This window comes from Moraxella oblonga NBRC 102422 (assembly GCF_001598275.1).
GTDB lineage: Bacteria > Pseudomonadota > Gammaproteobacteria > Pseudomonadales > Moraxellaceae > Moraxella > Moraxella oblonga.
Genome location: NZ_BCYQ01000013.1, coordinates 1 through 57,671 on the forward strand (window position 1 = coordinate 1; position 57,671 = coordinate 57,671).

The 57,671-nt window shown below is 40.2% G+C and carries 56 protein-coding genes, 2 CRISPR repeat arrays and 2 riboswitches (1 of these 60 running past the window's edge); of the genes, 22 read left to right on the forward strand and 34 right to left on the reverse strand.

Annotated elements, in window-relative coordinates:
- The first annotated feature begins 31 nt into the window (after positions 1–31).
- Positions 32–5,529: a CRISPR direct-repeat array (repeat unit 28 nt; unit sequence CTCTTACACCGCATAGGTGGCTTAGAAA).
- A gap of 221 nt (positions 5,530–5,750) precedes the next feature.
- The 3 genes from MOB01S_RS04900 to MOB01S_RS04910 are packed head-to-tail and all read left to right on the forward strand — an operon-like array spanning position 5,751 to position 6,773.
- Entirely contained in the window at positions 5,751–6,077 is a 327-nt protein-coding gene (locus MOB01S_RS04900) for a type II toxin-antitoxin system RelE/ParE family toxin (protein WP_066802264.1), read from the forward strand.
- The gene (locus tag MOB01S_RS04905) at positions 6,049–6,327 is read left to right on the forward strand and encodes an addiction module antidote protein (RefSeq protein ID WP_066802266.1); all 279 of its coding nucleotides are present in this window, start codon (positions 6,049–6,051) and stop codon (positions 6,325–6,327) included. The genes MOB01S_RS04900 and MOB01S_RS04905 overlap by 29 nt, the downstream gene beginning before the upstream one ends.
- A gap of 47 nt (positions 6,328–6,374) precedes the next feature.
- Positions 6,375–6,773 carry a site-specific integrase gene (locus MOB01S_RS04910; RefSeq protein WP_066802268.1) on the forward strand — a complete coding sequence of 133 codons (399 nt, stop codon included), beginning with the start codon at positions 6,375–6,377 and terminating at the stop codon, positions 6,771–6,773.
- 42 nt (positions 6,774–6,815) lie between these two features.
- A CRISPR array of direct repeats spans positions 6,816–7,083; the repeat unit is 28 nt; unit sequence CTCTTACACCGCATAGGTGGCTTAGAAA.
- Between the two features lie 31 nt (positions 7,084–7,114).
- Here MOB01S_RS04910 and MOB01S_RS04915 read toward each other — a convergent pair.
- Positions 7,115–7,411 (reverse strand): AzlD family protein, encoded by a 297-nt coding sequence (locus MOB01S_RS04915; RefSeq protein WP_066802270.1) that lies wholly within the window; start codon positions 7,409–7,411, stop codon positions 7,115–7,117.
- Positions 7,411–8,163 carry an AzlC family ABC transporter permease gene (locus tag MOB01S_RS04920; protein ID WP_066802272.1) on the reverse strand — a complete coding sequence of 251 codons (753 nt, stop codon included), beginning with the start codon at positions 8,161–8,163 and terminating at the stop codon, positions 7,411–7,413. Before MOB01S_RS04920 ends, MOB01S_RS04915 begins: the two co-directional genes overlap by 1 nt.
- 153 nt (positions 8,164–8,316) lie before the next feature.
- On the opposite strand from MOB01S_RS04920, the gene MOB01S_RS04925 reads away from it, so the two are divergent.
- Positions 8,317–8,769 carry an Lrp/AsnC family transcriptional regulator gene (locus MOB01S_RS04925; protein ID WP_245640000.1) on the forward strand — a complete coding sequence of 151 codons (453 nt, stop codon included), beginning with the start codon at positions 8,317–8,319 and terminating at the stop codon, positions 8,767–8,769.
- A gap of 11 nt (positions 8,770–8,780) precedes the next feature.
- Here MOB01S_RS04925 and epmA read toward each other — a convergent pair whose 3' ends face one another.
- From epmA to MOB01S_RS04975, 10 genes are all read right to left on the reverse strand, one after another.
- Positions 8,781–9,755, reverse strand: a complete 975-nt coding sequence (epmA, locus tag MOB01S_RS04930) for an EF-P lysine aminoacylase EpmA (RefSeq protein ID WP_066802276.1) — start codon at positions 9,753–9,755, stop codon at positions 8,781–8,783.
- Positions 9,748–10,812, reverse strand: a complete 1,065-nt coding sequence (locus tag MOB01S_RS04935) for a 4-phosphoerythronate dehydrogenase (RefSeq protein WP_066802278.1) — start codon at positions 10,810–10,812, stop codon at positions 9,748–9,750. The genes epmA and MOB01S_RS04935 overlap by 8 nt, the downstream gene beginning before the upstream one ends.
- Positions 10,813–10,821: 9 nt before the next feature.
- Positions 10,822–11,961, reverse strand: a complete 1,140-nt coding sequence (locus tag MOB01S_RS04940; RefSeq protein ID WP_066802280.1) for an AI-2E family transporter — start codon at positions 11,959–11,961, stop codon at positions 10,822–10,824.
- A 252-nt stretch (positions 11,962–12,213) separates the two neighbouring features.
- A complete protein-coding gene (locus MOB01S_RS04945) occupies positions 12,214–12,501 on the reverse strand; it encodes a hypothetical protein (RefSeq protein ID WP_157073901.1) in 288 nt (95 codons plus the stop codon).
- Positions 12,502–12,641: 140 nt separating this feature from the next.
- On the reverse strand, positions 12,642–13,136 hold the full coding sequence (locus MOB01S_RS04950) for a YaiI/YqxD family protein (protein ID WP_066802283.1): 495 nt from the start codon (positions 13,134–13,136) through the stop codon (positions 12,642–12,644).
- Positions 13,133–13,861, reverse strand: coding sequence for a Fic family protein (locus MOB01S_RS04955; protein ID WP_066802284.1), 729 nt, complete (start codon positions 13,859–13,861; stop codon positions 13,133–13,135). Before MOB01S_RS04955 ends, MOB01S_RS04950 begins: the two co-directional genes overlap by 4 nt.
- A 54-nt stretch (positions 13,862–13,915) precedes the next feature.
- A complete protein-coding gene (locus tag MOB01S_RS04960; protein WP_066802285.1) occupies positions 13,916–14,824 on the reverse strand; it encodes a hypothetical protein in 909 nt (302 codons plus the stop codon).
- Between the two features lie 25 nt (positions 14,825–14,849).
- Positions 14,850–16,010: a 5-(carboxyamino)imidazole ribonucleotide synthase gene (locus tag MOB01S_RS04965; RefSeq protein ID WP_066802286.1), complete on the reverse strand. Its 1,161-nt coding sequence runs from the start codon at positions 16,008–16,010 to the stop codon at positions 14,850–14,852.
- 91 nt (positions 16,011–16,101) lie between these two features.
- Complete coding sequence (gene purE, locus MOB01S_RS04970) at positions 16,102–16,638, reverse strand: 5-(carboxyamino)imidazole ribonucleotide mutase (protein ID WP_066802288.1); 537 nt, start codon at positions 16,636–16,638, stop codon at positions 16,102–16,104.
- A gap of 47 nt (positions 16,639–16,685) precedes the next feature.
- Complete coding sequence (locus MOB01S_RS04975) at positions 16,686–17,615, reverse strand: metallophosphoesterase (RefSeq protein WP_066802290.1); 930 nt, start codon at positions 17,613–17,615, stop codon at positions 16,686–16,688.
- Between the two features lie 88 nt (positions 17,616–17,703).
- On the opposite strand from MOB01S_RS04975, the gene MOB01S_RS04980 reads away from it, so the two are divergent.
- Positions 17,704–18,159, forward strand: a complete 456-nt coding sequence (locus MOB01S_RS04980) for a YkgJ family cysteine cluster protein (protein ID WP_066802292.1) — start codon at positions 17,704–17,706, stop codon at positions 18,157–18,159.
- Here MOB01S_RS04980 and MOB01S_RS04985 read toward each other — a convergent pair.
- Entirely contained in the window at positions 18,156–19,220 is a 1,065-nt protein-coding gene (locus tag MOB01S_RS04985; protein WP_066802294.1) for a YdbT family protein, read from the reverse strand. The two genes, MOB01S_RS04980 and MOB01S_RS04985, sit on opposite strands and share 4 nt — an antisense overlap.
- Positions 19,221–19,372: 152 nt before the next feature.
- On the opposite strand from MOB01S_RS04985, the gene MOB01S_RS04990 reads away from it, so the two are divergent.
- Positions 19,373–20,230, forward strand: a complete 858-nt coding sequence (locus MOB01S_RS04990; protein WP_066802295.1) for a CBS domain-containing protein — start codon at positions 19,373–19,375, stop codon at positions 20,228–20,230.
- Between the two features lie 309 nt (positions 20,231–20,539).
- On the opposite strand, the gene serS is transcribed toward MOB01S_RS04990, so the two are convergent.
- Complete coding sequence (gene serS, locus MOB01S_RS04995; protein ID WP_066802296.1) at positions 20,540–21,802, reverse strand: serine--tRNA ligase; 1,263 nt, start codon at positions 21,800–21,802, stop codon at positions 20,540–20,542.
- Positions 21,803–21,934: 132 nt separating this feature from the next.
- Between serS and MOB01S_RS05000 the strand changes: the two genes are divergently transcribed.
- The 3 genes from MOB01S_RS05000 (at position 21,935) to MOB01S_RS05010 (ending at position 23,997) form a co-directional block, all read left to right on the forward strand.
- Positions 21,935–22,597, forward strand: coding sequence for a YcxB family protein (locus MOB01S_RS05000; protein WP_066802297.1), 663 nt, complete (start codon positions 21,935–21,937; stop codon positions 22,595–22,597).
- Between the two features lie 172 nt (positions 22,598–22,769).
- On the forward strand, positions 22,770–23,240 hold the full coding sequence (locus MOB01S_RS05005; RefSeq protein ID WP_066802298.1) for a Dps family protein: 471 nt from the start codon (positions 22,770–22,772) through the stop codon (positions 23,238–23,240).
- Between the two features lie 130 nt (positions 23,241–23,370).
- On the forward strand, positions 23,371–23,997 hold the full coding sequence (locus tag MOB01S_RS05010; RefSeq protein WP_084349620.1) for a DUF2062 domain-containing protein: 627 nt from the start codon (positions 23,371–23,373) through the stop codon (positions 23,995–23,997).
- A gap of 47 nt (positions 23,998–24,044) precedes the next feature.
- Here MOB01S_RS05010 and lolD read toward each other — a convergent pair whose 3' ends face one another.
- Entirely contained in the window at positions 24,045–24,719 is a 675-nt protein-coding gene (lolD, locus tag MOB01S_RS05015) for a lipoprotein-releasing ABC transporter ATP-binding protein LolD (protein WP_066802299.1), read from the reverse strand.
- Positions 24,720–24,730: 11 nt separating this feature from the next.
- Positions 24,731–25,969 (reverse strand): lipoprotein-releasing ABC transporter permease subunit, encoded by a 1,239-nt coding sequence (locus tag MOB01S_RS05020; RefSeq protein ID WP_066802300.1) that lies wholly within the window; start codon positions 25,967–25,969, stop codon positions 24,731–24,733.
- A gap of 145 nt (positions 25,970–26,114) precedes the next feature.
- Here MOB01S_RS05020 and MOB01S_RS05025 point away from each other — a divergent pair, with 145 nt between their 5' ends.
- Complete coding sequence (locus MOB01S_RS05025) at positions 26,115–27,083, forward strand: hypothetical protein (RefSeq protein ID WP_066802302.1); 969 nt, start codon at positions 26,115–26,117, stop codon at positions 27,081–27,083.
- A gap of 38 nt (positions 27,084–27,121) precedes the next feature.
- On the opposite strand, the gene MOB01S_RS05030 is transcribed toward MOB01S_RS05025, so the two are convergent.
- Positions 27,122–28,339, reverse strand: coding sequence for a hypothetical protein (locus tag MOB01S_RS05030; RefSeq protein WP_066802304.1), 1,218 nt, complete (start codon positions 28,337–28,339; stop codon positions 27,122–27,124).
- A gap of 127 nt (positions 28,340–28,466) precedes the next feature.
- Between MOB01S_RS05030 and metG the strand changes: the two genes are divergently transcribed.
- From metG to MOB01S_RS05045, 3 genes are all read left to right on the forward strand, one after another.
- Complete coding sequence (metG, locus tag MOB01S_RS05035) at positions 28,467–30,521, forward strand: methionine--tRNA ligase (RefSeq protein WP_066802305.1); 2,055 nt, start codon at positions 28,467–28,469, stop codon at positions 30,519–30,521.
- 64 nt (positions 30,522–30,585) lie between these two features.
- A complete protein-coding gene (locus tag MOB01S_RS05040; protein ID WP_066802307.1) occupies positions 30,586–31,620 on the forward strand; it encodes an NYN domain-containing protein in 1,035 nt (344 codons plus the stop codon).
- 129 nt (positions 31,621–31,749) lie between these two features.
- On the forward strand, positions 31,750–32,418 hold the full coding sequence (locus tag MOB01S_RS05045) for a TIGR04219 family outer membrane beta-barrel protein (protein WP_066802308.1): 669 nt from the start codon (positions 31,750–31,752) through the stop codon (positions 32,416–32,418).
- 39 nt (positions 32,419–32,457) lie between these two features.
- On the opposite strand, the gene MOB01S_RS05050 is transcribed toward MOB01S_RS05045, so the two are convergent.
- Complete coding sequence (locus tag MOB01S_RS05050) at positions 32,458–32,955, reverse strand: hypothetical protein (RefSeq protein ID WP_066802309.1); 498 nt, start codon at positions 32,953–32,955, stop codon at positions 32,458–32,460.
- 78 nt (positions 32,956–33,033) lie between these two features.
- Between MOB01S_RS05050 and MOB01S_RS05055 the strand changes: the two genes are divergently transcribed.
- Positions 33,034–33,849, forward strand: coding sequence for a hypothetical protein (locus MOB01S_RS05055; protein ID WP_066802310.1), 816 nt, complete (start codon positions 33,034–33,036; stop codon positions 33,847–33,849).
- An 80-nt stretch (positions 33,850–33,929) separates the two neighbouring features.
- Here the strand turns inward: MOB01S_RS05055 and gcvP are convergent, their stop codons facing one another.
- The 5 genes from gcvP to gcvT all read right to left on the reverse strand — a co-directional run bounded on the left by gcvP (position 33,930) and on the right by gcvT (position 39,609).
- Positions 33,930–36,773, reverse strand: coding sequence for an aminomethyl-transferring glycine dehydrogenase (gene gcvP, locus MOB01S_RS05060; RefSeq protein WP_066802311.1), 2,844 nt, complete (start codon positions 36,771–36,773; stop codon positions 33,930–33,932).
- A gap of 170 nt (positions 36,774–36,943) precedes the next feature.
- On the reverse strand, positions 36,944–37,576 hold the full coding sequence (locus MOB01S_RS05065) for a hypothetical protein (RefSeq protein ID WP_066802313.1): 633 nt from the start codon (positions 37,574–37,576) through the stop codon (positions 36,944–36,946).
- Between the two features lie 80 nt (positions 37,577–37,656).
- Positions 37,657–38,037 carry a glycine cleavage system protein GcvH gene (gcvH, locus tag MOB01S_RS05070; RefSeq protein WP_066802315.1) on the reverse strand — a complete coding sequence of 127 codons (381 nt, stop codon included), beginning with the start codon at positions 38,035–38,037 and terminating at the stop codon, positions 37,657–37,659.
- Positions 38,038–38,046: 9 nt separating this feature from the next.
- Positions 38,047–38,505 (reverse strand): hypothetical protein, encoded by a 459-nt coding sequence (locus MOB01S_RS05075; RefSeq protein WP_066802317.1) that lies wholly within the window; start codon positions 38,503–38,505, stop codon positions 38,047–38,049.
- 3 nt (positions 38,506–38,508) lie between these two features.
- Positions 38,509–39,609: a glycine cleavage system aminomethyltransferase GcvT gene (gene gcvT / locus MOB01S_RS05080; protein ID WP_066802319.1), complete on the reverse strand. Its 1,101-nt coding sequence runs from the start codon at positions 39,607–39,609 to the stop codon at positions 38,509–38,511.
- Between the two features lie 135 nt (positions 39,610–39,744).
- Positions 39,745–39,857: riboswitch (glycine riboswitch) on the reverse strand.
- A 16-nt stretch (positions 39,858–39,873) separates the two neighbouring features.
- A riboswitch (glycine riboswitch) is annotated at positions 39,874–39,993 on the reverse strand.
- A gap of 104 nt (positions 39,994–40,097) precedes the next feature.
- Between gcvT and MOB01S_RS05085 the strand changes: the two genes are divergently transcribed.
- The 5 genes from MOB01S_RS05085 (at position 40,098) to rplI (ending at position 42,200) form a co-directional block, all read left to right on the forward strand.
- Positions 40,098–40,418, forward strand: a complete 321-nt coding sequence (locus MOB01S_RS05085; RefSeq protein ID WP_066802321.1) for a YcgL domain-containing protein — start codon at positions 40,098–40,100, stop codon at positions 40,416–40,418.
- A 65-nt stretch (positions 40,419–40,483) separates the two neighbouring features.
- Positions 40,484–40,933 carry a hypothetical protein gene (locus MOB01S_RS05090; protein ID WP_157073902.1) on the forward strand — a complete coding sequence of 150 codons (450 nt, stop codon included), beginning with the start codon at positions 40,484–40,486 and terminating at the stop codon, positions 40,931–40,933.
- A gap of 129 nt (positions 40,934–41,062) precedes the next feature.
- Entirely contained in the window at positions 41,063–41,464 is a 402-nt protein-coding gene (gene rpsF, locus MOB01S_RS05095) for a 30S ribosomal protein S6 (protein WP_066802325.1), read from the forward strand.
- A 15-nt stretch (positions 41,465–41,479) separates the two neighbouring features.
- Positions 41,480–41,707, forward strand: coding sequence for a 30S ribosomal protein S18 (gene rpsR / locus MOB01S_RS05100; protein WP_066802327.1), 228 nt, complete (start codon positions 41,480–41,482; stop codon positions 41,705–41,707).
- Positions 41,708–41,723: 16 nt separating this feature from the next.
- Entirely contained in the window at positions 41,724–42,200 is a 477-nt protein-coding gene (gene rplI, locus MOB01S_RS05105) for a 50S ribosomal protein L9 (protein WP_066802329.1), read from the forward strand.
- 162 nt (positions 42,201–42,362) lie between these two features.
- Here rplI and MOB01S_RS05110 read toward each other — a convergent pair whose 3' ends face one another.
- The 9 genes from MOB01S_RS05110 to ccoN form a co-directional block, all read right to left on the reverse strand.
- Positions 42,363–42,788 carry a hypothetical protein gene (locus MOB01S_RS05110; RefSeq protein WP_169798123.1) on the reverse strand — a complete coding sequence of 142 codons (426 nt, stop codon included), beginning with the start codon at positions 42,786–42,788 and terminating at the stop codon, positions 42,363–42,365.
- Positions 42,789–43,149: 361 nt separating this feature from the next.
- On the reverse strand, positions 43,150–43,647 hold the full coding sequence (locus tag MOB01S_RS05115) for a DUF2004 domain-containing protein (RefSeq protein ID WP_066802333.1): 498 nt from the start codon (positions 43,645–43,647) through the stop codon (positions 43,150–43,152).
- A 97-nt stretch (positions 43,648–43,744) separates the two neighbouring features.
- Positions 43,745–44,281, reverse strand: a complete 537-nt coding sequence (locus MOB01S_RS05120) for a YfbM family protein (RefSeq protein ID WP_066802335.1) — start codon at positions 44,279–44,281, stop codon at positions 43,745–43,747.
- A gap of 129 nt (positions 44,282–44,410) precedes the next feature.
- Positions 44,411–44,956: a YfbM family protein gene (locus tag MOB01S_RS05125; RefSeq protein WP_066802337.1), complete on the reverse strand. Its 546-nt coding sequence runs from the start codon at positions 44,954–44,956 to the stop codon at positions 44,411–44,413.
- Between the two features lie 89 nt (positions 44,957–45,045).
- A complete protein-coding gene (gene tkt, locus MOB01S_RS05130; RefSeq protein WP_066802375.1) occupies positions 45,046–47,049 on the reverse strand; it encodes a transketolase in 2,004 nt (667 codons plus the stop codon).
- A gap of 135 nt (positions 47,050–47,184) precedes the next feature.
- A complete protein-coding gene (gene ccoP, locus MOB01S_RS05135) occupies positions 47,185–48,255 on the reverse strand; it encodes a cytochrome-c oxidase, cbb3-type subunit III (RefSeq protein WP_066802339.1) in 1,071 nt (356 codons plus the stop codon).
- A complete protein-coding gene (locus MOB01S_RS05140; RefSeq protein WP_066802342.1) occupies positions 48,252–48,431 on the reverse strand; it encodes a CcoQ/FixQ family Cbb3-type cytochrome c oxidase assembly chaperone in 180 nt (59 codons plus the stop codon). The genes ccoP and MOB01S_RS05140 overlap by 4 nt, the downstream gene beginning before the upstream one ends.
- Positions 48,431–49,066: a cytochrome-c oxidase, cbb3-type subunit II gene (gene ccoO / locus MOB01S_RS05145; RefSeq protein WP_066802344.1), complete on the reverse strand. Its 636-nt coding sequence runs from the start codon at positions 49,064–49,066 to the stop codon at positions 48,431–48,433. Before ccoO ends, MOB01S_RS05140 begins: the two co-directional genes overlap by 1 nt.
- Positions 49,067–49,075: 9 nt before the next feature.
- A complete protein-coding gene (gene ccoN, locus MOB01S_RS05150) occupies positions 49,076–50,548 on the reverse strand; it encodes a cytochrome-c oxidase, cbb3-type subunit I (protein ID WP_066802346.1) in 1,473 nt (490 codons plus the stop codon).
- A 455-nt stretch (positions 50,549–51,003) separates the two neighbouring features.
- Between ccoN and MOB01S_RS05155 the strand changes: the two genes are divergently transcribed.
- Together MOB01S_RS05155 and ccoG are read left to right on the forward strand one after the other, a co-directional pair.
- Positions 51,004–51,390 carry an SCP2 sterol-binding domain-containing protein gene (locus MOB01S_RS05155; protein ID WP_066802348.1) on the forward strand — a complete coding sequence of 129 codons (387 nt, stop codon included), beginning with the start codon at positions 51,004–51,006 and terminating at the stop codon, positions 51,388–51,390.
- 338 nt (positions 51,391–51,728) lie between these two features.
- Positions 51,729–53,087: a cytochrome c oxidase accessory protein CcoG gene (gene ccoG, locus MOB01S_RS05160; protein ID WP_066802377.1), complete on the forward strand. Its 1,359-nt coding sequence runs from the start codon at positions 51,729–51,731 to the stop codon at positions 53,085–53,087.
- A 49-nt stretch (positions 53,088–53,136) separates the two neighbouring features.
- On the opposite strand, the gene MOB01S_RS05165 is transcribed toward ccoG, so the two are convergent.
- Positions 53,137–54,126 carry a bifunctional nicotinamide-nucleotide adenylyltransferase/Nudix hydroxylase gene (locus tag MOB01S_RS05165; RefSeq protein ID WP_066802350.1) on the reverse strand — a complete coding sequence of 330 codons (990 nt, stop codon included), beginning with the start codon at positions 54,124–54,126 and terminating at the stop codon, positions 53,137–53,139.
- Between the two features lie 87 nt (positions 54,127–54,213).
- Here MOB01S_RS05165 and nfuA point away from each other — a divergent pair, with 87 nt between their 5' ends.
- Positions 54,214–54,825, forward strand: a complete 612-nt coding sequence (nfuA, locus tag MOB01S_RS05170; RefSeq protein ID WP_084349622.1) for a Fe-S biogenesis protein NfuA — start codon at positions 54,214–54,216, stop codon at positions 54,823–54,825.
- Positions 54,826–55,331: 506 nt separating this feature from the next.
- On the opposite strand, the gene MOB01S_RS05175 is transcribed toward nfuA, so the two are convergent.
- Positions 55,332–57,671 carry the 3' portion of a bifunctional aconitate hydratase 2/2-methylisocitrate dehydratase gene (locus tag MOB01S_RS05175; protein ID WP_066802379.1) on the reverse strand. The gene runs 285 nt beyond the window's last position, so only the last 2,340 of its 2,625 coding nucleotides appear in the window; its start codon lies off the right edge, out of view; the stop codon is at positions 55,332–55,334.

Sequence of the window (57,671 nt, forward strand, 5' to 3'; positions counted from 1 at the left end):
TTCACTACAATTTAAATGTGATTTGTTCATACTCTTACACCGCATAGGTGGCTTAGAAAGTTTATGAGTGTTTGCTCAATTATCGCATGACCTCTTACACCGCATAGGTGGCTTAGAAAAACCCGATAAATGCCATTGACGATGTCTAGCTCTCTTACACCGCATAGGTGGCTTAGAAAGCCCTGAACTGTTTCTATTGCTTGCTGTGGCGCTCTTACACCGCATAGGTGGCTTAGAAAAAAATCTCGTAATAATCATAGTTTTAAGAGTCCTCTTACACCGCATAGGTGGCTTAGAAACAAATCCTGCTACGCAACCACAGCCAAGCCCACTCTTACACCGCATAGGTGGCTTAGAAAATTTTGAGTACAAAAAGCAACTGAAAATAAAACTCTTACACCGCATAGGTGGCTTAGAAAAATATGATAAGTGAAATTGCACCCTTAGATTTTCTCTTACACCGCATAGGTGGCTTAGAAACTGTGATTGTGGGGTAGGGTAGTGCTTGGTGGCTCTTACACCGCATAGGTGGCTTAGAAAAATAACAAGAAAAACTACGCATAAAGCAACGTCTCTTACACCGCATAGGTGGCTTAGAAATTAATAACGTCGTCCAAGTAACAAGTTTGTTACTCTTACACCGCATAGGTGGCTTAGAAACACAACCAACGCCATCAACAATAACAACTACTCTCTTACACCGCATAGGTGGCTTAGAAATTTTAACTTTTCAAGCCCCATTTTTTTAAAATCTCTTACACCGCATAGGTGGCTTAGAAAAATAAAGACAAAGACGATGTACCAGTAGTTGTCTCTTACACCGCATAGGTGGCTTAGAAATTGATGCGTCTTTTGCTGAAAGTGTCAATGCATCTCTTACACCGCATAGGTGGCTTAGAAAACCACCGTTTGTCCCGCTTGCAATACTTCACGCTCTTACACCGCATAGGTGGCTTAGAAACGGCACGCCTGTAACTAAGTGTAGCATATTTTCTCTTACACCGCATAGGTGGCTTAGAAAATCACAGACGGACAACAAAAGATTTTAGCGTTCTCTTACACCGCATAGGTGGCTTAGAAAAGAACCACGAATGCGGCACAAATGGCTAAGACCTCTTACACCGCATAGGTGGCTTAGAAACGGCACGCCTGTAACTAAGTGTAGCATATTTTCTCTTACACCGCATAGGTGGCTTAGAAAGCCATTTTTGAAGTTTGAATAAAGGTTATATACTCTTACACCGCATAGGTGGCTTAGAAATGTAAAATGAAAATGGCGGTCAAGAGACCATACTCTTACACCGCACAGGTGGCTTAGAAAGACGACTAAGCGACCGACCGCCCCAATAATAGCTCTTACACCGCACAGGTGGCTTAGAAAACAGTAACAAACATTTCCGACCAAACAACACACTCTTACACCGCACAGGTGGCTTAGAAAAATGTGTTACTTTTTCGGGGTCTGAACCACCGCTCTTACACCGCACAGGTGGCTTAGAAAGTAGGGTGCGAACACGAAAGCGATTGCCCTGCCTCTTACACCGCACAGGTGGCTTAGAAATGCTTAAAGATATTTTTGATGATAATTCAATGCTCTTACACCGCACAGGTGGCTTAGAAAACAAAAACCTACCTTTTATCTTTTTTTGAAAACTCTTACACCGCACAGGTGGCTTAGAAACCATCAAGGGGCAATCAAATAGCGGGATTAAACTCTTACACCGCACAGGTGGCTTAGAAACGCCGTCATACAGGCGATAAAGTTTAGCTTTGGCTCTTACACCGCACAGGTGGCTTAGAAAAATGACAACTTCACTGGTTAATTTGCCCTCACCTCTTACACCGCACAGGTGGCTTAGAAAACGCAAAAATATCAATCAAATGCCCCCTACATCTCTTACACCGCACAGGTGGCTTAGAAACTAGCCAGTCGTGGTGATTGCTCCATGACAGACTCTTACACCGCACAGGTGGCTTAGAAAAACACCCAAGCCGTCCGCCAACGCCCTAGCCACTCTTACACCGCACAGGTGGCTTAGAAAACGATTGAGGCGATTAAAACAGCCTTTGAACACTCTTACACCGCACAGGTGGCTTAGAAAGTCTTGCTGATGAAAGTCTAGTTCAAAAAACCCTCTTACACCGCACAGGTGGCTTAGAAATGCCAAGCCAACGCAAAAACACACCGTCTCGCACTCTTACACCGCACAGGTGGCTTAGAAAATCAAAGATGAGCCTGTTACGCCCACGCATTCCTCTTACACCGCACAGGTGGCTTAGAAAATGTACAAAATGATGATTGCGACAATCACAAACTCTTACACCGCACAGGTGGCTTAGAAAACGAACTTGTAGCATTGGCTCGGTGCGTCTGACTCTTACACCGCACAGGTGGCTTAGAAATTTTCAATTTCACGGAGTAGCCACTCCATGACCTCTTACACCGCACAGGTGGCTTAGAAAAAACACAACGCTACACAAGATTGTCAACAACCCTCTTACACCGCACAGGTGGCTTAGAAAATCAAAATTAACTCGTTGCTTAAACAATTCACCTCTTACACCGCACAGGTGGCTTAGAAAACAAAAGCATGAGTGAGTGGGGGTTGATTATACTCTTACACCGCATAGGTGGCTTAGAAACACAGTACAGCACATCAGTGCCTTTATCCCCCACTCTTACACCGCATAGGTGGCTTAGAAAATGTCATCACATGGGACGAGTACACCGCTGACCTCTTACACCGCATAGGTGGCTTAGAAAATCCACCGTGTGAGCGGAACAATGCCCGCAAACTCTTACACCGCATAGGTGGCTTAGAAATGCTAAGCGTTTGGGTCGTTTTAAGCGATTACCTCTTACACCGCATAGGTGGCTTAGAAAAATGCTTTTGTTTTTGACATGTTGAAAAAAAGCTCTTACACCGCATAGGTGGCTTAGAAAAAATAGCAATTTGCCATTTTCAAAGTCAATAACTCTTACACCGCATAGGTGGCTTAGAAACACCTACCCAAATGCCACCCAATTCGTTGATTCTCTTACACCGCATAGGTGGCTTAGAAATGACTTTTCAGCAATTTGGCTCTCGTTTAAGCCTCTTACACCGCATAGGTGGCTTAGAAACAATGCGTGAACATTGGGGGCAACTTAACTTACTCTTACACCGCATAGGTGGCTTAGAAAAACTCGGCAGGGTTCAGCAGATTTTAATTGATTCTCTTACACCGCATAGGTGGCTTAGAAAATAGCAGGTTCAAAAATCAGCGTATCATCTTGCTCTTACACCGCATAGGTGGCTTAGAAAAACTCATAGCACCCATAATCAGCATATCGGCTACTCTTACACCGCATAGGTGGCTTAGAAAAAATGGGGTGGTGATAATAACCCTCATGATTTCTCTTACACCGCATAGGTGGCTTAGAAAGTTATCCTTGCCGTGTGCCCGCAGGAAAGCTACTCTTACACCGCATAGGTGGCTTAGAAAACTGGTGTTGATGACCTGTACATCATCGTCAACTCTTACACCGCATAGGTGGCTTAGAAAAAAAACGACTGCAAAGACTTCATCAGCTAAAACTCTTACACCGCATAGGTGGCTTAGAAAAACTACCCGCCAACCAATTAGCCATCAAGGACCTCTTACACCGCATAGGTGGCTTAGAAAATTGAGGTCAGCCTTAAATTCAACACCTTTGACTCTTACACCGCATAGGTGGCTTAGAAATCAACGGTATAACTTTCGTACACCTGCCCCCCCTCTTACACTGCACAGGTGGCTTAGAAAATAATGAGAAACTTCACCGACAACGCTCCAAACTCTTACACCGCATAGGTGGCTTAGAAACACTACAAAGCCAATCTTGGGTTGATATGCTCGCTCTTGCACCGCATAGGTGGCTTAGAAAACAACCTATCCCCAACGCCACCAAATCTTGATCTCTTGCACCGCATAGGTGGCTTAGAAATGACACATCAACGGCTTCAACGATTGCCTTAACTCTTGCACCGCATAGGTGGCTTAGAAATACAGTAGCAATAGCGGCAATAATTACCGCAACTCTTGCACCGCATAGGTGGCTTAGAAAAAAGTCATCAAATCCCTGCGACATTTCCACTTCTCTTGCACCGCATAGGTGGCTTAGAAATGCGTGGCGGTGTTCTTCCATACTTCTAACACCTCTTGCACCGCATAGGTGGCTTAGAAACCCTGCAAGTCCGCCACCAAAATTGCCAACGACTCTTACACCGCATAGGTGGCTTAGAAAATTTGTTCGGCTGATTGTTTCATTGGTGTTTGCTCTTACACCGCATAGGTGGCTTAGAAAATACAACCCCACCACACACAAGGAGCAAAGTGCTCTTACACCGCATAGGTGGCTTAGAAAGTAAAGGTGATGAGTTCTGTTTTTTCGGCTTGCTCTTACACCGCATAGGTGGCTTAGAAAGACATAAACGTACAAGAATTATTTATCAAAAACTCTTACACCGCACAGGTGGCTTAGAAATGACATATTTCCGCTTTACAAATCTGTTGATGCTCTTACACCGCATAGGTGGCTTAGAAACCGATAGATTGAGAGATTTTCAATTTGCATGGCTCTTACACCGCACAGGTGGCTTAGAAAAACTCTACCACCAGTTTTTTTGCCATAATCAACTCTTACACCGCACAGGTGGCTTAGAAAAATCCTTGTTCATAAGCCCAACAAGGAACACCCTCTTACACCGCACAGGTGGCTTAGAAAATATACGCACGCACATCCTCATTTTCATTGTTCTCTTACACCGCACAGGTGGCTTAGAAAAAGCCCAGAGAAGGCAACCTGCAAAAGTTAGCCTCTTACACCGCACAGGTGGCTTAGAAACATGCCCACCCATGAGCTTGACATTTTTCCACCTCTTACACCGCACAGGTGGCTTAGAAAGTGTACACTTCTTACAACGTTAGAGTTTAAAACTCTTACACCGCACAGGTGGCTTAGAAACATGCGATGAGAAATATTATCGCATGGGCGTATCTCTTACACCGCACAGGTGGCTTAGAAAACTGCGACACAGCATTATGTGTAATGCCAAAACTCTTACACTGCACAGGTGGCTTAGAAAATAATGAGAAACTTCACCGACAACGCTCCAAACTCTTACACCGCATAGGTGGCTTAGAAATTTGAGCTTAAACATACAATTTATTTTATTCCCTCTTACACCGCATAGGTGGCTTAGAAAATATCTGCGTTGGTTTTTTAATAATCCTCGTGCTCTTACACCGCATAGGTGGCTTAGAAAATTTTTACAAAAAACGTCAAATTTGTCGCCTACTCTTACACCGCATAGGTGGCTTAGAAATTGTAGACCATTTTTCCGCTCCAATTATAGCCCTCTTACACCGCATAGGTGGCTTAGAAAATCGCTTCATATCTGCTTAGTACTCGCACATCCTCTTACACCGCATAGGTGGCTTAGAAAGCCCCCAAGTTTTTCTAATTCGTCTATCTGATCTCTTACACCGCATAGGTGGCTTAGAAAAATGCCTTAACTTTTTATCAGAATATGGAAAAACACCAAAAAGACGAAATAACATACAAGGCAATGATTTTACATACACACAAAACCCAAAACCACAGCCAAATCAAGTGCAATTTGAACAAACACCACAACAAATAGACGAGCTGACAAATGATGATAATTCTTGACAAAATGTAGCTTATAAGCTACAATATCCCATAACTTTAATTGAATGCAATAACCATGTTTAGCCTTGAAAAAACTGATGAATTTGATACATGGCTTAAAAATCTCAAAAACCCCATTGCCAAAAAAGCAGTTATTAAACGCCTAGCACGCCTTGAAGTAGGTCATTTTGGTGATGTTAAAAATATTGGCGATGGCATTTTTGAGCTTCGCATTCATGTTAATGTAGGCATTCGCATTTACTGCATTCAAAAGGGCGATACGCTAATTATCGTTTTAAATGCCGGTGATAAATCTACTCAACAAGTGGATATTGCCAAAGCCAAAGAACTCAACAAAGAATGGGATTTAGACAATGAAAACAACCAAATACAACCCCTTTGATTATCTTGATAGCCAAGATGAAATTATAGAATTTTTAAACGACTGCTACAATGATGAAAACCCCCAAATTTTTATCAATGCATTATCTCATTTGATGGAAAAAAAGGGCGTGGCAGAAGTTGCACGTCTTACAGGCTTAAACCGTGAAAGTCTTTATAAAACAGTTAAAGGACAAACACAACCTACATGGGCGACGGTTCATAAGATTTTACACGCCTTAAAAATCAATCCAAATTTTGCATTTGCATAATTTACCTTGTTTGGCGGTGTAATGTCGCACCGCTAACAAGGTAAAAAATGAACTTTGAAAAACTATCAGACATCATCAAATACTATCAGACCTATCATCTGACTAAGTACAAATACACTTACAGACTGGCTCTGTTTGCCCCATTTGATGATTATCCCCTATCTACGCTAAAACGTGCTGATGTTAAAAAATGGGCATTAGAACGCCAAAAACAGGTATCTAATGCCACAGTCAATAAAGAGATTGGCTTTTGTCGCTCTGCCATAAACCTAGTCTCAAAAGATTTTGAGATTACGTTAAATAACCCTTTTGCCAATGTCAAATATGTGGAAGCCGACACAATCCCAAACTACCTAAGCCCCCAAGAGTACGAAAAATTACTCACCGCAAGCCTAGAATTTGATAACACTGAGCAAATCAAGACACACCATGTACAAATATCTTAATGATACAGCCTGCAATGTGCTAAAACACCGCCAAAACAACAACTCTTACACCGTATAGGTGGCTTAGAAAGTGATACGCTCATTCGCTCGGGGTTTAGCACACTCTTACACCGCATAGGTGGCTTAGAAAAGCTCCAAGAAAAATCCTTGCCGACAAGAAAACTCTTACACCGCATAGGTGGCTTAGAAATTGCCAAACAAGTGATTTGGCAGATTGACAATCTCTTACACCGCATAGGTGGCTTAGAAATTGAATAATACCACTTTTGCCAAATTACTACCCTCTTACACCGCATAGGTGGCTTAGAAAAATTTAGCGACGTGTACTCCACCATTTGACCTCAATACCCCAACTGCCGAAGCACTCCAGTTGTGATAATTGCGATGAGCACCGTAGGCAGGAGTGAAAATCTTAGCATTGCAAGGCAAGTTACCCCCACCGCCACCATATTGGCGACATTGCCAGAGAGTATGACAGGGGCGATGACCGAAATCAGCACACAGCCGGGTACTGCTTGCATTACCTGCATTGTTTTGGGCGACAGTTTACGGTCGGCAAATGCCAAATAACCGACAATTCTGGTCAAATAGGTACACACCGCAAGGGCAACAATGGTAATAAATACAGAAAATTCCATCAGTTTTCTCCATTATCTGCCATCACAAATGCGGTGATGACACCCATCACAGCCCCCACTGCCACATGCCACGCCCCAGCAAACAAATGATAGCACACCCCAGCCGAAATTAGGCTCACAAGCCACGGCACAGCAGGGCGAATGCCACGCCACATTCCTTTAAGTAGCACCAAAAAAACGGCAGTAAACGCCATATCCATGCCATACTGCTTTAAATCGCCAATCAAGGGGGCAAAATACGCCCCTGCACTGGTAAACACAATCCAAGTTAAGCAAAGTAAAAATGCCACACCCAAATAATACGGCACATTTAAGGCACTTTTGCCACTTTTTTGGGCATCTGCAATTGCCAATGCCCAACTTTCATCAATCATCACAAACAACAAGGCTAAGGCTTTTTTCTTGGGTATTCCTTTTAATAACAGCGAAAAAGTCGCCCCCATAATGATATGACGACTGTTTACCAAAGTTGCCATCGCCACAATCAAAGGAATATTCAAAGGATTGTTCCACAGGCTTACCACTGTAAATTCAGACCCACCCGCCAAATTGGTGGTGGTCAAAAAAGACAGCTCATACCACTTAAACCCTGCTCCCACCGCAGATGCACCCAGCACCAAAGCAAAGGGAATAAAGCCAAGCATAATGGGAATGGCATCTTTTAAGCCACGCAAAAACTCCTGTTTTTGCACAGATTTAATGTTTTGGTGTTCGTCATAATTGATGATTTGTGGGGAAATACTGGCAGTCATTGGCGTTTTTCCTGTGGTTTGATGTGGATTATTTTATGCCAAAATGAACGCTATTTTTTTGTGAAGTTATGCTATTTTTAAATATTTTTTGCTATAATTTAGCAAAATTTTTGAAATTTATGGTAAAAAATGTCAATTCTTGAATTTAGCGATTTGGATAAAATAGATAAACGCATTTTAGATGTTTTGCAAAACGATAGCAGTATTAGCAATAACGAGCTTGCTGATTTGGTGAGGCTATCGCCATCGCCTTGCCTTCGCCGTGTCAAAATCTTAGAGGAACAAGGTTTTATTACAGGTTATTCGGCACGGCTCAATCCTGTTAAATTAGGCTTAAATTTAACCTTATTTGTGCGTGTCTGGCTAAAATCGCAAACCGAAGATGTGGTCAATCATTTTGCTAGAAGTATCAAAGATTTAGATGAAGTGCAAGAATGCTATTTGATGGTGGGTGATTGTGATTTTGTGCTAAAAGTGGTGGTCAAAGATTTGGCGGATTATCGTAGATTTCAGGTGCAATATCTCACCAATATTGAAGGGGTAAGTAATATTAAGACCGAAGTGCCTGTACAGACTATTAAGGTTACAGGCAAATTTCCCATCTAGTACTCACGTACTCACGCCCTGTCAGTCATAAACATGAGTGCTTCGCTGATGTCTGTCAAACCTTCACGCACCATAAATAATCTATCAATACCCAATGCAATACCGCTACAATTTGGCAAATCATCACAAGCATGAATTAAATCCATGTCAATTGGCATCATTGGCAATCCCAAATTTTGACGAGTTTTATTATCATGTTGAAATCTTTTTAATAATTCATCACCATTTGCCAGCTCATCATAAGCATTGGCGATTTCTATGCCATTGATATATAATTCAAAGCGTTTGGCAACATCAAAGCCGTCATTATCTTTTTCTATTTTGGCAAGTGAGGCGGTGGCAGGCGGATAATCAGTAATCAACGTGGGCAAATCAAACCCTAAATTTGGCTCAATCAAATGGCTAAATAATAAATCGAGCCAGCCCTGTTTATCATCACCCATATCCAAACTTATGCCATGCGTGATTGCAGTATGTTGTAAGGTATGAATATCGGTAGAAAATGGGTGAATGGATAAAAAGTCCAAAAAGGCTTGGGCATAACGATAGGTTTTAAAGGGCAGATGTTTATTTAGTGTCACCCCAATCAATTCATTGAGTTCATTTGCCAACTCATTTAAATTAAAATTGGGACGATACCATTCTAACATGGTAAATTCAATATTGTGTTTATGACCTTTTTCATTATCACGAAAGACTTGGCAAATCTGATAAATGGGGATTTGATAATCAGCAAGCACTCGTTTCATGGCAAATTCTGGGGAGGTATGTAAATAACCCAATTTACCTTGATTATCATGATGAAAATTGACAGACACACTATCAATAAATACCTCCGTATTGCCATAATTTGACAAAATCGGTGTGGTAATCTCTAAAACACCTTTTTTGGCAAAAAATTGACGAATATCTAACAACATCTCTGCTTTGGCAATTGCCAAATCAACACTCATGCTAGGACGGTAATTATTTTTTATATCAACCATATAACCACTCTCTTTTTAATTCATAATTTTTTCTAAGTTTATCAAAATCACTGCCTAGCACCACATCACAACATATTTGCCGTAAAGAAATGTCGTCTTTGATAATATCATAATATGATTTTAAAATATGATGATTATTATCCAATAAATTATCCTTTAAATTTTGCCAATAAAAATCATTGATGGGCAATAAATCATTCATATTTTTCAATATTGGTAAATCAAAAAAATGACAGAACGCTTGATAAATCATGTCTGTCCCACGAAGTTTGCCATCGGTGGTATAACCTGCGATGTGAGGTGTGGCAATTTGTAATTTATCTAACAAGACTTTGTCAATGGTTGGCTCAAATGGAAAAACATCTAATATCACTTGTAAGTTTTTATTGTCAATGGCGGTTAATAAATCTTCTTGATTAATAATTTCACCACGAGCGGTATTGATAAGTATGGCGTTATTTTTTAAATGGCTAAGCGTGTTTTTATTAAATAATTGATGGGTGGGATAATCGCCAGTTTTGGTTAATGGCGTATGAATGGAAACAACATCACTTTTTTGTAATAAATTTTCCAAATCGCTGTTATTTAAATCAGATTTTGGTAAATAAGGGTCGTAGCCTAAAATCTCCCAATTTAAATCCTTAGCATATTGGGTCAGGGTCTTACCAATATTGCCAAGCCCAATAATGCCTAGGGTAATTTTTTTATTAATAAAATGGGGATTTTTGGTTAGAATGGCGGTGATGACATATTGAGCAACTGAATGTTTGCTACACCCTTTGGCATTGGTAAAATGCACATGATGTTTTTTCAAAAAATCAGTATCTACATGATCTGTACCAATGGTTGCCGAGCCGATAAATTTAACATTTTTTATATTGGAGATTACATTGGCATTAATGGGCGTTACTGAACGAATCAACAAAACATCTGGGTTATATTTATCAATAAAGGATTGATTAATATCACGTCCTTTTAATTGAATCATACGAACATGATGGTTATCAAAATACTCATGCAAATGAGCAATATTTTCATCGGCAAGTATGGTTATCATAACATATCCTTATTGTTGATTGTTTGACTTTGTCGTATCTAAAATTAGTCTTTCATCTGCACAATCACTTTCATTTTTTGGAGCAAAAATTTCGTTTTTGTGCTGACTAATCCATTCACGCCATACCGCAAGACCAATTGCCAGTACCACAGGTCCAATAAATAATCCCACAAAGCCAAATGCTGTTAGCCCACCAAGCACACCAATAAAAATAATGATAAAGGGGATTTTGGTTGCACCACTAATGACAATGGGGCGGATTAAATTATCCACCCAACTAATCACAAGTGTTCCCCACACTGCAAGTCCTATACCTTCTGCAGTATGACCCTGTGTCAATAGCCAAACCGCCACGCCACCCCACGCAAAGGGCGTGCCAAAAGGAATGAGAGCAATAACGAAAGTCAAAAGTGTGAGCAAGATGGGATTTGGTACGCCTGCAAAAGCATAGCCCACCCCTGCCAAAATCGCTTGGGCAAGTGCAGTTAAGCCAATACCATATACTACCGCTTGTGTGGTCGCACCTACCGAATCAATATAACCATCAATGCGGTCGCCGATGATATTGCGCATGGCTTGACGGATTTGTTTTATTAAAACTTGCCCATCACGATAAAAGAAAAACAAAGTCATCAGTGCCATGCCCAGTTTGGCAAGGTTTTTTAAAACCGCATCAAACGCCACTTTGCCATAATATAAATGCGACTGCACCCAACCACGTACGGTTTCTAGGGTAGCTTCGGGATTTTTGTTGATTTCACCCAACAGATTGGTAATGATTTGACCAACAACAGGCAAATCCTTGATCTGTGTGGGCAAATCCAAATAACCTGCCTGAATATTGCGAATCGCCATACCCACAAAACTCACCACTTCTTGTTGGAGATAAAACACCCCCACAATAAGTGGCACACCAATCATCAACGAAATACCAAACGTCATCAAAAAGGCACTAAACCCATGACTTAGACGCACTTTGGTGTGAAAAAAGGTGTAGATAGGAAAAGTAACATACGCCAAAATCCCTGCCCACAAAGCAGGAACGATAAAAAATTGCACCACCTTAAAACACAAAATCAGCAAAATCGCCAAGAGTGTGATGGCAAGCAGGCGTTGAATGACAAGTTCTTTATTCCAGTTTTCAATCATAGAGGTATGGGCATAAAATTGGCAGTAAATGATGTGTCTATTATGCCTCAAAATCACAAAAAACGCTTGTAAATTTCAGTGGGTTTTTGCTAAAAATGTTGCTCGGTTGTGTCAATTGTGGAGCAGAGGGGATTGGGTGGTTTAGGTTTGTCAGTATGCAGTTAATTAAATTCGAAACATTCCATCATCTGCAAGGTGTGTATGGCGTATCATTTTTAGAAGTCAGTGTTAAATGAGTGCATGATACGCACCTTATGCCATTGGTTGATTTTGCTTAGGTTTTAAAGAGTGAATGGTGGACGCAATGTTTGATATAAATACCCAATGCAAAGTCAAAAAATTAAACCCATAAAATAAAAAGACAATCATCAACACCCAAAATATCGCCCAAAAAATCTTTATCCAAAAATCATGGTTAATTGGTTTTTCTTGACGAGTGCTTTGAAAGATATAATAACCAATGGCAATCATCATCAAATCAATCAATAATAACCCAAAATGCACATAAATTGCTTGAATGCCCTTATAAAATATGGGCATATTAGGATAAGGCATACCAAGATAGTAAATGACAAAAATATAAGCCTTATAATGACATTAAATAGCAAAATCCCAAAAACAAAAACCATTCCTGATTTTTTAAAGTTTTTAGAAAGTGTATTGGTCATTATTGGTAACCTTTATTTAATTTCTTTATCTGTTATTATTTTAGGTTGTGGGCAAGTGGGTTTAACAAGCCGATTTAGCCCATTGGCAAACGCCATTTTATCCTTGTCGCCATAGGGTTTTTGTCCGCCCATCTGGCTGGGGTCTAGCACGCCTGTACCACGCAAACTTTCCATAAAATCACGGGCGTTGAGCTTGGGTTTGATGTTATTGGGGGTAAGCTCTTCGCCACGAGGGGTTAGAACTTTTGCGCCTTTTTCTAGCACTTCATCTGCAAGCGGTATATCTGACGTAATCACCAAATCGCCCATTTGACAATTTGCTACAATAAAATTATCCGCCATATCAAAGCCTTGTGCCACCACTTTCATTTGTAAGTGGGGCGATGGCGGTAATTTGATGGGTTTATTTGCCACAAAAATCGCCTGCACCTGTGTGCGGTTGGCGGTTTTGATGATAAGCTCTTTGGCGATGGTGGGTAGGGCGTCTGCATCGGCGTAGAGTTTCACATTATCCCCAATGTTTGGTAAACCTTAAAACTTTCAAGCATACACTCGTATATCAAATCAAAAAACTTTTGGCGATTGCCCATCGTTGCCCAATCGTTAATTGCCTCATAGTAGGCAAGCCTTTTGTCCACTGTAATGACACAAGGCGGATAGCCGTGTTTGATAAGTTCAAGGTTAAGTAGCAGGCGTGAGGTGCGACCATTGCCATCAATAAATGGGTGAATGATGACAAAATCACAATGGAGCTGGCACGCCTTTTCTATGGGGTGTAAGTCTGTATCGCTTTGATACCACGCCATTAGTGCATTCATTTTTTCATCAAGCAAAAAATGAGAGGGCGGTGTGTGGGTTGCCCCTGTGATGATGACATTGCTACGCCGATACCGTCCTGCGTTGTCGTCATCAATGTTTTTTAGTACAAGCTGGTGTAAATTTTTGATGTGCCATAGGCTTAGTGGCTCATTGGTTTGACAGAGTTCATAAACATACTCAATCGCCTCTTTGTGGTTGATTGCCTCAAAATGCTCACGCAAGGATTTACCACCCACCGTAATGCCCTCCAAGACCACTTTGGTTTCAAGCAAGGTTAAGGTGTTGCCCTCGATGGCATTACTATGATAAGTCCAGCGAATGCTCAAATCCTGTGCCAGATTTTTAACCAAATCAGGCGGTAGGGGGCGATGGCTATCAAGGGCAGATTTTAGGCGGTCAATGTTGGTAAACATTATTGTCTCGTATTTTTAAACTTTTAAAAAAAATTCTTTTTTAAAATAAAGCAATTAGTCTTTTTTAATAATCTCATCTTGATGAGTTTTTAATAAACTTTCAATGTAATCAGATGCAATGGGATTTAAATAGGTGCAGGATTTTCCATCAATCGGCATTGCATTTTTGGGAGTGAATTTAATGCCATCAGAATAGTATTTATTTTGATGAATGGTGTCAAAATAAAAAGTCAATTCATAATCAGTAAGCATCGCTGTTTTATCTTCCAATGAATAAATTGCTACTTGATTATTTTCGCCCAAATATTCGCTTGGAGTTCTATCGCTCAAATATTCTAGCATATTATTGTCTAAATTAAACAACTCAAATGATACCCTGCGAAAAAATTCATAAAACTCTGGTGTACTTTCGTGAAATCGCCATTGATAGCATTTTGACCCTTTGGGGAAATGCAATATTTTTGGCAAAGCGTGATAATTGGTAAAAGAAGTGAATAAGGTTGCAGGCTTGTCATTGACTTCTGTCCGCAAAAACTCGCCAGAAATATCAAATGTCTTAATATAATGCTTGATAATTAACGGACTTTGATTGGGTTTTAAAGGCACTTTTTCATAACTGACAATATAATCGCCATTTTCTAAGGGCGTAATGTTGGCATTAGCAAATTTACCTGCCGTATTATCGCCATATCTGATTGTTAGACTTTCGTGATTGTCCGCCAAAGTCAGCACCCATTCATCAGATGGCTCATATGGTTTAAATAATCCTGTATAAATTGGCGTATAAGTCGTGTCATAAATACCGTGATATTTGATGACATTAACAGGATTGTCAAAATCGGTTCTTTGGGCTTGGTTAATTGGCTTAAAATAAATAAAATCAAGCCTATTAACTTCATTTGCCCAAGTGGTAGAAAACACCATGCCATTTATTAAAAATCCCATTATTAAAAGAAAACGCATTTTGACAATCCTTATTTAATTCAAATCACATTCCAAGTTTATTTACCAAAAGCCCCACCACCTTATCCACCGTCTCGTTTAGTTTGTCGCTATCGGTGGGCATAATGGTGATATGCCCAATTTTGCGACCCTCTCGCTCGGACTTATCATAGCCGTGATAATGCACGCCCTCTATGGCTAAAATCTGGCTAAGGTTAGGGTAATTGCCAATAATATTAAGCATCACAGACGGCTTAACCATAGAAGTGTCGCCAAGTGGCAAACCCACCACCGCACGCATATGGTTTTCAAACTGGCTACATACCGACCCCTCAATGCTAAAATGCCCAGAGTTATGTACTCGTGGGGCGATTTCATTGGCAATCAGTCCTGTGTCGGTTACAAAAAGTTCTAAGGTTAAAACACCGACATAATTTAAATGCTCCAAAAGTTTTTTAACATTCTCTTGGGCTTGGGTGGTCAAGGTCTCCACATTGGGAGCAGGGGCAACTGTCTTTGCCAAAATGCCGTTGTGGTGGGTGTTTTCAACGAGTGGATAATAGCGAATTTCGCCCTGCTGTGAACGCACGGCAATGATGGACACCTCACGGCTAAACTTAATAAACCCTTCGGCAATCAAAGGAGCAACCTTGCACGCCTTGCCAAGTTCACGCCAAGCGGTGTCAATGTCGCTTTCACTTTTAATCACAAACTGCCCTTTGCCATCATATCCGCCCCGACTGGTTTTTAAGACAAGGGGTAAGCCTAAGTTGTCGCAAGCGGTTTTTAGGTCAGCAAATGAATGTACCGCCAAAAATGGCACGGTGGTGATACCAAGCTCATTAAATAGCCGTTTTTCATTTAGGCGGTCTTGGGCGATAAATAAGGCGTGCGATGGTGGATATAGGGTGGATTGTTGTTCTAGCATTTGGGCGGACGATAGGGGCGTATTTTCAAATTCTAGGGTATAGACATCGCAAGCACGCATAAAATCATCAAACTGCTCAGAGCTGTACACTTTGCCCAAAAGCCGAGCAGGACAATCAGGAGCATCTTCTAAAAACACACAGCGAATGCCAAAGGGTAGTACGCTTTGGGCAAGCATTAGCCCTAACTGCCCACCGCCTAAGATACCAACGGTCTTAACAGGGTGGGGGCAATGATTGACGGTATAAAAATTATTGATGGAAATGGGGGCGTTTGGCATAAAATTTCTCAAAATTGGCTTTTGGGTGTTTTATATTAAAAGGCGGTGGGGCAAATTGTATTTACCCCATAAGTGCAGACACAAAGGTGGTTTATGAGTTGATGATTCCGGGTATGGGATTATCAAGCACGCTTTGGGTTTGCTTGGCACGAAATTCACCAACCTTTTGGGCTAGTGTTTCATCATTAATGGCAAGGATTTGGGTTGCCAAAAGCCCTGCATTAAACGCCCCTGCCGTACCGATGGCAAGTGTGCCGACCGCCACGCCTTTGGGCATTTGCACGATGGACAGTAAGCTATCCCAGCCTGACAGCGTGCTGGATTTGACAGGCACGCCCAGCACAGGCAAATCGGTCTGGCTGGCACACATACCAGGCAGATGAGCTGCTCCGCCTGCTCCTGCGATGATGACCGATAGCCCACGAGATTTGGCGGACTTGGCATAGTCAAAGAGCTTATCAGGCGTGCGATGAGCCGAGACAACTTCACACTCAAAGGGAATGCCAAAATCGGCTAAAACTTGGGCGGTTTGGCTCATCGTTTCCCAATCAGATTGAGAACCCATAATAATGCCAACTTTGGGCGTGCCGTCTGGCGAGCTAATCGGTGGTGGGATAATGTTTGACATAAGATTTTCCTAAAATTATAAACGAAGATATTATAGCAAATATTTTTCTAATTTGAGCTAATAAACTGTACAAAATTATCATCGTTCAATTTAGGATTATCAGTATCAAACCGATAAGCAGTTAAATAGCCACCTTTACCTGCTGAATAATCCACACAAACCACCTTATCCGATAATATCACAGGCACGCCATGCAACCAATAATGCCCAATAAAAATGGGTTTATCCACATCTATTGTAAATGTCAATAATGACGCATTTAAATCTTGCAAGCCAACATTTGGTAATTTGTCAGCGATGAGAACTTTATCAATGGATTGGCATTGCCAATCCTCTATCCACCATTTTATACGAGCTTGTGTTCGCACAATGCCTGTTTTGTCAGTCATGGTAATGCCATTGGGTAATGGGCTTTCTATGCCTTTTAAAAGATGTTCGGTGGCATAATATTCGTCCGTATCTTTTTTAGCTGTAATTTTGATGGTGTTGGGGTTTAGTTTATTATCAATCAACATAAGTTTTAATTTATCCATGCTGTATTTGTCATAACAAGCATGAACACAAATGAGATTATCCAATTCAATCCATAATGGCAATTCATAAAATCGCTCTATCCAATAATGATGTAGCTCACTCCCGAATCCCACTTCATCAATAAATGCTTGATGTTGATGTTTGTTATTGTTAGTATGGGGACGTAAATACTCACCATTATCATTTTGTGTGGCATAACAAATGGCATTATATTCATGATTACCCATTACTGCCAATGCTTGATGATTATCAATCATATCAAAGACAATCTGTAAGGTGGCTAATTGTTGATGACCTCTGTCAATAAAATCCCCCATAAAAATCGCTTGATGACCCTTTGGGGCAACATAACTTTTGCCGTCATGATGATAACCCAATTGAGTTAACAGTCCCACCAGTTTATCAGCATATCCATGTATATCGCCAATAATGTCATAAATCATAGTTTTCCCCATAAATAATTCAGATTATAACAAAATTTTTCACCAAAAATCACCAAATTTGTTACAATAAGTATTTTTGGAAAAAACCATGTCTCACTTACGCCCCCAATTTTGGCAACTGCCCCTCACCACACTCACCGATGATGAGTGGGAAGCCCTATGCGATGGTTGTGGGGTGTGTTGTTTGGTGAAATTTTTGGACGATGACAACCCAAAATACACCGAATACACCGATGTGGCGTGCAAACTTCTTGATTGCACCACAGGGCGATGTGCTGATTACACCAACCGCAAAACTTTTGTGCCTGATTGCATTTCTTTGACTTATCAAATGCTAGAAGGTTTGATGTGGCTACCGTCCCATTGTGCCTATAAACGGCGGTATTTAAATTTGCCCTTACCCAAATGGCATTATTTAATCGCAGGCGAAAAGATACACGCCAAAGGTTTAAAGCAAATTGGCGTGGCAGGGCGGTGTTATTCTGAAACTTTATTTGATGATGAAGAAATAGAAGAGCGGATAATTAAATGGGTAAAAATCTAATCGCCTTTGGTAAATTTGCCATTATGACAAAGTTTATTAATTTCATCAAAGGAAATTCTTATCATACCCAAACTTTGGATAATAGAAACTTTGCCATCTGAATTGATATTGGTTTTATTTTCTTGGCATTCTATTTTAAGGGGTTTTTGGTTAAATTCATTTTGCCATTTACCGCCTTGTAATTTAAATTGCACAGAGTGTGATTGGGCAAGCATTGGCGAAATAAACAATAACAAACTAAATAAAAATCCTGTTGCCATTGGTACAAATAAAATCAAAGAAATAGCCCCTTGTAGTTCTTTATTTTCATTATAAACATAATAAAGACCAAACACACCAACCAATACCGCCACACCCATAAAAATGGACGACATATTATTAAAATCTAGGGTAATAAATTTATCAACATAAAAAAGTACCCCCATTACTATAAATAAGAAAAAAGATAAATATGCCAAATGCCCTGAGCGTTTGCCAAGGTCTTGTAATTGGGGTGCATTGTCTTTGATATAGGCTTGATTATCAATGATGGTGGGTGTATGTCCATATTTAGCAAAGAGTGCCAATAGTTCATCAAAATTATCAATTTCCCACATATTTTGGGCAATCATAAATTTTTGGCTGATTTTAATTCGGTGTTGTTTTTTACTGGCGTGAACAATTAGGGTTTTGTTAAACTCTTTTAAATAAGGGTCGCTTTTTGATAACAATTTTCCCATCATTTCTTGAACTAAATTTTCAGTATAGTCTATTTTATCAATGTCTTTTAATAAAATTGGTGTGGAATTTGGTAATTTGTTTAAAAATTTGCTATTTGTTCTAATACCTTTATCATCAATAATTAAAGTAATATTATCTATTTTTTCTTTAAAATACCATCGCACCAAAAAATAAAAAACAAAGCTAATACTCATCGCCAGCACAAAATTTTGCCAATAAGGAATATCTTTTGGCAAAAAGATTAAGATAAGTGTTGGTATGATATAGATAATGGGCAATGTAATTGCCAATAGATAGCTTTGTGCCTGCTTTTGGCGAATGGGGTGGTATTTGGGACGCATTTTTTTCCTTAAAAATGAAATTTGAACTTTTATTATCAATGTTTTTATTTTAAAAATCAAGTACTTTATAAAATGACAAAAAATAATTGCATATTTGGCAAAAATACGATAAAGTAAACACTTATTTTTCATAGAGGTTAAAAATAACACCAATGTCAGACGATAGTAGTAGTTGGCGACGTGGTTTAAAGCGTTGGCTCTCCACCGCCCCAGAAACTCGTGATGATTTGTTAAACCTTATCCAAGAATCCAGACGTTTTTTGGATTCTGATATGGTGGATATGCTAGAAGGCGTACTGGATTTGCCTGCCACACAGGTGCGTGAAATCATGACACCACGCCCCCAAGTAAAAGCCATTGGTAGTGATGATGATTTATCGGACATATTAAAACTTGTGCTTGATAGTGAGCATTCTCGCTACCCTGTCTTTGATACGCATGATGACGATACAGTGCTTGGCATTTTACTTGTAAAAGATTTGATTGGCATATTACACCAACGTTTAGACACGCCAGACATACCATTATCACTGGACAAACTTGTCAGAAAACCCCTGTACATCGCCGAGACCGCTCGTGCTGACACCCTACTCCGTTCCCTACAAAAGGCTCAGGTTCATATGGCGATAGTTGTTGATGAGTTTGGCTCGGTGGTAGGTGTGGTTACCATGGAAGATTTGTTAGAAGAAATTGTTGGTGACATTGTGGACGAACACGATGACATAGACGAAGATAGCACAATCAACAACATCATTCCCCACGCTGAAAAAAATAATGTTTGGTTGGTGCAAGCCTCCACACCCATCTATGATTGCAATAATGAATTAGGCACAACCTTTGATGACACCGATGTAGATACGATGGGCGGTTTGGTCATGCAAGCACTTGGAGCGGTTAGTCATTTGGAAGGTGAAATGGTCATCATCAATGACTGGCAAATTACCGTCATTGATGTTGAGGGGAGATTTATTCATTTGCTAGAATTAAGTCAAGTAGCAAACGAATCATAAATTACATAAAACCTGACTTTTGTCGGGTTTTACTTTTGTAAAATGGTGCAAACTTAAATACATTTCAAAAATAGAATTTGTGCATATTAGTAAATTCTATTTAAAATAAACACAGGTTTTTTGTTTGTGGTGAGTTTGTCAAACCATAAAGAAAAACCCTAAAAAATAAAAGGCAAGGGCGATTGTTAAACTTTTGCATTGCTTTTTAATTTGGTTGTGCCACAATCACACAACCAAATAAAATTCAAACAAACAAAAGAGTGCCAACGGTACAAGATATGTATAATTATTGGCACACATTTGATTGATTTACCCAATCACTTCCAAACCACCCATATAACCAACCAACACTTTTGGTACAGTAATGGTGCCATCAGCATTTTGGTAATTTTCCATAATGGCAAGCAAGGTGCGACCCACCGCAAGTCCAGAGCCGTTTAAGGTATGCACAAGCTCACTTTTTTTGCCATCTTTGATACGAGCCTGCATACGCCGTGCCTGAAAGTCGCCACAGTTGGAACAGCTAGAAATCTCACGATAGGTATTTTGAGACGGTAGCCACACTTCAATGTCATAGGTCTTTGTCGCAGAAAAGCCCATATCGCCCGTACACAAGGTAATGACACGATAAGGTAGCTCCAACGCTTGCAAAATACTCTGTGCCTGCAAAGTCATCTCTTCTAGTGCGTCCATAGAAGTTTCGGGTTTGACAATTTGCACCATTTCCACCTTTTCAAACTGGTGCTGGCGAATCAAGCCCCTTGTGTCTCGTCCTGCCGACCCCGCCTCACTTCTAAAACAAGGGGTGTGGGCGGTAAGTTTAATAGGCAACTCATCACCACTTAAAATCACATCTCTGACGGTATTTGTTAAGGGAATTTCAGAAGTTGAAATCAAATAATAATCCTTTTCACGCAAGCGAAACAAATCCTCTTCAAATTTAGGCAATTGCCCTGTACCTTGCAAGCTTTGACTATTGACAATGTACGGCACATACATTTCGGTGTAGCCAGCCTTGGTGTGGGTATCTAGCATAAACTGCACTAAGGCACGGTTTAGCTTGGCAAGCTGTCCACGAAGGACGCTAAATCGTGACCCTGTCAATTTGGTTGCCAGCTCAAAATCAAGCAGCCCCAAGCCCTCACCCAAATCGGTGTGGTCTTTGATGGCAAAGTCAAACACTCGTGGCACGCCCCATTTTAACACCTCTACATTGTCGTTCTCATCCGCTCCCACAGGCACAGACTCATCGGGCAGATTGGGGATTTTTAGGCTCTCGCTTTCAATTTTTGCTAATAATTCTTTTAATTTATCTTCACAAATTTTCATCTGTTCGCTGACGGCACTCATTGTTGCCATTAGCTCATCGGTGTTTTGACCGTTTTTCTTTAACAGACCAATCTGTTTTGCCCCTTCGTTTTTTTGGGCTTGTAGGTTTTCGGTTTCTACTTGCAGGGATTTTCTTTGTGTTTCTAAGTCTTGCCAAAAAGCAATGTCAAGCTCATAGCCACGAGTGGCAAGTTTTTCTTTTAGGGTGGTCAAATCGCCACGAAGTAATTTGGGGTCTAACATGATATTACCTTTGATATAAAATTTAGGTTAATGATAGCAAATTTACCACAAAATTTCACTTGTTTTTATTTTAACGGTTTATTTTTTGGTAAGTTTTGGGTAAGATAAGCATTTTTAGTTTCGGATACGATTATGAGCAAAAAATCCAAACCACAAGCCCTTTATCCCTACACCCTACAACCTGTCGCTCTAAATTTGACCGAAGATGAATTTAAGTCCGCCCAATTTGCCCTGTTTGAACGTAGCAAAAACGCCTACGGTCTAAAATCCCTACGCAAAACCGAATGGATTGTACTGGCGGTAATGACGGTGGTTGCAATACTAGGATTGGTCTTTGTCAAAAATTATTCTGTCATCATTTTTTGGCTCATGCTGATATTGGTGGCGTTGTATTTGGTGGTACGCACCGTTGGGCTAAAAAAATACATGGAAAAAGAATATCAAAAACAAGTTGATAGCACCCATCTGCCTGATGAAATGAAAGATTTAAAAGTAGGTGTACAAAGTCATGGCTTGGTCATCTCTATGCCCAGACAAAATATGCCAAACAGCAAAGAAATGCGTGGCATTAATATGGCTCACGCCAGCACTCAACAAGGCATAATCCCTTGGTCGGCGGTCAGCTCGTGGGATGAAACAGAACATTTTTTATACATCATGTTTGAGTTGCAAGGTCAAAAAGGTAGCCAAATCATTCCCAAACGCCTAAACCCCACCCTACCCATTGACAGCATCAAAAAGCATTTACAAGAAATCACGCCAAAGGGCTTGAAAACTGACGGAATGGTAATATAATAATGATTATCATTAAATCCCCTAATAATAGTAGGGCATTTATTGAATAAATTGATGATAGTCATAAAAATCGTCAATTTTACTTATCATAGAAGTATGATATGCTTAGCTAAGCAAATTGATATGTTATTATCAATTTAAATTTTTAAACAAACCAATACGGAGAAACCGCATGGCGACCAATCAAATCGGACTGGCAAATGCAGAATTAACCCCAGTCATCAAAGCCCTAAACGCCCTACTATCAAGCTACCACATCTTTTACATCAACGTGCGTGGTTACCATTGGAACATCAAAGGTGAGCATTTTTTCACTTTACACCCTAAATTTGAAGAGCTTTATACCGAAATCCAACTACAAATTGACGCCATTGCTGAGCGGATTTTGACTTTGGGTGGTACGCCACTACACGCTTATAGCGAATTTAGCACAAACACCAAACTTGCCGAAGACCAAAACATCTACGAAGGTCGCGCTTGTGTTGAAGGTGTGGTTAGAGGCTTGCAAGCCTTGATTGAAGAGCAACGTGCTCTTGCCGAACTTGCCGAACAAGCAGGCGATCAAGGCTCAGTAGACCTTGTATCAGAATACGTCCAAGCCCAAGAAAAAGAAGTGTGGATGTACAATGCTTTCTTAGGCTAGTTTTTACCAAACACAAAACTCTCTTGATTATCAAGGGAGTTTTATTTTGTTACAAGTATTGTACGTAAAAATTTGGGAACGAATAGTAAAATTTGATATAATCAATCGGTCTATTTTTATTTTATCAACCATGCCCAAACAACGCCTAAAAGCTTGGCTACCCACCCCCGAATCACTGCGTGAAAACAAAGTGATTGGGTGGTTTGCACCCTTTTTGGCTGACCCTAGACTGTGGCAATTAAACCGCAACTCCCTAAGACGAGGGGTTTATGTGGGCGTGTTGTGTGCCTTTTTCCCCCTACCCGGTCAAATGCCACTTGCTATTATTGGGGCATTACTCACTCGTGCCAATATTCCCATGTCTATCGCCCTGACATGGATTACCAACCCTTTGACAACCATTCCTGTGTTTTGGTTTGCGTATATGGTGGGTGCAAAACTCTTGGGTGAACCGCTCATTGGGCTTAGAGAGGTTGGCGTAATCTTGACAGAATTAACCCTATGGATTTTTGGTTCTGGTAGTCCACCTGCCCATCATGTATTTTCGTTCACCGCCTTTGTGCTTGGTTTGTGCATTACAGGTATTGTTAGTAGTATCTTAGCTGGGCTGATTTTTCGTCTCGTATGGCGATGGCAGATTGTGGCAGATTGGCGTAAACGACACGGCTACAACGAAAATGCCCCCAAGTTTAGCAACCAAAAGGGGCATAAAAATCGTGAAAGCCAGCAAAATGGCACAGATGATTTTTCTATTTAAAAAACAGATTTTTGATAAAAATCTGTTTTTTGGTAAACTTTAACCATTCAAACCCACGCCCCACTCTTCATTTCTAGCACCCTATCAGCACGGCTTGCTAACTGCCTATCGTGCGTTACCATAATAAGTGCCATACCCAGATTATTTTGTAATTCTGACAACAAATCAAACACTGCTTTGGCATTGTCATCATCTAAGTTACCTGTCGGCTCATCAGCCAGCACCAGTTTTGGCTCACTCACCAACGCACGAGCAATCGCCACACGCTGACGCTCACCACCTGATAGCTCACTTGGACGATGGTGAGTACGGTGCGACAGACCCACTTTATCAAGCAGGGCATTGGCACGTTCTTTGGCTTGTCTGATGGATACATCATGACGCATGAGCAAGGGCATGGCGACATTTTCGGTGGCACTAAATTCTGGCAACAAATGATGAAATTGATAAATAAAACCCAAACTCTCATTTCTAAGTTTGCCTCGTTGGGTTTCGTTTAAATGATTGATACATACGCCATTGACCCAAACTTCACCTGTGGTTGGCGTATCAAGCCCCCCCAAAAGATGTAAAAGTGTGCTTTTGCCAGAACCACTACTACCCACAATGGCAAGCCGTTCGCCTTTTTGAACCGTCAAATCCAATCCAGAGAGTACGGCGGTTTTGATTTTACCTTCATCATAAATCTTACTGATGTTTTTGGCTTCTAAAATGACACTCATTATCTTTTTCCTTATTCATAACGCAAGGTTTGGGCAGGCTGGATTTTGGAGGCTCGCAACGCAGGATAAATCGTCATCAAAAACGACAACAAAAATGACGATGACGTAATGATAACCACGTCAAGCACTTTGACCTGAGATGGCAGATAATTAACAGGATAAGCATCAAACAAATGCAAATTCATGACTTCGTTGACCCAACTTAACAAATCTCCCACCGTCATCGCAAAAGTTACCCCCAAAATCGTCCCTGCCACCGTACCAATCACTCCAATAATCATGCCCTGAACCATAAAAACTTGCATGATAAGGCGTGGGCTTGCCCCAAAGGTCTTTAAGATAGCAATGTCGGACTTTTTGTCAGTAACAAGCATAACAAGGCTCGATACGATGTTAAAAGATGCAATCACCACGATTAAAAAGAGCAGTAAGCCAATCATCGCCTTTTCCATTTGAATGGCACTAAATAAGTTACCATGCGTACTCGTCCAATCATTTGCCATCAGACGCTGTGGGTCTAGGGCTTGGGCTTTTTGGCTGGCTTGTGGAGCAACAAACAAATCATTCATCTTGAAGCGAATGCCCTGAGCCCCTTCTGGTAAACGCAGTAGCACGCCTGCATCACGCATAGAGACATAACCCATGTGGCTATCAATCTCTTGACTGATATTGTACACCCCCACCACCGTAAAGCGTTTAAAGCGAGGTACAATCCCCGCCACAGATGGCGATGCTTCGGGCAATACGAGCGTTACTTTATCACCCAATCCCGCACCTATTGATTCTGCCATGCTTTTACCAAGCACGATGCCAAACTCGCCTGATTTTAAGTTGTCAAACTCGCCTGCTTTCATGTGATTGGCAATGATAGAGACTTTTTTTTCGTATTCAGGTTCAACACCATAAACCATAATCCCAGCAACCTGCCCATTGGCGGTGAGCATGCCTTGAAGCTGGATAAATGGGGCGGTTGCTACGATGTTTTTGTCATTCTTTTCAATCTGTTTGGCAAGCTCTTGCCAATCTGGAAGAATCTCATAAGACGTAACAGATGCTTGGGAAACCATGCCCAAAATACGAGTTTTTAACTCTCTGTCAAAGCCATTCATCACCGACAAAACAGTAATCAGTACTGCCACCCCAAGCGTCAAACCAATCATAGAAATCAAGGAAATGAACGAAATGAAGCCGTTTTTGCGTTCGGCTCTGGTGTACCGCAAACCAATAAATAAAGCCAAAGGGCGAAACATAATCTTTCTCAAAACAAATTTGCGATAGTTTACCTTATTTTGGATTATTAAGTTTAAGTTTTTTGGGAAAATTTTGGCATAAAGATTGATTTTTTAAAAAAATCCCCCTATTTAAGAGCAAAAGTGACACTCTATCGGACACATCATGACAGGTCAAACCACTCAATATCACTACAAATACACCACGACACCCATTTCAACCAAACCACCAAAAGTGGATTTGCCGTGTGAAAAAAACGCCAACCATGGCGACCATTGGGCGATTTTGACAGACGACATTACAAACGTGGCAGATTGGTTCCAACAAACGCTTGACACCGCCAAAGTTCCCACAGGATTGACTGCCAGCACCACACAGGACGATAAGCTATTAATCGCCCAAGACACCACTTGCCACATCAAGCAAATATTTTCCCTAGAAAATGGGCGACCCACCGAATTTATCAACGCCTACCCAAGCGTGGACAGTCCTTATGGCGTGCATTGTATGATTGAACGAGTGATTTGTTGTGAACACACCTCTGATGCCATTTTACGCCTTAGCACCAAAGACGGCACAACGCTTTATGCGTTTGACCAACTTTATGCCATAAATCAACATCACTACCAAACAAATAAACAATACTACGCCAATTTTAGTGCATGGGCATACAACATCGAGCCATCTGACCAAAGTGAAACCATCTTGGTTGACGACCCCAAAGCCATACGTTACCACCGTGCTTTTAACGACATTGTCTCTGCCAACGGTGGGCAAGTCCCCAAAGACATAGATGACAAAATCCGTGCATGGCAACCTGACGACCCAAATAGCGTGCTTGCTCCTGTGGAGATTAATTTTGGGCATAGCTGTATCTACCTTTTTGGTGAAACGTTTGGGCAAGAAGATGAAGCATGGTGTCAAGGGCAAGTTTTTGGCATTCATCGCACTCGCTTTTTTGATAAAGAGCTGATGCTTTTTGATGTGGTGATTTTGCGTGAACCTGACAGTGAGCCACTCGTGGTGAGGATTGCCACCCCTACCACCGCCGAAAACCAAAAAATCGCCGTCCACGACTATGTCCAAGCCAACATCTGGCTACAAGTGGCGATTTATGGCGAAAATCAAAAATAAAAAAATGGGGTCAATCGCCCCATTTTTTATTTTTAATATCACTCTTCTAATGCCCAATCCCTATCATTCATCGCTCGTTTGATGATAAATCCCACCAAAGCCAACAACACAATCAATAAAATCACACCCATCATCAATAATGACATATGATTTTTATAAAAAGACATAATGATGATAAATAAATTCAAACAAATCACCAACAAAGCGACAATCAATCCAACCCAAGAAATCACGCCCATGTGATGATAAAATCCCGACAATTCATAATCCAACAAATCACCCATGTCATTATCATCAGCCATTTGATAAAATTCATCAACTTCTTGTTTGGCATGGCGATAAGGAATACCTGCAACATAATAAAAAACCACTATAACAATAAATAACACGCCTGCCCCCATTTTCATGCCTGCAAAAAAGACCATGATAGATATAAATAACAACAAAGTTGCTAAACCCCCAAATAAAATCCGCCACGTTTGACCACTTGCTCCCACACGGCATTTAAATTGTTGTTTTTTAAATTTTTCAAAGTCTTGTTGCTTTTGTATTTGTGCTTGTAATGCACTTTCATCAATCACCTCAATACCACGAATAAAGCGTTTATTGATAAAATAAAACACAACAGATGGCAATCCAAATAAAATCACTGACCAAATAAGTTGCCATTTGCGTTTGTACTGACTGGCTTTAAATTTATCCAATTGAGCATTAAATTCATAAATCTTTTGTCCATTAATCTCAATTTCATAAGCCAAACCATCATGCGACCATATCTTTGCCATTTGTCCATGATAAGCATATACTTTATCACACGCATCATAACCATCATCGTCATCACAATGAAACCGACTGCCATCAATCACCAAATAATAAAAATCTCTTGCCCTCTTACCACTTGTGCGATGATGTCCCCGAGTCTCTGGCACAATCCCTGTGATGGTAGTCGCTTGGGATTTATCATGAATCAACTCTGGGGCAAATAGCAATCCAGAATGTAAAAAACCTGCATATATCAACCCAAACACAGGCATCAAAAAAGTACTATTGTTGGGTCTAATTGGTGGTGTGCGATATTTATAAATGGTTAATGCCCCAACTACCATAAAAATACACATCATAAATACATAAAATCCCCCCACCAAAAAATAACCAATCGCAATTGCCAACACCCATACAATAACATACGTCATTAAAAATTGAGTGGCACTTATTTTATCAATGAAGGTTTGCATTTTTTCAATGAGCAATGACATATCCTTACCCTTATTTTTTTAAATAACGCCTCATAATAACAAATTTATTCATGGTTTTGTAGCCAAATTTAGGCTATAATAAACACCATTTTTCCAGATTTTTCAAAAATAACACAAAAGGTACGCCATGACAGCCAAACGCCAAATTCTTGTTACCAACGCCCTACCCTACGCCAACGGCCCAATCCATATGGGACATCTACTAGGCTACATCCAAGCCGACATTTGGGTGCGTGCCATGCGGTCGGCAGGTCATGACGTGATTTATGTCTGTGCTGATGATGCACATGGCACAGCGATTATGTTACGAGCCGAAGCAAATGGCATTAGCCCAGAAGAGCAAATCAAAAACGTCCAAGTAGAACATGAACGTGATTTTGCAGGCTTTAACGTTGCCTTTGACTATTATGACAGCACACATTCGGACACCAATCGCAAACGCTCCGAAGAGATTTATCTTGCCAATGAAAAAGCCGGCAACATCAGCATTCGCCCTGTTACCCAGCTTTTTGACCCCCAAAAACAAATGTTCTTATCCGACCGTTTTATCAAAGGTACTTGCCCTACATGCAAAACGGACGACCAGTATGGGGACGCTTGTGAAAAATGTGGTACAACCTACAACGCCACCGATTTATTAAATCCACGCTCCACCCTAAGCGGAGCAACCCCCACCCTAAAAGAATCCGACCATTATTTTTTCAATTTGCCAAACTTCACTAAATTTTTGCAAACATGGACAAGAGACGAGGGACGACTACCCACCTCCATCGCCAACAAACTTGATGAATGGTTTGAAGCTGGCTTATCTGATTGGGACATTAGCCGTGATAAACCTTATTTTGGTTTTAAAATTCCCAATACCCAAGACAAATATTTTTATGTTTGGGTAGATGCCCCAATTGGCTATATGGCAAGTTTTGAAAATTACATCAAAGCCCACCGCCCTGATATTACTTTTGAAGATTATTGGAAAAAAGATTCTGATAAAGAAGTGTATCATTTTATCGGCAAAGACATTGTTTATTTCCATGCCCTATTTTGGCCTGCCATGTTACATGGGGCGAATTATCGCACGCCCACCTCATTATTCGTCAATGGCTTTTTGACCGTCAATGGCGAAAAAATGAGTAAATCTCGTGGCACATTCATCAAAGCCGAAACTTATTTAAAACATCTGAACCCTGAATATTTGCGTTATTATTTTGCCTCCAAATTATCTGATAAAGTAGAAGATTCAGATTTAAACCTTGATGATTTTGTGTTAAAAGTCAATTCGGATTTGGTGGGTAAAGTTGTCAATATCGCCAGTCGCTGTGCCAAATTTATCAACACCCAATTTAACAACAAACTTTCTGATACTTGTACAGAAAGCGATTTGGTCAATAGCTTTATTGCCAAAGGTGATGAAATTATCAAATATTATGAAAATCGTGAATTTAGCACCGCCATTCGTGAGATTATGGCACTTGCCGACATTGCCAACCAATATATTGATGAGAAAAAACCTTGGGCATTGGCAAAAGAAAATCCAAACAGTACCGATGTCCAAGACATTTGTTCGGTAGGGTTAAACCTATTTCACAAAATCATGATTTATTTATCACCTGTATTACCAACATTGGCAAAAGAGTCCAAAGCATTTTTAAATGTTGAAAGTTTGGATTTTCATGCTCGTTTTGATGTTTTGACACATTCCATTCATGAATTTATACCACTCATGCAACGAGTTGACCCAAAAAAAGTACAGGCGATGGTTGATGATTCCAAAGAAGATTTACAAACTGCCCAAACCAACCAACAATCTAATAAAAAGACCAGTAAAAAAGAGAGTAAACCTGTGGAAACCAACAACGAATTTATCGGCATTGATGATTTTGCCAAAGTCCAAATGAAAGTCGCCAAAGTCCTAGAATGTAATAAAGTTGAGGGGGCGGATAAATTACTTCAATTCACCCTTGATGTGGGCGAAGAAAAAACTCGTAATGTATTTAGTGGTATTGCTAAGTTTTATACACCCGAAGAACTGCAAGGCAAAACCGTCATTTGCGTTACCAACCTTGCACCCCGCAAGATGAAATTTGGCATCAGCGAAGGCATGATTTTATCCGCCGAAAAAGACGGGCAACTTACCGTTGTGTTACTGCCTGATAGCATGGTAGCTGGGGCGACTTTGGCTTAAATTAAAGCATTGAAAATTGCCACTATTTTTGTAGTGGCAATTTAATGGTAAAAATGGAATAAACATGTTAAAAAATATTGCCGTTCTCATTGATGCAGACAATGTCAGCAGTCAAAAAATTGATTGGATTTTTAATAAAATTGGCACACTTGGTACAATCGCTGTCAAACGTATTTACGGCGATTTTACCAAACCGAATTTATCATCTTGGGAAGATGCTATTTTAAAATACGCCATTGAGAAAAAACACCAAACCAGTTATAGTACAGGTAAAAATTCCAGCGACCTTGCTCTTGCCATTGATGCGATTGATTTATGGCATACAGATAGATATGATGGTTTTTGTATTGTTTCATCGGACAGTGATTTTATTGGCTTGGCATTACGCCTCAGACAGAGTAATATTCAAGTCTTTGGTTTTGGGGAAAACAAAACCATTAAAGAGTTTACTATTGCTTGTGATAAATTTTTTGAAATTCCAAGCGAACAGAATAATGGCAGTATTACCACCAAAGCAACCAAAGAAAATAAATCCAATCAAGCCAACACCCAGTCAAACACTAAGAAAAAAGCTGATTTAAATCCCAACGATAAAACACAAGAGTTATCAAAACCAAAATTAACAAGCGAACAATTAAAAAAACAGACGATTCTCATTAACGCCATAAAAGATAGTATTGCTAAGAATATTAACAAAATAAATGGATATTCAGAATTTAAAAAAGTTACACAATATTTGAATACAAAGTACCCAACGATAAAAGCTAGTAATTATGGTTATGCCGAATGGCATTCATTGCTCAATCAATTGGATTTTTTTGAAATAAAAACTGTTTATGAAGTTTTATGTATACGAATTAGAACCCCCTATATCGCACCAATAAAGCAATCAAAACCCCCAATCAAATACATAACAAAACCCTTAAAGTATAAAATAATGCTCATGATTGATAAAGCTCCCATTAAAGATAAGTATGGCTATACTGATTTGAATTACATTGAAGAACAGCTTAAAATTATGAGCATCAATATTGAAGATTATCATTGTAAAGACATCAAATCTTTTTTAAGAAAAGTGGGTTGTATTTTAAAAGATTAATTTTTAGTCAATGAAGTTAATTTTTAACAAAACCCATTACTCTGAGTTTATCAAATCATCTTAAATAGACATATACACAGAGTAAAAGTCCAGTCCGACCACTCCCTAACTTTTTACGCGAGAAACTTTATGAAAAAATTACTTTGCTTAACCGCACTTCTTGCCAGCACTGCCCACGCTGACACTTTGTATGGACTTTATGTAGACGCAAATTATTGGCACGCTAGCAACGAAACCACCCAAAACAACACCAACACCAAGCACAAGGACGGTGGGCAACTCATGGTGTCGGCAAGCCTAGAACATGGTGTGCCTTTCGTCCCCAACGCTCGTGTTCACCATGTTAGCCTTGACAGTACCGAAAAAACCACCGACATCAAACACGACCTATCTAGCACCGATGTTATCGCCTATTATGAATTGCTAGACAACATGGTAAACCTAGACGTAGGTTTGGGGGCAAAAATTTTGGAAGGTGAAATTGAGGGCAAAAACACAGATAGTACCACCGATTTATCAAAAACTTTGCCCATGGCGTATGTGAGTGCAGGGGTCAAACTACCCCTGACAGGTCTGTCCGCCAAAGCCGAAGTTGGCGTGGCTCACAACAACAAATACAAAGCCACCGATGCCCAAGCCGAAATCAAATACAACTTTATTGATAAAGCATTTATTGATGTTGGTGGCAAATTGGGCTATCGCATGATAAATATTGAAGCAGATAAATTATTAAAAGATGATAGTGATTATAAAAATGAATTTAAAGGTCCTTATGCTGGATTAGAAATTCATTTTTAATGATGTTTTAAAAAGCCCAAAATACGGTTTTTGGGCTTTTTATTTGCCCGTATATTCGCACGTTGGCAAATGCAGTCCAATGTCTTTAATATCAGGGGTGGTACAAGACCAATCAATATAACTATCTTGGTGAATGGTGGGGGTAAAAATCAGCGTCCCTTTACTTTGGGCATTATCAATGTGAATGGTAACAACGGAATGATTGTCTAATTTGACTGATTTAATTTTACTGCTCGGTGTCCAATTGGGTGGCAAATTCAAATCCACCAATGATTTGGGTAATTCTCCCCTATCAAATAAATAATGTTGCATATCCATTCTGATTTGCTCAAAACCAGCTTTTGCCAGTTGAATGCTTTCGTGGTCAAAGGCGATTTGTTTGATTTGTGCCATTTTTTCTTCGTTTTTGGCATTTAATTCTTGCTCAATATGATTAATGGCTTGTTTTTCGGCTTGACCGCTAAATAAATAAATGAATAAGCCTATTAATATTATTAACAGCACAATGATAATGCTAAGTAAGGTATTGGTTTTCATCAGTTTTCCAAATTATATAATACCTTATTATAGATAAAATTACCTCACATCGTCAAATGTTATTACAATAATTTTTCTATGAATACCATCAATAACCCCATTCGCCACACAGCCCCCATTCCGCCCAATATGACAGGGCGAGTGGCGGACATTGAGCGTGATATTGTCAAAATTCTTAATGATGAGATATTGGCAAATTATTCTTTGACAGATAAACAGTTTTCTGACTTTATTGAGCAGTTGCCAATTATTGAATATAGAGAAAGTGAATTTGCTTTTGTGATTAAATGCTTAATGATTGTTGCTGTTGGAGTGCTATTTGGGTATTGGGCGATATTAAGTTTATTAAATATTTCCACCAATTTTATTTTTGCCATTACCGCTTGTTTTTGTGCTTATATTTGCGTGCGAGTGCTATTTTCTGAAATGCCCAGACAATTTAACCTTTATCATCACCGTGAACATTGTATTATTGATAATTGTCAATTAAAGGTAAGAAAAAAAGATTGGTTGGGTTATTTTGATGTTGATTTGACTATTATTGACTTTAAAGACATTTATCATATTGCTTGTGAGCCTGTAAAATCTGGCAGGAGTTTTTATTATGCAATCAATGTTTATTATCTGACATATAGTGATGATGAAATGTTTTATCGGAAAAATGTTATTGAGTTGTATGCTTATGCGTATTTTAAAGAAAAGGTTATCAATAAAGCCATTAGACTAAAATATTTGGTAGATGATTATCATCAACATTTTGGCAAAGCAAAAATGCCTAAAATCATCTATGTCAAGCAACTTTCTTTTGAAGAATTTGCCAAACAAAATAAGAATTATCAAGATGATTGGGATAAGGACGAATGGAGTAAAGATGATTGGAAAGATAATTGGTAATGGTAAAATGCCAACAAAAAACACCACCCAATTTTCATTGAGTGGTATTTTTCATCTCAAACTACAAATAACCCAAAAGATTATTCATAATTCTCAATAGAAGGACAAGAACAAATCAAATTCTTATCGCCATAGACATCGTCCACACGCCCCACGCTTGGCCAAAACTTATGAGCCTTGACATAAGGCAGGGGGAATGCCCCGACTTCACGGCTATACGGTCTGTCCCATTCGCCCACGATAACAGCTTGGGTATGCGGTGCATTGACCAGCGGGTTATTGTCAGCAGTCCAACCCTCTGCCCCTGCCTTGACTTTCAACGCCTCTTGTTTGATTTGTTTTAGGGCAGAGATAAAGCGGTCAAGCTCATCAATGCTCTCAGACTCTGTCGGCTCAATCATCAGCGTACCAGCCACAGGGAAACTCATTGTCGGTGCGTGGAAACCATAATCCATCAAACGCTTGGCAATGTCGGTCTCAGTAATGCCTGTTTCTTCTTTTAGGGGGCGAATGTCAATGATACATTCGTGTGCCACGCGTCCGTTTTTGCCTGTATAAAGCACAGGATAGTCGTCTGACAGCGATTTGGCGACATAGTTGGCGTTCAGTAGGGCTTGTTTGGTCGCTGATAATAGCCCATCACGCCCCATCATTGTGATGTACATCCACGAGATGGGCAAAATGCTTGCTGAGCCATAAGGGGCAGATGATACTGCACCTTGACCAGATTGGGCATTAAATACAGGATTGACCGTATGGCTTGCAATGAATGGAGCAAGGTGTGATTTTAGTCCAATGGGTCCCATACCCGGACCGCCACCGCCGTGTGGAATACAGAATGTTTTGTGCAAATTCATATGCAAAACATCCGCCCCCACATCGGCAGGACGCATTAGGGCGACTTGGGCGTTCATATTGGCACCGTCCATATACACCTGTCCACCGTGTTTGTGGATAAGGTCGCAAATGTCTCTGATACCTTCTTCAAACACACCGTGCGTGGACGGATAAGTAATCATCAACGCCCCAAGTTTATCGCTATGCTGTTCACATTTGGCTTTTAAATCGTCAATGTCCACATTGCCATAGTCATCGGTAGCAACCACCACAACTTGCATTCCCATCATTTGAGCGGTGGCAGGGTTGGTACCGTGTGCCGAGCGAGGGATTAGGCAGACCGTGCGGTCATTGTCATTATGGCTTTCGTGATAACGGCGAATGGCAAGAAGCCCTGCGTATTCACCGCTTGCCCCAGAGTTGGGTTGCATACTGATTTCATCAAAGCCTGTGATTGCCTTTAACTGCTCTTGTAGGCTTTCAATCATCTGGATATAACCTTTGGTGTCTTCACTTGGGGCAAATGGGTGAACATTTGCAAACTCGTTCCAAGTAATCGGAAGCATTTCGCTGGTGGCGTTTAGCTTCATTGTACAAGAACCCAAAGAAATCATTGAACGGTTCATCGCCAAGTCTTTGTCTTCCAAAGATTTTAAATAGCGAAGCATTTGATGTTCGGTGTGATAGCTGTTAAAAGTGGGGTGGGTCAAAAACTCATCGGTGCGATTTAAGTCGCCCAAAATATTTTCTACCTTATCCAAATTGCCAGTTACCCCAAAGATTGCACAAAGCTCGTTAAACTCTACTTCATCGGTCAGCTCGTGGAAAGATACGCCCACGAGATTATCTTTATAAAATAGGTTATAACCTTTTGATTTTGCTGATTTTACCAATTCATCGGCTTTATCGGTTTTAAGCGTTACCGTGTCAAAAAATACATCGCTTACCACCTGATAATCGCCTTTGACGGCATTATAAAACGCCACCGCCAAAGCGTGAATACGACTGGCAATACGCTTTAAGCCTGTCGCTCCGTGATAGACGGCATACATACCTGCTAGGTTGGCAAGTAGCACTTGTGAAGTACAAATGTTAGAATTTGCCTTTTCACGGCGAATATGCTGTTCACGAGTTTGTAGTGCCATTCTAAGAGCGGTGTTGCCTTGTGCATCTTTGGATACGCCAATGATACGACCGGGGGCTTGGCGTTTGTCCTTGTCTTTAAAGGCAAAGTAGGCTGCGTGCGGTCCGCCAAAGCCCATCGGAATGCCAAAACGCTGGGTGCTACCAAGTGCAATGTCCGCTCCCATATCGGCAGGGGATTTCAGTAGCACAAGGCTCATAATGTCCGCCCCGACAATGGCATACGCTCCTTTGGCTTTGACGGCAGAGATGGCATTGGTCAAGTCGGCAACATCGCCATCTTTACCGACATATTGAAAATACGCCCCAAAATAGTCGCCAGTTTTGGCGGTCTCAAAGTTGCCCACCACCACCTCAAAGCCAAAATATTTGGCACGAGTGTGAATCACATCAAGGGTTTGTGGATAGGTGCGTGCGTCCACAAAAAAGGCATTGGACTTAGATTTACTGCACCGCTGTGCCATTGCCATTGCCTCAGCTGCTGCTGTGCCCTCGTCCAGTAGGCTTGCCCCTGCTAGGTCCATACCCGTTAGGTCAATGCACACTTGTTGGAAGTTTAACAAGGCTTCCAAACGCCCTTGGGCAATCTCGGCTTGATAAGGGGTGTAGGCGGTGTACCAACCGGGGTTTTCTAGCACATTTCGCTGGATAACGGCAGGCAGTCTGGCAGGACTGTATCCTTGACCGATATAGCTTTTGGCAACGGTGATGTTGTCCGCCATTTGACGAAGTTTGGCAAGGGCGTTATGCTCACTCATCGCAAGGGGCAAATCAAGGGCTTTATTTAAACGCACCGATGACGGCACCACGCTGTCCACAAACTCATCAAGGCTATTTGCCCCAACGGTTTTTAGCATTTTGTCTTGGGCGGATTGGTCATTGCCTAGATGACGGTGTACGAAAGCATTTTCGTAAAATAGGTCGGAAAAGGTATTAAAACTCATCATTTATCCTTAATAGGTTGAGATTAAAAAATTTAATTAAAAATAGTACAGTTAAAATACGATTTTGAATTAAATTTTAATTAAGTTTTGGGGTGAGGTGCGTATTACGCACCAATTTAAAAATTATCCAAAACGGTGCGTAATACGCACCTTACTTTCTAAAATGCCAATCAATCAACTTCCCCATTCGCTACATCATCAAGAAATTCTTGGATATAAATACGAGCTTCTTGTTTGGTCATAAACTTATTTAAAAAATCAAGCAATGAGCCTTTATTTGTTATTTCTTCAAAATAAACTTCGTGGTCTGTACCAAATACGGTTGGATTATCCGAGTTTATGTCATTGGTGCATATAAAATAATGGTCTGGATAACCATAGCTATAAATAAAGATTAAAAATTCTGGTGCTTTACCACCTGTAACTTCCAAGCATTGAGATAAATCAATGTCATCATCTAAAAAATCAGCAGACCATTCATTATAATCAGGTGTGTTGGGTGTTAAAGGGGTGAATAATTGAGTTTGCCAAAAAGCTTGTCCAACGGCTGTTTCGTCATCATCGGCGGAAACATAATATTGGTTAATGGCTTTATCAATAAATTGTTCTGTATTATTTAATAATGATTGATTATTATCATAAAATTCATCATAAAAATCATAAAAAGGTTCTTCATCAGGTCTTTTAAAATGTAATACTTCTTTAAAAGTAATTTTCTGTAAATCATCAATCAAATATTGTCCTGTGGTTTGGCTAATATCGCCACCCAACTTAGCAATACGATTTAAAATTTGTTGTTTCATAAAAGCCCTTTTATGATTATTAGATGAAAAATAAAATCAAGCGTAAATTCATCAAAAAACTTACGCTTGTTTTTGTCAGATTACAAACTGCTCTCGTACTCATCAGCCGTCATCAAGCTGTCATAATCGGCAGGGTTGGCAGGCTTAATTTTAACAAACCACGCCTTGCCATAAGGGTCTTCATTGGCAAGCTCTGGGCTATCCACCAACTCCTCGTTGATTTCAACGATTTCGCCACCAATCGGAGCATAGACATCACTTGCGGCTTTAACGCTCTCAACGACCGCAATCTCTTCATCAGCAGAGACGGTGCGACCGACTTCTGGCAATTCCACAAAGACCACATCGCCAAGCAAATCTTGGGCGTGGTCAGTAATACCAACGGTGATGATACCGTCATCTTCTAGTTTTAGCCATTCGTGGCTGGCTACATATTTCAATTCGCTGGGAATGTTACTCATAAAAAACTCCTAATTTTGGGGTTTGGGGGTTAATAAAAAACTTAAACAACAACCAAATATAAAATAAGAAATCCAAATAATTGAGTACATTATAATTATATGTTGATTATCTGAAATAAATCCAATAACAATACCTAATGTACCAATAGAACTTGACAATAAATATAGGGTCTTTGGTATTTCAATCAATGTTTTGTCAATTGCTTTTTCAAGAAAAGGAAGGTTTTCATTCATATTTTTAAATATTCTATTAAATAGAGTTAACAATCCTGCAATAACAATTACAGCAAAACAGGTAAACATAAACTCTTTTAATGTAAGATTATTTATTTTTGATAATATGAAATCTTCTAAGCCTTTCTCGTCTTGAAAAAAATTACTTATAAACACACTAATAAGAAAGAATATCGCAGATTGTACCAAACAAGTGAACAGTTCGCCTGCAATAAAGCTTACTTTATTTTTCATATATCAATCAAACTGCTTTTTCCCATTTCTGACAAATGGTAATTTAAGCACTCGCACTTCCACTTCCTTGCCACGCATAATCACTTTTGCCGTATCGCCATTAAAGTCGGACGGCACACGAGCAATGGCGATGGATTGATTAAGACTTGGGCTAAACACGCCACTGGTGGTAATGCCACTGCCGTTTTCAGTAACCACTTCCATTCCTGCACGCATGACGCCTTTACTTTCTAATAAAAGCCCCACTTGTTTGACTTTGACCCCTGCTGATTTTAGGGCAACAAGGGCGGATTTGCCGACAAATTCACGATTTTCGTCTTTTAAATCCACCGTCCACGCCATACCTGCTTCAAGTGGGCTTACCTCATCGGTCATATCGTTGCCATACAGGTTCATACCTGCTTCCATACGCAAAGTATCCCTTGCCCCAAGACCGCAAGGTGCAACACCTGCCCCTACCAATTCATCAAAAAATGCACAAGCCTTATCGGCAGGTAAAATCACTTCCACACCATCTTCGCCTGTGTAGCCTGTACGAGCGACAAAGAAGTCTTGTCCCATATCAGCCCCAACAAAGGGTTTTAGGGCGTTGACTGTTTCTGCCCATTGTGGGCGAATGGAGAGTAGTTTTTGAACAGCTTTTGGACCTTGTATGGCAAGCATTGCCAAATCATAGCGAGGGGTAATGCTTACGCCAAACTCACTACCAATTTTGTTAAATTGGGCAAGGTCTTTTTCACGAGTTGCGCCATTGGAGACGATGCGGTAGGTGGTTTCTGCTTCATTGGTGCGATAGACAATCAAGTCGTCCATCACACCGCCATTGTCGTTGAGCATTGCCGAATATAACGCCTTGCCAACAAAGCTAAGTTTGGCGACATCGTTGGCAATCAGTTTTTGAAAAAAGGCTTTGGCTTTATCGCCCGCCACATCGGATACCAGCATATGACTGACATCAAACAGTCCTGCATCTGTGCGAACGGCATTGTGTTCGTCAATTTGTGAGCCATAATTGACAGGGAGCTCCCAACCGCCAAAGTCCACAAGTTTGCCGTTGTGAGCGGTGTGAGCATCAAAAAGAGGGGTGCGTTTTAGTTCAGACATTGGGTTTTCCTTAAAAAGTGCATAAAATCAATAAGTTAGATTGGTTTGTTAAATTTTTTGGTTTAATATTGGGTAAAATATTGTAGAGGCAAATTGCGATTTGCCCATTTAAATGAAACCAATTTTAACATTTTAAGCACCCCATCTGTCCTGTTACCTGAGATTTTCAATGGCTAATTTATTGAAATTTAACCATTTTCTTCCCTTCGGTAGGCTATCCAAAGTTGCCATTCTCCAGATTTTTGTGATAATTTCTTGAATTATCAAAATTTTTCAGTCCTTTTACCTGAGCGATTGTGGGAGTGGTTTACGCCTTCGGTGTTGTTTGATTGGGTTTTTGACATTACAAAAACCCAATCAAACAAACTCTCCTGAAAAATCCATCACCCTATTATGAAAAAAAATGCTACAATTTACAAGCAAAATTTTTGTAATTTTACAAAATAATTGGCAAAATTGAGTTTTTTAAAATAATTTTGAGTACATATATGCACTGTGATGTTTATAAATTCCCCAAAAGTCCCGACTGGTACGTCTATATCGCCCGCCCCAATTATCCTGATGATGTTGATGAAATCAAGGATTGGTTATCGGTTTTGCCCAAAGAAATCCGTCAAAAATTGGGGCTTGGGCAATTTGTGATGCACCTTGATTTGTCGGTTCGTGAAAAGTTGGCACAGGCAGATATTGCCACTGTCAAAGCTCGCCTTGCCGAGCAGGGCTATTATGTCCAAGCTCCGCCCAGTGATGTCCTGCTTGCCCAAGCCCTCAATCGAGCAAAAGAAAGCCAAGATAAAAGATATGACTGACAAAAAATGATGAAATTTTGACAAATTCATGCTAGAATGGGCGATTATTTTTGTGATTAATGATTATGGATTGGCTAAAAAACCTTGTCAAAAACTTACCGCTGGACCTCATTAGCGATATTGTTACTAAACTGACAGTAATATGGTCAAAATTCGTCCAAGACGTGCCAGATGAAGAGTTACCTTTTACAGCTTATGTAGGTTCATCTATATTGGTTTTGGTGCTTTTGTTGTTCGTTGTGCGAGTATTACCACGTCCTTTTGGTGGCATCATGTGGATGTTGGCAGTGTCAATACTATTGACACCAAGCAACACCTTAACAGGTTCTGACCAACTTGCCCCTGCCATTGCTGGTGTTGCCCATCGCATATTGATGAAAGACCCATCAGGAGCGGTGGTTGCATTTTTACCCATCTTGGCAGTCTTTATCGTACTTTTGTTCATTGGTGGCGTTTGGCATTTACTTCGTGGCGTCCTACTAAATGCCGAAAAACAAAAAGCCAATCTCCACTAAATAAAATTTGCATTCAACATTAAAATCTGCTATCATAGAAAGATTGTTAAATAGATTTATCCATAAATCTACTTTTCATCTCCTTGCCACTTATTGTGTAGTGGCTGTTTTAATCCGTAGGGAGTCCTTATGAGACATTATGAAGTGGTGCTACTGGTACACCCAGACCAAAGCAACCAAGTTGCCGACATGGTAACTAAATATCGTACCATCGTAGAAGAAAACGGTGGCAACAACCATCGCTTAGAAGATTGGGGTCGCCGTCAATTGGCTTATCCAATCAACAAAATCCACAAAGCTCACTATGTTCTACTAAACATCGAATGTAATGATGCAACTTTGGCTCAACTAGAAGAATTGTTCCGTTACAATGACGCTATTTTGCGTAGCCTTGTTATCCGCCGTGAGAGTGCCATCACCGAACAATCACCTTTGGCAAAAGAAGCCGAAGAAAAACGCACTCGTAAAGCCAACCGCCGTAATGACGTTCGCACTCAACCAGAAGTTGAAAGCGAAGCAGACAGCGAATAATTAAGGAGAACACTCATGGCACGTTTCTATCGTCGTCGTAAATTCTGCCGTTTTACCGCAGAAGGCATTACCCATATTGATTATAAAGATGTAGAACTTTTGAAACAATACATCAGCGAAAATGGCAAAATCATTCCTAGCCGTATTACTGGTACTTCTACCAAGTATCAACGTCAGCTAGCCGTTGCTATCAAACAAGCTCGCTATTTGGCTCTATTGCCATATACCGACAACCACAAGTAATTAACGGAGAAAAATCATGCAAGTTATTCTATTACAGCGTGTCGTTAATCTTGGTAAACTTGGCGAAGTCGTTGATGTTAAAGCGGGTTACGGTCGTAATTACCTAATCCCACAAGGTAAGGCACTACCAGCCAATGAAGCAAATATTGCTAAGTTTGAAGCTCGCCGTGCCGAACTAGAAGCTGTTGAAGCCAAAGAATTGGCAGAAGCCAGAGCTCGTGCCGAAGCCTTATCAGACGTAAATGTCATCATGCGTGCTAAGTCTGGCGACGAAGGTAAGCTGTTCGGTTCTATCGGTACTCGTGATATTGCTGATGCTTTGACTGCCTCAGGATTGCCTGTTGACCGTTCAGAAGTCAAATTGCCAGAAGGTTCGTTCCGTCAAGTGGGTGAGTACAAAGTTACCATTCAATTGCACCACGACATCACTGCTGACATCATTGTTACTATTTTGTCAGAAGATGGCGAAGTGAAAGCTGATGATGAAGAATAATCATCATATTATTAAAAAAATCCCAAACTTCTGTTTGGGATTTTTGCTTTACTGGCAATCAATAAGATTGGTAGATATAAAATACACATACACACCATTTAAATTTAGATCCTAATGGCACAATAGGCAAATACACTAAAACAATCTAAAAGTACCACAAATTTATTTTTTAGCGGTAGGGGAAAATTGCAATTCGTCCTTACAATCCGTAGCAGGTTTTAAGTGCGTTGAGCATATCATTAAAAAATATATTCTAATATCGGTGTTTTTTTCAATCAACAAACGAATAACAAAGCCAATCAACAATACTATCCCATAAGCCAAAAGTTTATTGATAAAAGCAGATAAAACAATTCCTTTTTGCACTAATTTTTGACTAAGTCTTAAACACACTCTATTCGCACTCCAAACCATCAACCCCCACATTACACCAACGATGGTAAAAAATACCACCATTTTTAATCCCAAATAAGCGATTTTATGTTCCGTCAAATAACCAACAAACAGACCCACTCCATAAATAAAACCTGCCACACATAAATAAGAAATAAGTGGACTTAACCATCGCCTATTGGATTTGGTTGCCAAAAATTTAAGCCAATCCATTACACACAATAACGAAACAGGAAGAGCAATAAACAAAAATACCAATAGCATTGAGGAGACCACAATCGCATTGCCAATAAATACAAAGGCTTGTAGTAAAAATAGCACAACAACAATCAACCAAATTAAGGTGGTTAATTTGGTATTTTTTATAGGGATATGATTTGAATTTTGCATTATTACCCCAAAACAACCATTACTATTATTTTATTGCCATCGTTTAATCACACATATCAACAAAAAAAATTTAGCAAATGGTTATTAATACCAAACGATTATTTTTTAAAGCGGTTTGATAAAATTGTTTAAGCGTTTCAAAAAGATTTTACATAAATGAATTAAACTAATACTCCCAACCCACGCCAATTAAATCTCCATTCATTGCAAATCTTGCGTATAACATACCATTAGAATAATTTGGGTCAATGATATAATTTAACTGAATAAATATACTTTCTGTATTCATTATCCAAATAGAAAAACTTTCTAATTTTAATAATTCAATAAATTCCAATAAAAGTCTTTTGTAATCTTGCCTTTTTAACTTTCCACCAATTAAGCCAAAAAATTTACTCAAATACAATTCATTTGAATTATTTAATAAATCAACAATATAATCATTCTCTTCTCTAAAATAGTCCCAAAAATAATCACAATAATGTTTGTGATAAAATTCAATGTTTTGATAATAAGATACTAGATTATCCAATAATTCTTGCGTAATTAAGGCATTATCCAAAGCCCGCACAAATAGCCTTATCTCACGGTTTTGAAAATCTCGCTTGGCTTCCCAAGTACAACCGTCTTTAAGATTTAGCTTGCCAAAAAAATGATATTCCATCTCTTTTCCTTAGAATAAAAATGGCATTATATTGCTATAATACCATTTTTATTTTTCAAAGACAAATATAGTTTTGGTATAAAGTATTATAAACTTACTATCCAATAATCACACAAACACACCGATTATTTTTTAAGGCATTTTGATAAAATTGTTTAAATGTTTCAAAATATCCTTTTAGTTCATCAGCCAAATCATCTTTGTCTTCATTATACCAAATATCAGGGTACAAGTCCGCTTCGGCAAATTTTTCAAAATCCACATTATTCAATAATTCATCAATATTAATATTTTCCAAGACTTTAACAATATCAGCAAGCTTATTATCATCCACCAAATAAACACCTTCATCACTTAATGTATTATTGCCAAAAAATGCGTAATATAACGCTAATTGTTCAGGTGTTTTATTGGCATTATAATCATCATCACTATCAAACCCTGTTAATAAAAAATGTAAACCGTCCCATAATTTATCAAGGTCAGTATAATTTTCATCATTATCGTTGTCTTCAATTTCTTCTAAACACTCATAAAATTGCTCCACAGTATCATCATTGTCTTCTGATAATAATGCTTTAAATTCTTTTACTTGATTATCATCAAGTGCATAATAACTGGCATAAATACCCATAATGTTCTCCAAAATAAAACTAAAAATGGTATTACATCTCTATAATATTATTTTTAGTTTTAAAAGACAAATATCATTTTTGTGTAAGGTGCATATAACGCACCTTGCTTTCTATTAACATTAAAAAAATCAACCAATGAATATAAAAACAGATTTACCATTGTTTAACACATTTTGATAAAATATTTTAAATTCTTCAAAATAATTTCTTAATTCATCACATATTTCGTCATATTCATCGTCATATTCCCAAATATCGGGATATAAGTCCGCTTCGGAAAATTTCTCAAAGTCCACATTATCCAATAATTCATCAATATTAATATTTTCTAATGCTTTAACAATATCCGTCACTCTATTATTATCATTAAAATGAAGTCCATCACTGTGCAAACACTCTTTCCCAAAAAATCCATCATATAGAACATTTTGTACAGGGGTTTTGATGCTTTCATCATCGTCATAACTAGCACAGCCTGTTAATAAAAAATGTAAGCCGTCCCACATTTTATCTAAATCAAAATAATGATTTTTATCATACTCTTCATCATCTCTTAATGAAAATAATTCATCAAAGGCTTTTTGTTGAATATCTTTATCATCACTTGCCAACCAAGATTGATAGTCATTGGCTTGTTTTTCACTCACCGCATAATAACTGGCATAAATACCCATATTATTTTCCTTTTAAAATCAAAAACCAATCAGCCATTATTGACCGATTGGTTTTATTTTAACCGATTAAATAATGATGGTCAATGCAATTACATCACTTCTTTAACCGCATTCACCACATTTTCAACCGTAAAGCCAAAATGTTTAAATAAATCTTTGGCAGGAGCGGATTCACCAAACGAGGTCATACCAATCACCTGTCCGTCCAAACCAACAAATTTATACCAATAATCGGCGATACCTGCTTCTACCGCTACTCTGGCACGAATATGGCTTGGCAAGACACTTTGGATATAAGCCTTGTCTTGTTTCACAAACACTTCGGCACACGGCATAGACACCACACGCACGCCATCAAGCTGTTCATACGCCCCCATTGCCAATTCAACTTCCGACCCTGTAGCAATAATAATCGCCTTTAAGTCGCCTTTTTCTTGTGCCAAAATATAAGCCCCTTTGGCAATATTGGCAATTTGTTCATCACTGCGTTGATTAAATGGTAAATTTTGACGAGATAAAATTAAAGCGGTTGGTGTGTTTTTGCTTAAAATCGCTTGTTTCCACGCCACAGCCGTCTCTACCGTATCACACGGACGCCAAGTATGATGATTGGGTGTTTGACGCAAACTTGCAATCTGCTCCACAGGCTGATGGGTAGGTCCATCTTCGCCAAGCCCAATAGAATCGTGGGTATAGACTTGAATCACTCGTTGTTTCATCAAGGCTGACATACGCACAGCGTTACGAGCGTATTCCATAAACATCAAAAAGGTTGCGGTAAATGGAATAAAACCACCGTGCAACGCTACACCATTGGCAATTGCTGTCATACCAAATTCACGCACACCATAATGTACATAATTACCATCGGTGTGGTTTTGCACGCCTTTGGCATCTTTCCATAAGGTTAAATTTGACCCTGCAAGGTCGGCACTACCGCCCAAAAATTCAGGCAAAATGCTCGCAAATGAGGCAATCGTATTTTGACTTGCCTTACGAGTGGCAATGGTTTCGCCCTTTTCGTTGCAGGCTTTAATAAATTCATCTGCCTTTTGTTCAAAATCTGACGGCAATTCGCCATTTAAACGGCGTTCTAACTCTTTTGCCAATTCTGGATACTCATTTTTATAACCCTCAAATAAAGTATTCCACTGACTTTCCAATTTTTCGCCTTTATCTTTGGCATTCCACGCCTCATAAATCTCGCTAGGAATGTCAAATGGCTCATTTGCCCAGCCCAAAGTTTCACGCACAAGTGCTATTTCGTCAGCCCCAAGTGGCGCACCGTGGCAATCTTCTTTACCTTGTTTGTTGGGACTTCCTAGACCGATGATGGTTTTGCAAATAATCAGCGTAGGTTTATTTTTTTCATTTTGGGCAGACAATGTCGCCTGACGAATTTCATCACTATTATGCCCATCTACTTTTAATACTTGCCAGTTATAAGATTCAAAGCGTTTTTGGGTATCATCAGAGAACCAACCTTCCACTTCGCCATCAATGGAAATGCCATTATCATCATAATAAACAATGAGTTTACCCAAATTTAATGTTCCAGCCAGCGAGCAAACTTCGTGGCTAATACCCTCCATCAAGCAACCATCACCCAAAAAACAATAAGTATAATGGTCAATGACATCAAAGTTTGGACGATTAAATTGTCCTGCTAAGGTTTTTTCCGCCAAAGCAAAGCCCACCGCATTAGCAATGCCCTGCCCCAAAGGTCCTGTTGTGGTTTCAATACCATCAGCATAACCATATTCTGGATGTCCTGCGGTCTTTGAATGCAATTGACGGAAATTTTTGATGTCATCAATGGTCAAATCATAGCCAGTTAAATGGAGTAAAGCATAATGGAGCATTGAACCGTGTCCATTGGAGAGTACAAAACGGTCTCGGTTTGCCCATTTGGCATTGGTCGGATTATGGCGATAAAATTCACGCCAAACCACATCAGCGATGTCCGCCATTCCCATTGGTGCACCAGGGTGTCCAGAGTTGGCTTTTTGTACAGCGTCCATCGCCAAAACACGAATGGCATTGGCGGTATGGCGTTCATTTAATGGTGGGTTAAAGTTGGGTAAAGTGGTCATAAAAAGGTCTCTGTTTTTAAAAATGGGGTTATTATAACACACTTGGTTATCTTTCCCTACAATGAACAAAAACATCATCAATAAAAAACCCTGCAAAACATCGCAGGGTTTTTTATTGATTTTAGCTAACCTTCATCACTTAGCAGGAGCTTCTTGCTGTGAGATAAAGCGAATATAGGCGGCCAATAGCATGATACGCTCATTACCAAGTTTGGTTTGCCATTCAGGCATTACACCCGAACGACCATGACGAATGGTAGTTTCAATGCTAGCACGGTCACCACCAAACAACCAAATATCATCGGTTAGGTTAGGCGCACCAAGCGATGTTGTACCCTTAGCATCAGCACCATGACATACTGCACAGTTAGCCTCAAAAAGAGCCTTACCTTGAGCAACTTTAACTTGATCAAGTTTTTCACCATTTTGGTTGCCAGAAATACTCATTACATATTCGGCAGCTGCACGCACACCAGACTCACCCAGTTGTTTTTGCCATGCTGGCATCGCACCGATACGACCATGATGAATGGTTTGTAAAATCTCATTTGCATGACCACCATGCAACCAATCATTATCAGTTAGGTTGGGATAGCCCACTGCACCTTTAGCATCAGAACCGTGACACAATGCACAGTTTTGCAAAAATAAACTGTTACCGATTTTGGTGGCTTCTGGGTCAGCTGACAATTTATCAACATAAGGAGCAAGCAACTTGATCTGTTCATCAATCTGAGCTTTTAACTCATCGCTTGGCTCTTTTTTCTGAGCATTTTGTAGCTCAGATAGTTTGGTAAGTACAGAGATGGCTTCGCTTGCTTCTGCATTTGCCAAAATGTTTTGCTCAAAGTTTTCGGTAAAAATTTTGTTGTTCTTTTGCAAATCGCTGTTCAGCTCATTTTCTGATGTCCAAGGCACATCTTGACCATCAACTTGTACAGTGTTAAGACCTTTCCAAGTATCAGGCTGAATGGCTGGATAAAACACAAAATAAGACAGACCCCAAAATAGCGTGCCAAAAAACACCACCAACCACCATTTTGGCAAGGGTTGGTCATACTCTCTGATACCATCATATTCATGACCTGTTGTGCCATCTTCTTCCAAATCAGGCTTGGTTTTCAGCGTCCACATCAACACGCCGAAGATAAATAACCAACAGCCAATTGATAGGACGGTAATCCAAGAACTCCAAAAAAAGCTCATTGTGTATCCTTAATGCGTTGTTGTGATAAATGTTGTAGTTGTTCATCATCTAACGCAAGTTGTGCATCTTCTTCAAAGCGTTTTTTATTTTTGGGGGAATATGCCCACCATGCCACAGCGATGAAAGCAAAAAACGCTCCCACCGTTGCGATGCTATGTAAAACGCCCCAGTTCATTAGCGTTGCCCCTGCATGGCGATACCAAGTTGTTGCAAGTAAGCAACCAATGCATCAAGCTCAGTTGCACCTTGTACTTGGTCAGGTGCTGCCTCAATATCAGCCTCTGTATAAGGCAAACCAAAACGATCTTTAAAGATACGCATTTTTGCTTGTACCTTAGAACCATCAACTTCGTTTTTGGCAAGCCATGGATAAGCAGGCATGACAGACGCAGGAACAACAGAACGTGGGTCAGTCAAATGGTCAATGTGCCATTGGTCAGAATAACGACCACCCACACGAGCAAGGTCAGGACCTGTACGCTTAGAACCCCATAGGAATGGGTGATCCCATGCTGATTCAGCGGCACGGCTATAAGGTCCATAGCGTTCCACTTCAGCACGTAAAGGACGAATCATCTGCGTATGACAAACGTGGCAACCTTCACGGATATAAATATCACGACCTTCAAGCTCCAACGCTGTCCAAGGACGCATATTTGGCAAAGGTTTATTGACACCGCCTTTATCTGGGTCGTTGGTATCATAAATTAAAGGCACGATTTCAACCAATGTTGCAAAGCTGATGGCAATGACGATGAATATGACAAGTAAGCCTGTGTTTCTTTCTACAATATCATGGGTAATTGACATATTTCCCCCTTATGCCTGAACAGCAACGCTGTCTGCGTCTGCATTTTCTGGCGTTTCTAATGCTTCTGGACTTGGCATTTTGATGGTTTTATAGCAGTTATAAGCCATTACAAACATACCTGTTACATACAACGCACCGCCCAAAGCACGCACCACATAAGGAATGTGAGACATCACCACAGTTTGCACAAAATCATAAGACAAAGTGCCATCTGGATTAGTTGCACGCCACATCATACCTTGTGCAATACCAGAAATCCACAACGCCACGATATAAAGTACCGTACCTGTGGTAGCAAGCCAAAAATGCACGGTAATCAAATTGGTGGAGTACATTTTTGATTTTTGGTAGATGCGTGGCAATAACACATAGATAGAACCAATGGTAATCATACCCACCCAACCTAACGCACCAGAGTGAACATGACCTACTGTCCAGTCAGTATTATGACTGATGGCATTAACTGCCTTGATGGAAAGCATTGGACCTTCAAAAGTACTCATTGCGTAGAATGACAACGCCACAATCAAGAAACGAATGATAGGGTCAGTACGAAGTTTGTCCCAACTACCAGATAAAGTCATCACACCGTTAATCATGCCACCCCAAGATGGAGCAAACAAAATCAACGAAAACACCATACCCAAAGATTGAGTCCAGTCAGGTAATGCCGAATAATGCAAGTGGTGTCCACCTGCCCACATATAAGAAGCAATCAATGCCCAAAAGTGAACAATAGACAAACGATATGAGTAAACAGGGCGACCAATTTGTACTGGGATGAAGTAGTACATCATGCCCAAGAAAGCAGCAGTTAGGTAAAAGCCCACCGCATTATGACCATACCACCATTGCACCATAGCATCAGTTGCACCACCATATAGGGAATAAGATTTCCACATACTAACAGGTACGGCTAGGTTATTGACGATATGAAGCAAAGCAATGGTGATGATAAATGCTGCAAAGAACCAGTTGGCGACATAAATATGTGAAGTCTGACGCTTAATCAATGTGCCAAAAAACACAATCGCATAACACACCCACACCACCGTAATGGCAATGTCAATTGGCATTTCAAGTTCAGCATATTCTTTGGCGGAAGTTAAGCCAAGTGGCAAAGTAATGACCGCCGCCACAATGATGGCCTGCCACCCCCAAAACGTAAACCACGCAAGATAAGGAGCAAACAATCGTGTTTTGCAAGTACGCTGAACAATATAGTAAGAAGTAGCAAAAAGTGCTGAACCACCAAACGCAAAAATCACCGCATTGGTGTGTAGCGGTCTTAGACGACCAAAAGACAACCAAGAAGTGTCAAAATTTAAAAATGGCCATGCAAGCTGTGATGCGATAAAGACACCCACGCTCATGCCAACGATACCCCAAAACACCGCCATAAGAGTAAATAATCTCACTAGTGTGATTTCGTACTCGTGGTCGATAGATAGCGGGGCTACTGCTGAATTAGATAGACTCATTGGATAGTTTCCTGTGCAGCCCGATTTATGTTGCGTGATTAAAAATTAACCAAAAACGCTTTTGATTTATTGTATGATAACACAAATCACCAAAACATAACACCAAAGCCACTCTCAAACATCAAGAAGTGCCACCTAGAATCCACTGGCTCGCTCACATTTGGTGTGTGCTTGGCTTGCGTGTATTGGGATTTGCCCCAACATCAAAATAATTCCACACTAATAATAAGGTATTATTAGCGGTTCTCACCTTTTATTATACAACAAATTGTAAAATTTCTGCTACCTTTTGGTAAAATAATGCAAAAAATTTTTCTATTTTTTTAAAAATAATTAACTAATAATTCATTTATGATTTATTTTTCTCATCAAAAAGGCAATTTTTAAGAATTTTTTCGCATTTTTTATCCATTTCACTTATAATAATCATTATTTTTTTCATATTGAGAAATGTTATGGCAAAATTTTTAAGTGATGAGTGGTTTGACAAAGTTGCCACCTTAAACAATGAAGCAGGTGAGTTAAACCTACCACCAAGTCTTGCCAACCTAAAAATCAACATCAATATCACAGGTGATGATGTTGTAAATCTATACCTAGATGGTGGTAAATTTACCAAAGGTTTATTACCAGACGCTGTCAGCACCATCAACATTGACCGCCAAAGTTTGCTTGACATCATCGCTGGTAATGATATCAATCTCGCCATTGAAGCGTTTATGACAGGTAAAATTCGTGTTGATGGCGACATGAGTGCGGTAATGAACCTACAAAGTACCAAACCTAGCCCTGAGCAAAAATTGCTGTATAAACATATTAAAAACATGACAGATTTTGCATAAGTTTAGAAAAACAAACATTTTTCCACACTAACAAAAATGTTACTGGATTTTTTTGTTTAAAAAGGAGTAGAATAAGCATATTCTATTTTGTGGGTTGTTTAATCTAATTTATCATATAAATTTATTAAATTTTATAAATATATCATAAATTAAGATAAATAAACCATGACCCAGCCAAAGCAATCATTGCTATTTTAGCTAAGGTGATTATTATGTCAGAACAAGAAAACGACCCAAAACCAAGCACTTCCAATGTGCCTGACAACACCCCGCCCCAAGCAGACAAACCTAAAAAGAAAAAGCCTGCTCCTGAAAAAATTATTCCCACCACCCCCATCATGGACGCCAGTAAAAAGCGTATCCACCCTCGTTTTGTGCGAGGTAAATACCAAAATATCCGCCTAGTTACCATGTATGGCTTTATGGCAATTTTTCTTATCATGCCGTGGTTACGCTGGGACGGTCATCAAGCACTCTTGTTCAACGTTACCGAACCCAAGTTCTTTGTGTTTGGGGCGACTTTTATGCCCCAAGATTTCTACTTTTTTGCCTTTATTTTTATCATTGCTGCCATGACCCTATTTATGGTAACGGTGTATGCAGGGCGAGTGTGGTGTGGTTATGTCTGTCCACAGACGATTTATGTGCATTTATACCAACATGTAGAAAAATGGGTGCTTGGCGAGCGTAACCAACGCATGAAGTTTGAAGATGAGCCAATGAGTGCCAAAAAACTTGCCAAAAAAGCACTCATTCACGCCATTTGGGGTGTATTTAGCGTCATCACCGCCATGACCTTTATCGCTCTTGTGGTGGGCACGGATTATTTGTTCTTTAATGGCAATCCCTTATTTTTTATGGGGTGGAGCAAGCTCACTTGGGTATTTTTTGGCATCATCACTTTTGTAACACACATGAATGCGGGCTATATGCGTGAACATATGTGTGTACATATGTGCCCTTATGGTCGTTTCCAATCTGTCATGTTTGATAAAGATACCTTACTCGTCTCTTACGATTATGAACGTGGTGAGGCTCGTGGGGCTCGTAAAAAAGGCACACACCCCGAAGGCATGGGTGATTGTATTGATTGCAATATGTGTGTACAAGTTTGTCCTACTGGTATTGATATTAGAGATGGCTTACAGGTGGATTGTATCCAATGTGCCGCCTGTATTGACGCCTGTAACGAAATCATGGATAAGGTTGGCTACCCACGTGGATTGATTCGCTACACCACCGAGCGTCAGCTTGTCCACAAAGAAAAAACCAAAGTCATCGGCTTTCGTATTTTTGCCTACATCTTTGTACTGACGGTTGCAATCGCAACAGCGACATGGGTTGCTACCACTCGTAACCCCTTAGAGCTAGAAATTCGCCACGACCGCAAACAACTTAACACCGTTGGTCGCAACGGCTTGGTAGAAAACAGCTACGTCCTAAAAATCGTCAACAAAACAGACGAAAAACAAACCTACATGGTTAAGTTAGAAGCGGTTGATGGTTTAGAAATTCGTTCACGATTTAAAGAGTTGCCACTCAAAGCTAACGAAGCTTACTCCATGCCTGTCAGTATCTTTGGTGATCCAAGCAAAATCAAAGCAGGTCATACGCCCATCACCATCACCATTTATAGTGTGGACGGTAAATACAGCCAAAGTGCCGAAGATATCTTTATTTATGAACCCAAAAAGTAAACCAAAAAATAAAGCCTCCGATTGGAGGCTTTATCATATGACCAAGTCCTTAAAGCCCCAGCATTTTAACAATCACTCCATAATGATCTTCAAACATCATCGCACCATCTAGCTCACCAAGTGGCAACCAAAAAGCACGATTGGCATCATCGCCCCCTTTGACTTCTGGCAAATCATCACCCAAAAGCTCAAAATAAAATACACTCGTTACCGTCCGCCCACGAGCCGAGCGGTCAGGTTTATCAAAAATTTGTGTGTTTTTGAGCGTATTTTTGTCAATAACAAGACCTGTTTCCTCACGAAGCTCACGCAAGGCACATTCTAGCAATGTCTCATTTTGGTCTAAAAATCCCCCTGCCAGTGCGTACAGCCCACGCCCATACTCACCCCCACGCTCAATGAGTAAAATATGCCCCGCCTGCACGACCAATGCGTCCGCCGTTACAAATACAGGTGGATAAGGAGCATTTTGCCATGCTTTTTGATAATCCAAAATATGCTCATATTCACGTTGTAGACTGGCAAATTCATCACTATTTTTAAAATTTACCAAAAAGTTTACGACATTGGTTGGTAAATTATCATCAATCAACCCTCGCCCAAAATATGCCTCACGCATGGGCGTAGCGGATAAATTGGCATAATTTTCGGCAAAAATTTGCTCAACGTGTGGAAAAAGCGACAAATAATACGAACTTTTATCTTTATGATAACCAATCATGCCAACTCGCCCCACACCACCTGTCGTATGAAAAATGGTCGCTTGGACGTTGGCAAGCCATTTGACATCATTGTATGGGTCATCATCAAGCGGTGTACACGAAATACGCCCATCATATTCGTTACCAAAAGCATTTAAAATCATACCGACACGCTCATCATAAGTAAAAGGGTTTTTGAGCGTGCGTGGCGAGTTTGCCGAGCCAATAAGTACTAGCACATTTTTTGCCAATGTCAAGGCATGACGCACTACTGCTTGATGTCCATCATGAAAAGGCTGAAAGCGACCAATGAACACCAAATAATCAAATTGAAACATTTTAAATCCCATGATTAGAAAAATTAGACTTGATAAAACGGATTATGTTACCATAAAGATTAAAATTTTTAAAAAATGAGCATTGCCATGAGCGATACCCCAACTTGCAACATTATTATCACCGAATCTGCCCAAACCTACCTTGCCGAACTCCTTGCCAAACAAGAAGTAGAAGGTATTGGTGTACGTATCTTTGTTGAGCATGCAGGCACCCCCCGAGCCGAATGCTGTATGAGCTACTGCCAACCTGATGAAATAGATGAAGATGATTTACAAATCCCCTACCCTGCCTTTGTCGCTCACATTGACACACCAAGTATTCCTTATTTGCTAGATGCAGTGATTGATTATAACAAAGACCGTTTTGGTGGGCAACTCACTTTTAGAGCCCCCAATGCCAAAGTACCACAAGTGGGTGAAAATGCCAGCATTGAAGAGCGGATTAATTATGTCTTACAATCTGAAATCAACCCCCAACTTGCCAGTCATGGCGGTCATGTAGAGCTTATTGACGTGATAGAAAATGAAGCAGGTAAAACTGCGGTACTCAAATTTGGCGGCGGCTGTCAAGGGTGTAGTGCGGTTGATGTAACCTTGCGTCAAGGCGTGGAAGTTCAGCTTAAACAACAAATCCCTGAGCTAACCCAAGTCATTGATGAGACCGACCACACCAAGACAGATAATGCGTATTATAAATAACAAAAAAGCAGTCTTTTGACTGCTTTTTTATTTGGCACTTACTTAAAAACTCATTCTAACACCAACACTTGCACCAAATTGGTTGAGTTTAACCTTACCTTCATCATCTTGGATGTCAATCTCACCCAGATGGTTGTATTTAGCATTTTAATTTGTTATACCAAAATAACTTTAAGAATGATACAAAATTGGTGATTGTTCATAGGGATAATTACCATTCGCCCCCACAAAACGTATTAAATGCATGGTTTAATTGATATAAATCTAAAAGCTGATTATTCCAAATTAAAAAAATATACAATCCATTTTTTACAATTCGCCAAAAAATATCATATACCTAACGAACTTAAAATATACTACGAATTGTAAGATAAATTACAATTTACCCCCCTACCGCCAAAAATAAATTTGTAGTACTTTTAAGATGGTTTTGGTATAGATTATGTTAATTAAATTTAGCTTACAAAAAAAACGGCAACCTAAGTTACCGTTTTTTTATTTATCAATTAAGCCAATTGTGCTACACTAATCTTATCTGATTTTGAAGTATAATCACTCATCTTATCAAAGTTTAGATAATTATAAACTTCAGCCTCCATAGATTGCAACTTACCTGCGTATGCCATATATTCTTCTACCGTTGGTAGCTTACCAAGCACAGACGCCACAGAGGCAAGCTCAGCAGAAGCCAGATAGACATTTGCTCCTTGACCTAGACGGTTTGGAAAGTTACGAGTAGAAGTTGAAACAGCCGTACTGTTTGGTGCAATGCGTGCTTGGTTGCCCATACATAGCGAACAACCAGGCATTTCGGTTCTTGCCCCTGCTTGGGCGTAGGTGTTGTAATAGCCTTCGTCCATTAGCTGGCGTTCATCCATCTTGGTTGGTGGGGCAATCCACAAACGAGTGGTCAAGCTACCTGCAGGCACTTCGGCAAGGAGTTTACCAGCAGCACGGAAATGCCCAATGTTGGTCATACAAGAACCGATGAACACTTCATCAATCTTATCGCCAGCCACTTCTGAAAGCAGTTTGGCATCGTCTGGGTCATTTGGACAGCAAAGGATTGGCTCTTTGATTTCTGACAAATCAATTTCATAAACCCGTGCGTATTCGGCATCTTCATCGGCTTTTAATAGCGAAGGATTATCCAGCCATTTTTGCATATTTTCAGCACGGCGAGCCAGCGTACGAGCATCGCCATAGCCTTCGGCAATCATCCATTTGAGCATTACAATGTTGGAACGCAAGTATTCGGCAACCTTTTCTTCGGATACGGTGATGGCACAGCCAGCCGCCGAGCGTTCAGCAGAAGCATCTGATAATTCAAAGGCTTGCTCAACAGTCAAGTCATTTTCCATTTCGGTTAGGTCAATTTCTAGGATACGACCTGAGAAAATGTTCTTTTTGCCCTTTTTCTCAACAGTCAAATCACCTGCTTTGATGGCATAGTAAGGAATGGCGTGCACCAAATCACGCAAAGTGATACCAGGTTGCATTTTACCTTTAAACTTAACAAGTACAGACTCAGGCATATCAAGAGGCATTACACCAGTTGCCGCTGCAAATGCCACAAGACCAGAACCTGCTGGGAATGAGATACCGATTGGGAAACGAGTGTGTGAGTCGCCACCAGTACCAACAGTATCAGGCAATAACATACGGTTTAACCACGAATGAATCACACCGTCCCCAGGGCGTAAGCTCACACCGCCACGATTCATAATAAAATCAGGCAAGGTGTGGTGCGTTACCACATCAATGGGCTTAGGATAGGCGGCTGTATGGCAGAACGACTGCATAACAAGGTCAGATGAAAAGCCTAGGCACGCCAAGTCTTTTAGTTCATCACGCGTCATCGGACCTGTGGTGTCCTGACTGCCAACGGTGGTCATCTTAGGTTCGCAGTAAGTACCAGGGCGAATGCCTTGACCTTCTGGCAGACCGCAAGCACGACCAACCATTTTTTGAGCCAGCGTATAGCCTTTGCCAGTATCGGCAGGGGCTTCTGGCGTACGGAACAAGGTAGAAGCTGGCAACCCTAAGGCTTCACGAGCTTTGCCTGTTAGGTTACGACCGATGATAAGATTGATTCGTCCACCTGCACGCACTTCATCAAGCAAAACAGGGGTTTTTAGCTCGGATTTGGCGATTTCTGCTCCGTCTTTAAAGGCGGTAACGGTGGCGGTGGCGTGGTCAATTTTTAGGGTAATTTCATCGCCCATATTCATATTGGTAACATCAATCTCAACAGGCAACGCCCCAGCGTCTTCCATTGTATTAAAGAAAATTGGGGCAATCTTACCACCCAAGCACACACCGCCATCTTTCTTATTGGGAATATGAGGAATGTCATCGCCAAAGAACCACAAAACAGAGTTGGTAGCAGATTTACGAGATGAGCCAGTACCCACCACATCGCCAACATAGGCAACTTGATTACCTTTGGCAATGAGTTCTTTGATTTGGGTCAAAGGTCCAACTTCGCCATTTTTTTCTGGACGAATGCCATCTCGCTCGTTTTTAAGCATTGCATTGGCGTGCAAAGGAATATCAGGGCGACTCCACGCATCTTGGGCAGGCGACAAATCATCAGTATTGGTCTCGCCTGTTACTTTAAAGACGGTGATTTTTAGCTCACTTGGCACATCAGGACGGCTTGTGAACCATTCAGCATCTGCCCACGATTGCAATACCGCTTTGGCGTTTTCGTTGCCTGCTTTGGCTTTTTCTTCCACATCGTGAAAGGCATCAAACACAAGCAAGGTCTTTTTCAAGGCATCTGCCGCCAACGCACCAAGCTCTTTATCATCAAGTAGGCTAATAAGTGGCTCAACATTATAACC

Bases quoted from the DNA above. Each gene is read 5' to 3' on its own strand.
- MOB01S_RS04900 (WP_066802264.1), top strand. From the start codon at position 5,751: ATGTTTAGCCTTGAAAAAACTGATGAATTTGATACATGGCTTAAAAAT.
- MOB01S_RS04905 (WP_066802266.1), top strand. From the start codon at position 6,049: ATGAAAACAACCAAATACAACCCCTTTGATTATCTTGATAGCCAAGAT.
- MOB01S_RS04910 (WP_066802268.1), top strand. From the start codon at position 6,375: ATGAACTTTGAAAAACTATCAGACATCATCAAATACTATCAGACCTAT.
- MOB01S_RS04915 (WP_066802270.1), bottom strand. From the start codon at position 7,411: ATGGAATTTTCTGTATTTATTACCATTGTTGCCCTTGCGGTGTGTACC.
- MOB01S_RS04920 (WP_066802272.1), bottom strand. From the start codon at position 8,163: ATGACTGCCAGTATTTCCCCACAAATCATCAATTATGACGAACACCAA.
- epmA (WP_066802276.1), bottom strand. From the start codon at position 9,755: ATGGTTGATATAAAAAATAATTACCGTCCTAGCATGAGTGTTGATTTG.
- MOB01S_RS04935 (WP_066802278.1), bottom strand. From the start codon at position 10,812: ATGATAACCATACTTGCCGATGAAAATATTGCTCATTTGCATGAGTAT.
- MOB01S_RS04940 (WP_066802280.1), bottom strand. From the start codon at position 11,961: ATGATTGAAAACTGGAATAAAGAACTTGTCATTCAACGCCTGCTTGCC.
- MOB01S_RS04945 (WP_157073901.1), bottom strand. From the start codon at position 12,501: ATGCCCATATTTTATAAGGGCATTCAAGCAATTTATGTGCATTTTGGG.
- MOB01S_RS04955 (WP_066802284.1), bottom strand. From the start codon at position 13,861: ATGTTTACCAACATTGACCGCCTAAAATCTGCCCTTGATAGCCATCGC.
- MOB01S_RS04960 (WP_066802285.1), bottom strand. From the start codon at position 14,824: ATGCGTTTTCTTTTAATAATGGGATTTTTAATAAATGGCATGGTGTTT.
- MOB01S_RS04965 (WP_066802286.1), bottom strand. From the start codon at position 16,010: ATGCCAAACGCCCCCATTTCCATCAATAATTTTTATACCGTCAATCAT.
- purE (WP_066802288.1), bottom strand. From the start codon at position 16,638: ATGTCAAACATTATCCCACCACCGATTAGCTCGCCAGACGGCACGCCC.
- MOB01S_RS04975 (WP_066802290.1), bottom strand. From the start codon at position 17,615: ATGATTTATGACATTATTGGCGATATACATGGATATGCTGATAAACTG.
- MOB01S_RS04980 (WP_066802292.1), top strand. From the start codon at position 17,704: ATGTCTCACTTACGCCCCCAATTTTGGCAACTGCCCCTCACCACACTC.
- MOB01S_RS04985 (WP_066802294.1), bottom strand. From the start codon at position 19,220: ATGCGTCCCAAATACCACCCCATTCGCCAAAAGCAGGCACAAAGCTAT.
- MOB01S_RS04990 (WP_066802295.1), top strand. From the start codon at position 19,373: ATGTCAGACGATAGTAGTAGTTGGCGACGTGGTTTAAAGCGTTGGCTC.
- serS (WP_066802296.1), bottom strand. From the start codon at position 21,802: ATGTTAGACCCCAAATTACTTCGTGGCGATTTGACCACCCTAAAAGAA.
- MOB01S_RS05000 (WP_066802297.1), top strand. From the start codon at position 21,935: ATGAGCAAAAAATCCAAACCACAAGCCCTTTATCCCTACACCCTACAA.
- MOB01S_RS05005 (WP_066802298.1), top strand. From the start codon at position 22,770: ATGGCGACCAATCAAATCGGACTGGCAAATGCAGAATTAACCCCAGTC.
- MOB01S_RS05010 (WP_084349620.1), top strand. From the start codon at position 23,371: ATGCCCAAACAACGCCTAAAAGCTTGGCTACCCACCCCCGAATCACTG.
- lolD (WP_066802299.1), bottom strand. From the start codon at position 24,719: ATGAGTGTCATTTTAGAAGCCAAAAACATCAGTAAGATTTATGATGAA.
- MOB01S_RS05020 (WP_066802300.1), bottom strand. From the start codon at position 25,969: ATGTTTCGCCCTTTGGCTTTATTTATTGGTTTGCGGTACACCAGAGCC.
- MOB01S_RS05025 (WP_066802302.1), top strand. From the start codon at position 26,115: ATGACAGGTCAAACCACTCAATATCACTACAAATACACCACGACACCC.
- MOB01S_RS05030 (WP_066802304.1), bottom strand. From the start codon at position 28,339: ATGTCATTGCTCATTGAAAAAATGCAAACCTTCATTGATAAAATAAGT.
- metG (WP_066802305.1), top strand. From the start codon at position 28,467: ATGACAGCCAAACGCCAAATTCTTGTTACCAACGCCCTACCCTACGCC.
- MOB01S_RS05040 (WP_066802307.1), top strand. From the start codon at position 30,586: ATGTTAAAAAATATTGCCGTTCTCATTGATGCAGACAATGTCAGCAGT.
- MOB01S_RS05045 (WP_066802308.1), top strand. From the start codon at position 31,750: ATGAAAAAATTACTTTGCTTAACCGCACTTCTTGCCAGCACTGCCCAC.
- MOB01S_RS05050 (WP_066802309.1), bottom strand. From the start codon at position 32,955: ATGAAAACCAATACCTTACTTAGCATTATCATTGTGCTGTTAATAATA.
- MOB01S_RS05055 (WP_066802310.1), top strand. From the start codon at position 33,034: ATGAATACCATCAATAACCCCATTCGCCACACAGCCCCCATTCCGCCC.
- gcvP (WP_066802311.1), bottom strand. From the start codon at position 36,773: ATGAGTTTTAATACCTTTTCCGACCTATTTTACGAAAATGCTTTCGTA.
- MOB01S_RS05065 (WP_066802313.1), bottom strand. From the start codon at position 37,576: ATGAAACAACAAATTTTAAATCGTATTGCTAAGTTGGGTGGCGATATT.
- gcvH (WP_066802315.1), bottom strand. From the start codon at position 38,037: ATGAGTAACATTCCCAGCGAATTGAAATATGTAGCCAGCCACGAATGG.
- MOB01S_RS05075 (WP_066802317.1), bottom strand. From the start codon at position 38,505: ATGAAAAATAAAGTAAGCTTTATTGCAGGCGAACTGTTCACTTGTTTG.
- gcvT (WP_066802319.1), bottom strand. From the start codon at position 39,609: ATGTCTGAACTAAAACGCACCCCTCTTTTTGATGCTCACACCGCTCAC.
- MOB01S_RS05085 (WP_066802321.1), top strand. From the start codon at position 40,098: ATGCACTGTGATGTTTATAAATTCCCCAAAAGTCCCGACTGGTACGTC.
- MOB01S_RS05090 (WP_157073902.1), top strand. From the start codon at position 40,484: ATGGATTGGCTAAAAAACCTTGTCAAAAACTTACCGCTGGACCTCATT.
- rpsF (WP_066802325.1), top strand. From the start codon at position 41,063: ATGAGACATTATGAAGTGGTGCTACTGGTACACCCAGACCAAAGCAAC.
- rpsR (WP_066802327.1), top strand. From the start codon at position 41,480: ATGGCACGTTTCTATCGTCGTCGTAAATTCTGCCGTTTTACCGCAGAA.
- rplI (WP_066802329.1), top strand. From the start codon at position 41,724: ATGCAAGTTATTCTATTACAGCGTGTCGTTAATCTTGGTAAACTTGGC.
- MOB01S_RS05115 (WP_066802333.1), bottom strand. From the start codon at position 43,647: ATGGAATATCATTTTTTTGGCAAGCTAAATCTTAAAGACGGTTGTACT.
- MOB01S_RS05120 (WP_066802335.1), bottom strand. From the start codon at position 44,281: ATGGGTATTTATGCCAGTTATTATGCACTTGATGATAATCAAGTAAAA.
- MOB01S_RS05125 (WP_066802337.1), bottom strand. From the start codon at position 44,956: ATGGGTATTTATGCCAGTTATTATGCGGTGAGTGAAAAACAAGCCAAT.
- tkt (WP_066802375.1), bottom strand. From the start codon at position 47,049: ATGACCACTTTACCCAACTTTAACCCACCATTAAATGAACGCCATACC.
- ccoP (WP_066802339.1), bottom strand. From the start codon at position 48,255: ATGAGCTTTTTTTGGAGTTCTTGGATTACCGTCCTATCAATTGGCTGT.
- MOB01S_RS05140 (WP_066802342.1), bottom strand. From the start codon at position 48,431: ATGAACTGGGGCGTTTTACATAGCATCGCAACGGTGGGAGCGTTTTTT.
- ccoO (WP_066802344.1), bottom strand. From the start codon at position 49,066: ATGTCAATTACCCATGATATTGTAGAAAGAAACACAGGCTTACTTGTC.
- ccoN (WP_066802346.1), bottom strand. From the start codon at position 50,548: ATGAGTCTATCTAATTCAGCAGTAGCCCCGCTATCTATCGACCACGAG.
- MOB01S_RS05155 (WP_066802348.1), top strand. From the start codon at position 51,004: ATGGCAAAATTTTTAAGTGATGAGTGGTTTGACAAAGTTGCCACCTTA.
- ccoG (WP_066802377.1), top strand. From the start codon at position 51,729: ATGGACGCCAGTAAAAAGCGTATCCACCCTCGTTTTGTGCGAGGTAAA.
- MOB01S_RS05165 (WP_066802350.1), bottom strand. From the start codon at position 54,126: ATGTTTCAATTTGATTATTTGGTGTTCATTGGTCGCTTTCAGCCTTTT.
- nfuA (WP_084349622.1), top strand. From the start codon at position 54,214: ATGAGCGATACCCCAACTTGCAACATTATTATCACCGAATCTGCCCAA.